Raw genomic sequence first — 56,670 nt, 5'->3', positions numbered from 1 at the left:
CAAAGTCGCACAATAAATACAATTTGTCCAATAGCATAAGCCCCAATAATAGTGAAACATGGGACTACTGTCATATATCCGGTGAAAATCAAAGCAAAAATAGAAACAGCAATCGTAACATTCATTACCTTGAAGCCACTTGCCATAGCAGCATTACTAAGCGAAATATTTCTCTCGTCATTTTCCTCTATTTCCATTTCTTTGGTTTTCTTAACGAACAAGTCGCACACACCAGATACAATCAGCAAAATTCCAATGAGAGATGTACCTACTACTATTAAGTCGGGACGTGGCACAGGTATTATTTCATGTACTCCCAAACCGTATGTTAGCAATCCTCCCAGTAGAATAATCATTCCTGTAACTGTCATTAAAATCAACAACCTTTTTTTCATAATCAATCCTCCTCGTAAATAAAAATTTCTTCAATACTCATGTTGAAATATCTGGCAATCTTAAATGCCAACTGAATAGATGGGTTATAGCGTCCGTTTTCCAAAGAGCCGATGGTCTGTCGTGATACTTCCAATGCATTTGCTAAATCTTCTTGCTTTATGCCTCGTTGCTTTCGTAATTCTTCCAGGCGATTTTTCATGTCATCCTCCTCTCTTATGGAAAGTTAACTTTCCATGCTTCCATTATATCACATAGTTCTTTTATGTCAAGTTAGCTTTCCATTTGCATTATATTTTATGAAACTTATCGGCTGGGAACAGCTTGCAACGCAAGGTGTCCCCAGATGGCAAGTCCACAAAAGGGTAGCTGGCGGCAGCCAGCGCAGGGGAAGCGTAGCGTCCCCTGTATGATTTGGAGCAGACCTTGACTGCGGAAAATCACAGCCCTCCGGCAAGGAGCCTTCGGAGAACGCAATGCACCAACCTCTGGGTGGTGTATAATTGCGCCCTTAGTAAACTAAGGGGTTTCCGGCTTCTCCCGTTCCAGCAGTTTTTTCAATAGTTCCTGCGTGTCCTGCCTGTGAAAAATGAGTTTCAACAACAGCATGACATCATCATCTGTCAGGCGTTCCGGCTCTTGCAGAAAACTTTCCAGCATACCGCCACGGGTACAGAGCCGGTGCGTTCGTTCCTTTCGGGTAAGCTGCTTTAACTGGTACTGCAATGCCTTTTCATCATTGATGGCTTTCCGCAGTTTCTTTTCGCTTTTCTCCAGCTCCCAGTTGAGTTTTTCCAGCTTTGAGGTCTCAGGCAAGGGCAGCGTCCTCCTTTCCCGGTATCAGCACATAAATCCGGTTTGGTTCTCCCACGCCCTGACGCACCCGCATGATAAGCCCAGCGGTTTCCAGTTCATTCAGAGAACGCTTGACCGTCATGGAGTTGCGGGACAGGACTGTAGCAATGGCTGTGACAGGGAAGCAGACAAACAGGATTCCGTTTTCGTCCTCCTGCCCTTTGGATAGCATAGCGTCCAGCATCCGGCAGTACATGACCTTTGCGGTGCTGCTGACTGGAAATCCTGTCAACGCTATGGGAAATGGCATACACGGCGGCAATGGTGTGTCTATCGTCATAAATTCAAAATTCATTCGGTGTGTTCCTCCTTTTTCTTTGCTCGTTTGGATAAATAACGGGGGCAGTCAACCACAACCGCCCGGAAGCTCTGCCTGCACCCATGCTGGCATTTCCGGCATAATTCGTTGTAAGTGACACGCCCCCGGTCATTGAGGTAAAAGGAAAGCTCATGCTTCCTCTTTTTGCTCATTCTCGGCATATTGCGCTTCCTCCCGTTTTTGTGTATGGTTTCGGGGCGATTTTCGGCAAAATTACGGTCATAGAGCCGCTTAAAATCTCCCGAAGTATCAGCGATAGGGTAGACTATCCCCCTATCAGATTGTCGTGTTTCGGTATCATTTCGGTGTCAGTTCGCCAGTTCTCCCCGGTGTCGTTCCTCCCCTGAATCTCACAGCGGCGTATCGCTCCCTTTGGTACGCTCGTTTCGGTCAGGGTTCCTCCATATCCCTGCCAAAAGTCATGGCGCTACATCGCCGGGGAAGCATATCCCACACAGGCTGGTCATTCGATTGGAATAATCCATCGATGAACTACCTGTATCATAGAACATTTTTGTGCCCTGTGCCGTATATCCACAAAGTAGGAATCAGGGGGAAAATCAGAAATTTCCACGATTGCGGAAAGTGTGATATAATCCAGTTAAACGGCAGAAATAAAACCACCGGAAAGGAGCGTGCGCCCATGAAAGTTGCAACAAGCATACAGGAACGCCTTTGGGAACTCCGCAAAGACAAAGGCTTAAATCTGGAAGAACTATCAAAGCTGACGGGCATTTCTAAATCAGCCCTTGGCAGTTATGAAAAAGAGGATTATAAGGAAATCAATCATGGCAACCTTATCACGCTGGCAGACTTCTATGGGGTTTCCGTCGATTATCTGCTGTGCCGGACAGAGAACAGGGAGCAGATCAACACGCCACTGACGGAGCTGCATTTGAACGATGAGATGGTGGCACTGCTGAAAAGCGGTCGGATTAACAACCGTCTGCTCTGCGAACTTGCCACCCATAAGGACTTTATCAAGTTTCTTGCGGACATTGAGATTTATGTGGACGGGATTGCCACCATGCAAATCCAAAATCTCAACTCCCTTGTTGATACCGTCCGGCATGAAATTATTGAACGGTATCGCCCCGGCGAAGATGACCCGCATTTGAAGGTGCTGCAAGCCGCACATATCAGTGATGATGAGTATTTCAGTCACATGGTTCTGGATGACCTCAACCTGATTATCCGGGATATTCGGGAATTCCACAAAAAGGACAGCGAGAGTGCGCCCCAAACTACCGTTGCCGATGAACTGAAAGAAAATCTGGAAGCGGTCGAAAATTTCAAGGGCAGTCGAGATGAAAAACTGGTTATCCTTTACTGCAAGCAGCTTGGTATCAACTATAAAAACCTGTCAGAAGAAGAATTTCGCTGGTTCATTCGTATTCTCAAAAAATCAAAGAAAATGGGAACGCCTATCAGCCAGAGGAAAAAACGGTAAAGGAAAACCGCTGTTGCATGGTTTGTTGGATTCCATGTAGCAGCGGTTTGTGCTGTGGTTATTATTTCATTCGTTTTCTTAATATTCGGCGATAATTTGTTTCTCCCTTTGGTGCGTCCTGTATAATTTCCAACACACCATCTTCAAGCATTTTATCAATGCGATTGGAAATCCATACATCACTAATTCCAAGTTGATATTTTCCTAAAACATTACCTATGACAATAGCCATTTTGAATTGCTCTGGCTGTTCCGCAATTTCACGAAGAATGAAACTATCATATATATCTTCTGAAACGCTTTGCAATTTACCATTTAACATTGCACGCAAAGGTGCATTTTCATTTTGAAGTTGATTCCATTTCATAGTACAAGCTGAAAGAAATACAGGATTAGCTTTCTCTTGTAGAGTTATATAGTTTCCCCATTCGCCAGGAGACACCTCGCCCCATGCTATTTTGGATGTCATAGTATTTTCTTTTCCATATTCCCATGTAGGTAACTTAACCAAATAAATTGTTGTCTGGCAGTTTAATGGTTGAAGTTGTTTCATAAGCCAATACATACCACAAAGCTCATCTGGATTATAGCTATACCAAATGCGAATTTCTTCCCCAGCTACATATCGTTCAATCACTGAGGTCAATGTAGTTTTAATTTTCTGTATTTTTTCTTCAACCTGATAATCTAAATCCTCTACAAAGCAGACAGACAGCATTTTCTTGAAAATATTTTTCCGCTGTTCGCCAATTCCATTATCAGAAATATCTCCCACACTAAGAACCATATCAAAACAATAAACATCACTGCTCTTGCCTCCCAATGGAATAGCATTCTCCCAAGCAATGCGTTCTTGTTCCTGTGCTTGAAGCTGTGCCTTTTTCATTTCATCTGAAGATGGAACACTCCCGTCTTCGTGCCTCATAAATATTGAAACAGCACTTCCTCTATACTTTCCCTTGCCGTAAGTTTGGGCAATTTTCAAACTTCCACAGGCACTTTCACCAAATACAATTTCAATCATCTTATATACCTCCGATTTAATTGCTCCCGTTATGAATAAATCATCTCATACAAAACAATTTCTTCTGCCCTGTTGTGAATGTTATTGCAACGCTGCACCCATTCCATTTGTCGGGTACACTTCAATTCCTCTGTCACGCCCTCGGTAGCTTTCATCTGCTCCATGATAGTGTCTAACCGTTTTTGTGCCTGTTCATTCAGGTCTGCAAGATATGTCAACAATTCTCCGGTCAGTATCAATGTATTCAATCTGGCTGGGTGGACTTCTCTTAAATATTCCCGGTGCATTCGTCCGTACTTTCCGATAGGGCGGTGTTCCTCCGGCAGTTTCAAGCCTGGAATGTAGTAATCTCCGACAAGGATATAATCAATTCCGTTTTCCGTTATTCTTGGTTTCAATTCGCTCATGTTCCTTACCTCCTGTGGAAGCAGGCTCGTCTGGTACTAACTCAATCACATCAGTAATCTCACAATTCAGAGTTTCACAGATACGGGCTAATGTATCCATGCTGATGTGCTTTCCCTCTTTGCTCATGTTGGCAATCATATTTGTTGTCATACCAGCAGCAAGCCTTAAATCCTCTTTTCTCATATCACGCTCTAACAGTGTGTGCCAGAGTGGTTTATAGCTGATGTGCATATTGTTTTCCTGCCTTTCTATCCATACCACCGGGGCGGTTGCCCCGGCAGGAACTTTTCTCTTATTATAACACCAATCTTGTGAAATCACAATTTATTCTTGTAGCCTGCCGCTGATACCGTCTGGATTGTGCATTCCCTTTCTTTTTGTTCCCTTTAATTAGCCATGAACTGCTTCATACCCTGACTTTTTGCGGAGGGGTTATCGCCGCCGTAACCCTCCATCAGGTTGACGGCACCCCACACGCCCAGACCGGCACCCAATGCCACAACCAGAGTCTTCAGAACGTCCACTGCGCTGTTAAAGAATTCCATAGAAAAATCTCCTTTGTTTTGAAAAAGTGACCCTGCACACACCTGAAATCCGTTTGCAAAAAGCCGAAAGCCACGGCGAAGGCCGATTTTCCGGTGTACCTGTTGGGTCAATGGGTAAAAAATAACCGCTCGTCTTATCAGGCGGGCGGGAGTGAATCGGCATCCACCATGATGAAGGTATCATCCGGGTGGATTTTTTCTTTTCGTTTCAAGAACTTCTCGATATCGAGTGCGTTCTTGGGGTCATAATCGGAGGTGTACTTGTAGTTCGGGTGCTGGGTCAGGTCGTACTTGTCGCTCAAAAATGGGCGCACACCACGAAGCTGCAGGATGCACTTGCCGCCATCCAGCACCGCCAGTTCATCCCGGCTCATAAGTTCGTGGCCGAGTTTTTGATAGTTGGTGCCATAGCTTGGGCTATTGCCACGGGTATCAGAATTGTTGTAGCTGTCGATGGTTTCCTTGCCGAGTGCTTCGGCAAGATCTTTCAGGGTGGTAGGCTCGCTGCCGCCGAGAAAGATCTGCGAATCCATATTGCCGACAATGGTGTCGGCGTTGTCCTTGTAGATGGCTTTCAACTGGCTGCGGGTCTGTAAGACCAGACACGCCGAGATCTCACGGCTGCGGATGGTAGCCACCAGTTTTTCCAGCTGCGGAATTTGACCGATGTTGGCACATTCGTCAATCAAGCACCGCACATGGACGGGCAGTTTGCCGCCGTATTGGTCATCTGCCTTATCGCAGAGCAGATTGAAAAGCTGCGTGTAGATCATGGAGATCAAGAAGTTGAAGGTACTGTCGGTATCACTCATAATCAGGAACAATGCCGTTTTCCGGTCGCCCAGCTTGTCCAGCTCCAGCTCATCGTACATGGTGGCATCCCGGACTTCCTGAATGTCGAAAGGTGCCATCCGGGCACCGCAGGAGATCAGTATCGAACGGGCCGTCTTGCCGGCAGCTAATTTATAGAGCTTGTACTGGCGCACAGCGAAGGAATTGGGCTTTTTCTTGCCCAGATCCTCAAACAACAGGTCTACCGGATTCTGGTAAGTTTCATCATCTTCCGAGACCTGCATGGTGTTGAGCATTTCCAACAGCGTTGCGAAGTTTTGCTCCTCGACAGGGGCTTCGTAGTGGAGGTACGCGATCAGTGAAACCAGCAAAAGCCGTTCAGCCTTGTCCCAGAAAGGGTCGCCGCCCTGACCTTCACCTTTGGTGTTGGTCATCAGTGCGGTCACGAGTTTCAGAACATCCTTTTCACTGTGGATGTACGCCATGGGGTTATAGCGCATACTCTTGGAAAAGTTGATGGTGTTGAAGAATTTTAGCTTGTAGCCGTGCTTTAACAGGGCTTCTCCACATTCCACGCCGATACTACCTTTCGGATCTGTAACCACGAATGATACCGGAAAATTCTTGGAATCACATTGCAGCAGATTCGGCTTGATAAAGAACCTTGTCTTACCGCTGCCGGAGCCGCCGACTACCAGCACATTTTTGTTCCGGGCGTTCTTGGGGTCCGGTGGGCGATTGCTCATCATCAACCGTTCTGTTTTGGTGAGGATGATATTGTCCTCAAACTTCGGGGCCATAAACGGCTCGATATCTTTGGGTCCGCCCCACCGGGCAGAGCCGTACTCCATGCCGTGGCGGTACTTCTTGGCGTTTTTACCACGCAGATAGACCGCCAGCCGTAACCCTGCGCCGCAGCACAAGCCCACCAGCAAATCCAGAGGGTGCAGGCTGGGCAGCGGATTTGAAAATGCAGCCGGGAGCGTATCCATCAGTGATACGATTTTGTCGCCCAGTTCCTTGCCCACGGCCAGCCGCCACGCCTCGCCCAGATTGGTGGCCAGCAAGCCAATTACCACATAGGGCAGATAGAGCACCAACAGCTTGGAAAGCTTCTTTTTGCTCATAGGCCACGCTCCTCCTGCTTGTGCCGCACTTTGTCCGGCAGATTTGCAACGGACTGCGCCAGATCGTGCAGCTTTGCCAGCACGGAAGGACGCTTGGTTTTATCCAGCACCGATGCCGAATATTCCTTGAATGCTGCGCTCAAAGCGTCCGTGTCCTGTGCCTTGAAGTAGATCAGATACCGGGGCGGCGTGCAGGACAGGTCTTTCTGGATGGAGTAGTCGATGTGATACCGCTTAGCATAGCGGTCAAAATCCTTGATGCCAGTTTTCTGGATCTCCACATTGGTCACGCCACGGTTCTGCCGTACCAGCCGCTTCATGGACTGCTTGCCCTGCGAAGCGTGCTTGTCGTACTGCCGCAGCAGAAACTGCATCCCACGCAGCAGGGTGCGGGCAGACAGTTTTGTGGTCGAGATGGCAAGGTTGACCGTCTTATGCTCGATTTCTTCCTGCATCGTTACCACCTCCTGTGCAGAAAATCGCCTTAACGGTCATGTTCCACCGGGGGCTTACTCACAGCCTTTTCTGCATCACTCTGAACTGATTCATCCGGAACCGGAATGACCATCAGGCGACGCCCCAGAGGGAGAAAGGCTTCGGGTTGATGGAATTCTTCTTCATACTTCTGCGCCAGCTCCGGGGAGAGCGATACAAAATCTTCCTCGCCCAGACCTACCACCAGAAAGGTTCCGGCAATAACATCGTACATCAGCCCGTCCTCGTCCCATAAGGCCCGGTTCAGCGGCAGACCCATAAGCTTGCCGTCATCGTTATAAACGATGGCAATCGGGTCATCAGCAAAGGGGTAGCTTGCGCCGATAGAGCCGCCCACCGCCTGCTGCAAGGCTTTCAGGTCGTTATCGATCTCGACCTGCTGCGGATACTGTCCCGGTGCAATTTTCAGCACCGACAGAGTGTTCTCGTTCTGTTCCATTATCTTCCTCCTCGAATTTGATAGTGATTTCCTGCCCAGCACGGGCGGCGTTCAACAGAGCTGCCACAAAGAAGCCGAAAAAGGCACCAGCTTCAAAAATGATAAACGAATAAATATAATTCATAGCGAACCCCCTGCATTGACTGAACTGTGAGAAGAATCCTCTCAGGGAGGACGAGGAGCGCTAGATGCGGTGACGGTATGCTTAGTGGAAACATTGGCATGAGTATGCGGTGCGGCATCGGTAGAAAAATAGTCGTACAGAGCATCCCGCAGAGAATGGAAGCAACGAGCATGGTAGTCGTGCAGACGGAGAACCAGAATCTTCAAAACATCAACGGCGGAACAGTAAAAGTCCTCCGTGACTTCTGCGAAACTCTCATAGCGGGTCATTTCGGTATCCATGCTGCACCTCTCAGTCAATGCAGATGCAGACCATCTTCTCGCGGCCAGCCATAAGAGGGCCGCTGTTCTCGGCCAGATAACACTGAATCAGGTACAGATCACTGGTGGTAAGGGCAACAAAGCTGCCATTGGTATCGTAGCGAACAAAGACAACGGCACCGGACAGATACCGCTTGCCAGCCAGTGTGATGACCTGACGAGGGTCGTAACAGAGAGCCATCGGCACATCGTCGCTGATGCTGTAGCAGGAATCTGCTTCATCGAAGCAAGGCAGGTAACTGCGAACGTTCGCCAGCGGAGTGATGGTCAGTTCGATCTCCGGGGCAATCACGGCGGCGTAAACTTCATCATCGCCGAGCTGCCGCTCCAGCACATCGCTCATCTTGTTGAAGAAGTCGGTTACAGCATTGTCCATGTGGTTGATCTTCTGGTTCATGGCTTCGATGGTCTTTGCGGTCTTGAGATCAATGGTAGTATTCATAGTGGGTTTCCTCCAAATTTTTGCAAAAAAGAAAGACCCGGTCGGGTCTTACGTTCAAAAGGTGTATCAGCGTTCATTCTGCCGCTGCTGTTTACGCTGCCACTGATCCAGCAGCTTGATGATGGTGTCCTCCATCTGTTTCGGGGTGTAGCTGCGCGGGAAATATTTCCGCAGGGTGTCGTTTTTGATGACCACCTTGTCCAGCTCGTCCTTTTTCTCTTCTCCCATGACCGCAAAGGCAACATCATACGAGAAGTGCCCTTCCTGCGCCAGCCTTTTGAGCCGCTGCGCTTGGGATAGGGACGGCGCATTCTGGGTGTCGTTCATCGCTTCTAAAAAATCCCGCTGTTGGCTTTCGTCCAGATAGGACAATTCCACAGCGGGATTGAAGGCAATTTTCTTTTCGTCTACCATGTCCAGCAGTTCAGGGATGAGGCTGGTCAGACGGATAAACCTTTGGACATTTCGAGCGTTGTCACCTGATTCATCAGCGACAATATCTCGCGCTTTTGCACCAATTAACTTGTGGCCAAATTGGCCACAAGTTAAATCTGACCTAGCACCTTGATTTTTTAGAGCCTCCAGCTTCATTTTGTAGGCGAAAGCCCTTTCACTGGGCAGGATGTTCTCTCTTTGGAGGTTTGAATCCACCATGAGCAAAACAGCGGCATCATCATCCATCTGACGGACGATGACAGGCAGGGTTTCCAGCCCGGCAAGCTGTGCAGCGTGCTGACGGCGGTGCCCGGAGATGATCTCGTAGCCACCTTCCGGGCGTGGACGTGCAATCAGCGGAGAAAGCACGCCGTACTGTTCTACGCTTTCCACCGTGCGCTGCATGGACTCATCATCCAAAACCTTAAAGGGGTGGTTCTTGAAAGGGAACAGTTCTCCGATGGGAATCTGCTGAACCTGTTCCCTCTGCTGCTCCTGTCGGGATTCTTCCGTGGAGAAGATGTCATCTGCCCCTTTCAGCGACACGTTTAAGCTGTTTTTCGGCATTCGCCATCACCTCCTCGGTCAGAGATTTATAGGCATCTGCCACCTTGCCTTTGGGGTCGTGCTGGAAAATGCTTTTGCCCACGGCACTGATTTCCGCAGCACGGACAGACCGGGGAATGGTCTGGTCAAACACCTTGATCTTGCTGCCGTAAGCACCCCGAATCAGATTGTCGATCTGCTGCCCATAGTTGGTGCGGCTGTCGGTCATGGTGAGCAGGATGCCCTCGATTTTCAGTTTGGGGTTGATCTGCCGTCGGACCTTCTGCACGGTCTGCAAAAGCTGTTCCAGGCCCTTTGCAGAAAGGTACTGCGCTTGCACCGGAATCAGGGTGGTGTCTGCCGCTGCCAAGGCATTGACGGTCAGCATCCCAAGGGAAGGGGTGCAATCCAACAGGATAAAGTCGTATTCTCGTTTTGCACCGTCCAACACCTGCTTGAGCATCTTTTCCCTGTTTATGGTGTTGACAAGAGAGACTTCCAGCCCTGCCAGTTCAATGTTTGCCGGAATCAGGTCAACGCCCTCTGCATGGTGCAGGATACCTTCACCGGGCGGAATGCTCTGGTCGTTTATGGCTTTTGCCATCAGGGTGGAAAGAGTGGTGGGCAGTTCATCGGGCTGCTGCCAGCCCATGCTGATGGTCAAGCTGCCCTGCGGGTCAGCGTCCACCAACAGGACTTTTTTGCCCTCCATCGCCAGCCCGATGCCCAGATTTTCACAGGTGGTGGTCTTGCCGGTGCCACCTTTCTGGTTGACGATGGCTATTGTGGTTGCTTTTTTTGAAATTTTCATCACCTCCACATCGCTAAATCGTGGTTGGTTTGGTTCTGGTAGGAAAGCTGCATCGTGGTGGGTGCGTTGTACAGAGAAGCGAGCAGATATTGTTTCATGTTTCGGATTGGGCTGCTGTTCTCTGCAAGGCACTTCAGCACAAAACGGATATGGTCGGCGTTCAGCTTCATAAACCGGCTGCGTACCACCTCGGCGGGCTTATCGTCCCCGGCAATGTGCAGCAGCTTGCGGTTGGTAGCGCAGGTGTCCACCAGCAAATCTACGATTTGATAGATGGTGTCCTCATCATCCGGGCAGAGCCGGAGCAGGATTTCCACCTCCAAAGACTGCGAAAAATATTCTTCCAGTTGGGCGCGTTTGCTCATCCAGTCGTTTTCATCGGAAGAGATAGGATCAGTATCGCTTATCTCTGTATTATTTCTCTCAGTCTTATTACATCGTAGTTTGGCCGGGTCTTGAAGCGTATTCTGGACGACTCCAGAATCGTCATTATCACGATTCAGAAAGCGTAGTTTTGACGATTCTGACGAAAAATTCTTCACATAGATGAGATCGGGCTTACCCAGCCCCCTCCGTTTGCGTTCAATCAGGCCGTACTCTTCCAGTTCTCGCAGCAGCTTGGTGGCCTTTTTATCGGCACAGCCCAGTGAATCCTGCACCTCCTGCACAGTATAGATGATGAACACCCGCCCAGCTTTGTCCAACCAACCATTCCGGGCTGAAAGGCTCATGCGGTCCAGCAGGATACCGTACAGGGTTTTGGCATCTGTGGAAAGCGGTTGGAAGCGGCTATCCTGAAACAACAGCTTGGGAATCCGGTAGAAGGAGAACAGCTCGCTGGACTGCCCATAGAAGTAATCAAGGTCTGCGGTTCTTGTCGGCTTTTTTTCGGGCATAGAGAATATCCCATTTTTCAGGTGTGGAACGGAATACATTGACCTGCTTCTTATAAGGGCAGTGGGCATACAGGCAGGTGCGGAACTTGAAATCGGGTCGATGGTACGGACACAGCTTGCAGCTGTCCGGGGCACGGTCAGAACCTTCGCCAGCGGCGATCACATGGTGCATGGAGTGCTGGACATGGCGAAGAGCTTCGTTTCGCTTGTGGCTCACTTGGCATCACCTCCTTTCTCCAGCGGTGCCATCAGGTCTTTGTAGCAGGGAACCAGCACACAGGGCTTAGCCCGCTTGTAGGGGCACCCTTCGCACTTGTTGGGGCCTTTGGGCGGCTCGATCAGGTAGTAGCAGTTCTCTTTGCCGAGAACGCAGCCCTTCTTTCGATTCTTCCAGAAGAAGCAGTGCCGGCAATCTGCCGGGCGGGAAGCATGGTAGCGGATACCGTCCATCGTGACGGTCAGAACTTTTTTCATCGGTAAACCCTCCTTTGGTGGATTCGGGAAGTTCAGCCCGAAAACAAAAAAAGCGCGTTCCTCTTTCTGTTCCGAGAGAACAGCGAGTGAACGCGCTATGTATGGAGAAAAGTGTTTTGCATGGTTTCGGGCTGGAATGTGGAAAATAGATTTACACAAATTATCTTGTATTTACATGGATTTACAGGAAAGCGTTTACCAATCTTAGCAGAGAGCCAGAAAACAGGGTTCAAAAGGCGCTTTATGAGGCTTCATTAGCTGGAAAGCCGATTTTATTAGCTGGAGCTGAAAATTCTGCTAATGGCATTAGCTGGCTAATTTTGGTGATAGGTTCAAAATGAAAAATGCGAAGATCGTCTTTCACATGGAAAAATGACCTTCGCATTTCTTAAAAGAATGTCCCTACCCGGGTTCGAACCGGGGGCGTTTCGCTTAGGAGTAGACCCGATACGATGAAACCAAGTGCAACACAGTGCAAGAAAATCCTTGGAAATACAAGGCTTTTCACAGTTTCAAATCCTATCTGGTATTACGCTTCATAAGCATTTTCATAGGGATTTTACACCGTCCAATTGGCTCGAAATTAGCAAGGCTTTCGATTTTCGGTGGACGTTGCAAGTGCAAGCAAATTCCTCTATGTAACTTCTCGTGATACGAAATGATAGGAAATCCTATTCATTCTCGTGCGGAGGCGCTGATGTCTTTAGACACCATCTTAGTCTGTTTAATATATCATTTCAAAATAGATTTTTCAACCAGCATTATTAAGAATTTCAAAGGTTTTTTCAGACTCAATGATTCTATGTAATTTAGACCCGCCGAAGCAGGTCTTTTTTTATTTCAGCATAATCTCTCTATCCTCAGCGCCGAGCATATAAGCACCCTTGGCAAAAGCATCCCTTGCCAGAAGCTCTGCTACATCAACCCTATCGAACAGCATCCATATTTCTTTCTCTTTCGGAGTCAGTTCATGGCTATGGTCAAACAAATGCTCAAGTCCCAATCCTTCAAGCAATGCCGACTTTGCTGCTTTGTATTCCTCAGCTCTGCCAACATATTCGTCGTTCCTTTCCTTGGAAAATGCCTCGATATTGTCAGCTCTCAGATGCTCGTAATACTCGTCCATAAAGATTCTATCCATACTCGTTGACCTCCATAACAAAAAAATAAGGGCAGACCCTTTTACAGCTATTGTAGCTATGTAAAAGGATCTGCCCTTGCAGTTACTATAATGTTTTTGCCAGCGACTTCAGGAGTGCTGCCATTTCCGGATTTTGCAGAAGCTTCAGAAGAAGTTCTTTATCATCAGCGGAGCTTTCCGTTGCGGCTGGTTGAACCGGCTCAGGCGTTGCCTGTCTGCCTGAGTAGAACGCAGCTTCCATTCTTTCAGCGTTCAGTCTGCGGTCATCGTCGATGATATGAGAGTAAACATCCGCTACCATCTTGACCTGTGCATGACCGGAATCGCCTTGAACGGATTTCATATCGCCGCCGTTCAGCTTCAGCTTGTAAGTGATACTGGAATGTCGGAGACTATGGAAAACCACTTTCGGCAGTCCCTTCTCCTCAATCAGCTTATTGAAAGCACGGTTGATAACCTGCCCCTCAATCGGCTTGCCATTGGAAGAACAGAAAACCAGATTGAAGTCTACGAACTCGTCACCGAAAAGGTCTTTCAGTTCTTCGATGTCAGCCTTTCGCTGTACCAACATTTCCGCTACGGTTTTCGGTAAGAACACCTTGCGGACACTTGTTTTGGTCTTAGGAGTTTTGAGAACCAATGCGGTATGCGTACTGGCGAAGGTCGGCGGGAACTTGAACATGATGTCCTTACCGTCCAGATCTGCCATCGCTTCACGATTTACTCTCTGCAACTCCTTTTCAACGAAGATGCTTGCCTGACCAAGTTCAATACTGGTGGGGGAAATGTCAATACAGTCCCAAGTAAGCCCCAGAAGCTCGCCCATTCGCAAGGAACAGGAGAAGGCAAGGTTAATGGCCAGACGAAGAATATCATCGTCACAGGCTTCCAGAGCCTTCTGGAGCACTTCTGCTGTCCAGATGTCCCTGGTCTTGTGTTCTTCCTTCGGCAGTGTAGCGTGCTCCACAGGGTTTCTGGTCATCAATTCCCACTTGACCGCCTGATTGAAAGCATTTCGCAATGTCTTGTGAACCTCTCGGACAGTATGCGGAGTCAGATATTCTGTACGGGCTTTTACATACTTAGAAGAAACCGCTTTGACAGAAAGCAAATCTCGGTAATACTTGTCCATGATTCTCGGCGTGACATCCTCCAGCTTCATATCACCGATGAGGGGACGAATATAGTTTGCAATCAGGCTCTTTCTGCTTTCATAGGTAGACATCGCCCAGGTGTTCACACCATAGATTGACATATACTCATCCAAAAGATCGTTGACGGTTTTAGCAGAAGGGGGAATAAAGGTTCCGGACTCCTGCTCATATTCAACCTGCAACTTCCTTTTCTTTGCTTCAGCATTCGTTTCAAAGGTTTCCCACTTCTGACGCTTGTTGCCGTTCTCATCGGTGTATGTATAAACCACAGAATACTTCTTTTTTCTCTTAACGATAGATGCCATGTAATCATCTCCTTTCCTGTCTATCTTCCGCTAACTGGTAGCGGGTCTGATTCTGATACCACTTCATAAAGCTCTCTTTTGTAGCTCGGTTATGCCTGCCCACTCGAATCAGCTCGAAGCTTCCCTTGGCGGCAATGCTGTAGATATTCTGGCGATTGGTGTCAAGCATTCTTGCAATCTCTGGCAGACCGTAGGTGGATGCCATAATATCTGCATCAAGTTCCTGATCCTCTACCGTGCGGTAATCGGTTTGAGAAGCATACCATCTTTCAAAGCTCTCCTTGGTCACTCTGCGCTTGCCCAGGACATCGACCACATCAAAATGCCCTTTGGCAACCAGTTCGTAAGCAGTCGCTTCTTTCAGCCCAAGGCGCTGTCCAAGCTCCTCCATTGAATATGTAGTTTTCTTCAGTTCCTCACCGGGAGGGGTTCCATCGACCTTCTGGTATTTGAACTGATTGGCATACCATTCTTCAAAGCTGTCGATCATCACCCTCATGGTGTTGCCGACAAGAATGGTTTTGAAGTAATTCTTCTTAATGAGCCAGTATGACTCCGTTTTTCCAAGACCAAGCATCCTGCCCATTTCCGGAACAGACATACTCGTGCGTTTTCTCATTTCCGCCATCGTACAACCTCCTATGTAAAAAATGTAGCCATGTGTTTCTTGTCATGGCTACATTTTATCGAACTCTCAATATGTTTTGAAGTTTGTCGCCGGGTTGTACGACACCCTTGACAAATCTTACATTTGATGATCCAACCACTCATCAAAACTCTTTTTGGAGATTCTGATGCTGCCGCCAATGCGGACACTATGAAAAACCTTCTTTTTCACAAGGTTGTATGCACTGGTTCTGCTGATGCCCAGAATATCCTGAATCTCATCAACCGTATAGGTTCTCTTATCAAACTGAACTGTGTTAGCAGCTATCGCTTCTTCGGTGCGCTGATTCATGGCAGCGATTCTTTCTTCAAACATTTATGTTCACTCCTTCGTTTTCTTTGCTTTATGTTTTGTGGAACGCTTTTTCAGCTGCTCCATTGCCAGGCTGACGGATAAGGCTTTCTCAATCGCTACCATTTCACGGGGCGTTACCTTACCTAAGTAATTATCAATCCTGCTCTTATCAATGGTGCGAATCTGTTCCAGCTGAACAACGGACGCTTCTTTGAATGCAGGATTGTCGTAAATAACAAAGTGCGTCGGCATATTCGCTTTCTTATGGATTCTGGTGGTGACCGTTGCCACAATCAATGTGGGAGCGTGTTTATTACCGGTATCGTTCTGAATGACGATAACCGGACGGATGCCGCCTTGTTCCGACCCAACTACCGGGTCCAGATTGGCGCAATAAATATCACCACGGCAATATACCCAATTTTCTTTCATCATTTGCCATGACCTCCTTTCGTTGGGTATGTAATAACTGACTGCCTGAAATGAATCAGGCAGTCAGTCCAAAAGTCTATGTGTCCCATATTTGCCACGCACCCCTGAGAAAGAGGGCTTACGCCCTCAGGGAATCACCGAACGACTGATTGCGAATCAGTTCCATAGGAATCTAACCTCTGCCGGGTTCTCCGCCAGCTCCGTAGAGAAGTATCTTTAATCCTGTTGCTTTCATGGCCGTATTGGGAGCAACCCAATATTTACAAGCCAGTATTGATCGCTGGCATCGGGAGAGAGACAACTGCTTAATTTATAGAAGAAAGTCGTTCTGTTTCTCTGTCCGATACGTCACGGCGTACCGCTGATGTGGCTGATGCTCTCGCACCGGCAACAGGAACGTATTCGATGACTGTGTATTCAGTTTTCAAGGATCAAGCAGCCGATTTTCTTTGGCTGTATCTAAATTGTACCTGTTCCTCATGCAAGTTTTTATTGCCTCGTAGGTATAGTTTTGAGGTTATTCACGACCTAAAAATATGTAATCAAGGGTTGTATCAAAGCGCACGACCAATTCGATTGCCAAATCAATAGAGATGCCTCTGTTGCCGGTTTCAATTCGTGCAATGGTGTTTGCGGCAACGCCCAACTGCTCCGCAAGCTGTTCCTGTGTAAGCCCATGTTTCTTTCTCAATGCTTTAATTCTTTTTCCGCTTTCAACCAAGTCGTAATACATTTTCGTTCCTCCGTGTTTTTGAATTTGTGAAGTTGCAAAATCAAAAACGGAGGGAGGAGATCGTGACTGGTTCTCAATGCCCTTTGCCATCTGCCTGTCCTCCTTGCAGGCATAAAAAAAGAGCCGGAGTACATTACTCCAAGCTCTCGTTCATGCCTTTGTGTTAAAATGAAGGAAGATAGGCTGGTATAAAAAAAGCCCCGTACCCATTACAGGCACGAGGCGTAACTCTCTCTATTCAATTTTATGCCGCTATCTCCCAGCATAGCCATTCTAACACTGGACAAGTCGGACTTTCAGTATGGAAACCGTCGTATTTTCATCGGATTTTAGTCGGACTAAAATCCTGTCTTAGCACTCACAATAACACAATGCTTCTTCCTCCCTGGCACTTTCCAGGAAATCTTTCAATTTAGGAATGGCTGTTCCCCAAAGTGACAGACCAAATAACAGTATCGCTTCTTTCTTTCGGTCATAATAGCTGCTGCGTTCCATATTCAGAACCTCCAGCATTTCTGATTCTTTGTACTTGAAGCGATTGAGATATGCCTTTGAGATAATCTCACAGTACAGAGCGCCTTTATCCGGATATTCTCTGATTTTCAGCATCGCCATATCTACCAGTTCAATGATCCACTTTGTCTCGAATAAGCTTCGAATACATTCTTCAAATCGTTCTCTCGCTTCATCCGGAGCAAAGTTCTCCAGATAAATCAATGCTCCATCTAAGCTGTCACCGTAAGTACAAATAAGGGTATCACATACATCATTCGCACGATCAATAGTAGACCAGCACACCTCTCGATATATGGATAAAATCAGCTTTGCTCTTTCATACAGAACCTTTTCGTCAATGTTCTGCATCCGGCAAAGCATTCGAATATTGCTTAATACCTGTGTATTATATCTGCTCATTCAGAATCTCCTTTCAGCCTAATCCATAAAATAAGAATTCCTTTCTAACTCCTGTCACTTGGCTAAAGGGAAACAAATACCATGGGACAAGAATGACTATAACTTCCGATATTTGATTAAAATAACAGAAGCAAAATCGGAAGTTCTTGACTTTATAAAAGTTCCGATATATAATTAAGTGGAACTAATACTTCTGTTCTGATTCTCATTATAGCATTTTCCAGAAGTTTGTCAACAAATAATCGGAAGTTACGAATAAATATTTTTTGAAAGGAAGGACAGTACCATGACATTTGGAGAAAAAATTAAAGAAGCTCGTTTGGCTATGAACCTATCTCAAACGGAGCTTGCCCAGATGACCGGCATTTCCGAAAGATCCCTTTACACCTATGAGCAGCTCGGAACACTCCCCAGAAAAAGCAACATCAGAAAACTTGCTGAAGCGCTGCATATCTCTGTGTCCTATCTTTTGGATGAATCTGAAACGGACAGCCAGAGCCATATAGATCAGGATATGTTTATTTTAGAGGCAAAGGAAAACTTCGGTTCAAAGGGAGCAAAAGAAGCTCAGGAAGTGCTGGGTCGTGTAAATTCTCTGTTTGCCGGTGGAGAATTGGACGAGGACGCAAAAGATGTATTCTTCCAGGCGATTATGTCAGTTTATATGGACTCTAAGAAAACAGCACGGGAAAAGTACACTCCGAAGAAATACAGAAAGCATAAAGATAAAGAGTAAAATCCTCAAGCACAGAATATGTTTTCTGTGTGCGATTCGGAGGTGAAGCAAATGAAAACGGCAGAGCATATCATTGAAACTGTCGATAAGCTTGTGCGAAAATATCACACCAGAGACCCTTACGAACTATGTCAGCTGTTAGGTATCAAAATCCACTATTACGATTTACAGAAGAAATTGAAGGGCTTCTTCTATTACCAGTCCAGACAGAAGAATATCGTGATAGATCACAATGTGAACGGCATCCTGGAACGTATCTTAGTCGCACATGAATTAGGACACGCTGTCCTGCATACAAAAATCGCCATGATGCACGGCTTTCAAGAAATGGAAGTTTTTGATGATAGATCAATCGAAGAAAATGAAGCAAACTTTTTTGCGGCGGAGCTTCTGTTAGAAGATGGGGAAGTTCTGGAATGCCTTTCGGAACACACATTTTTTGAAACGGCTAAAATGCTCTATGTACCGGCAGCATTATTAGACTACAAATTCAGCCTGCTCCACGAAAAAGGAGAGCTGGTAAATTCGATGTATATTCGTAAAGCAGATTTCCTGAAAGAAGATCTTCATGCCTACGATAACGACATTAGTTATGGCGATATATGAATATCTATTTTTATATCTTTACAGAAAAAGTCCACCAGTACGATGCGCAGTGCATCATGACTGGTGGACTTTTTGTTTCTTAAAGGATCAGTATATTGTATTGCAACAAAAGAAACCCACAGCAGTTCACTCAGAACCGTCAATGGGCTTCTTTTTCATTATATCAATCAAGCTCCGCTTTTTTTATCATCTCTTGCTGGTCAATCAAGACATCAATCATCTTTCCTACGGTTATCAATGTTGTTACATTACACTTTTTCAGTTTTGCAGCAATCTCATCATCGATGATGCTGTCGCATTTTGCATATGGGGTATCCAGCAAAAAATAGTCAAAGTTCTTTTCCAAGACGAATGCCAGTTTTAGAAGCATTGCCAAAGAAACTTTCGTCTGTCCAACTTCAACATGGCTCATATGATTGTTCGAGCAACCAACCAACGCACCCAAGTCTGCTTGGCTGTATCCCTTCTCCTGGCGAGCAGCTTTAATGCGCTGACCGATTTTTATATAGTCAACTTCCGGTTGCATTTCAATCACCTCCATGCTGTGTATGATTCTGCTATACATTATAAAATGTACCAAAAATCTCAACAACCAACATTGGGTGCAAGTTGCATTTATAAATGCAATATGATAAAATTTTATAGGCAGATTGCATTAAATGATAGAATGAAAAGAACCCCAAGACGACAATATGAGCTATCTTGAGGTTCTTTAAAATAAAAAATTCGTAGAGTACATTACTCCACGAATCGCATTCTTCTCTGTTTTTTTTAATTTACATCTCTATTTTACAAGTTGTCGCACTGTTTGTCAATATGTTAGGGACATAAAACACGAGGTTTTGCGCAAAAATCCGTCTTAGGAAGTTCCAAAGTCACAATTTGCCGTCAGAATTATAGTCATATTGAAGGAGGTGTACCTTATGGCACGAAAAGGAGAAAATATTTACAAAAGGAAAGACGGCAGATGGGAAGGAAGATACATTAAGTCCCGATCTTCTACAGGCAAAGCCAATTACGGTTATGTTTATGCAAAATCATATCGAGAAGTCAAAGCAAAACTTATCAGTCAAAGTTCGTGCACGAGTAATTCTGTCACTGTCGATCCAGAAATTAGCTCAGATCAATTTGAACAGGTTGCTATGGAATGGTTTCAAGCTATATGTCCTAAAGTGAAAGAATCTACAAGCAACAAATATAGGAATCTTCTCAACTCGTATATACTTCCTGTGTTCGGAAGCAAACAATTGCGTGATATAACACACGAGTTTATTGAAACGCAGTGTAATTTTTTCCTTGTTTCTGGTGGATTAAAGGAGAATGGACTTTCCTCTAAAACTGTTTCAGATATTTTATCTCTAATTCGAAATATCTTACAATTTGCCACCCGAAACGGGAAAGCCATTTCTTGTGACGCACGATCTATACAGATAAAACGTCAAACGAAGGAAATGAGAGTTTTGAGTCGTGCTGAACAGGAAAAATTATGCCAATACTTGTATTCTAATCTTGATTCCTGCAATATTGGTATATTAGTATGTTTATTCACTGGTCTCAGAGTAGGTGAAATTTGTGCGTTGCGATGGGAAGATGTTTCATTCTCAGATTACACAATCCATGTGCATCAAACGCTCCAGAGAATCCAAGATAGAACCAACAGTGAATGCAAGACAAGGATTGTTGTTACCACACCCAAAAGTGCTTGCTCCATCCGTACTATTCCAGTACCCCATGGCTTAATGACTATTCTTACAGCACACAAAGCTTCTTCTACTGGCTACATTCTAACCAATAGCGATCAGAATCCATTAGAACCAAGAACCATGCAAAATCATTTCAAGAAGGTATTGAAAAACAGCGGAATCAACTCCGCAAATTATCACTCGTTACGTCATACATTTGCTACAAGGTGCATAGAGCTTGGATTCGATGTAAAAAGTCTCAGCGAGATATTGGGTCATGCCAGCGTGAATATTACAATGAATCGCTATGTACACCCATCCATGGATTTAAAAAAAGAAAATATGCAACGGCTTTCTGATTTATTAGCCGTCAAATAAATTGTCAACACCGTCAAATAATGCTGAGTTTTCAGTGTTTGGCGGTGTTTTTTCGTGGAGTAATGTACTCTACGAAAGAGTATACCCAGGAGGAGATTTATTGATTCAATTTGTAGGGCGAGATGCTTATAAGCAGTTTTGGAATTTTAGTAAAGATGAGAAAGAGAACTTGGCCACTCAATTGGCGATTGAGTTACCCGCACTCAGAGGAAAAGTTGGTGCATCACAAGAAGAAATTGCTTCGGCTGTTGGTATTTCACGACAAACTTATAGTGCCTACGAAAATCGGACACGCCCAATTCCATGGAGTTTATATCTAGCACTATTGTTTTATTTTGATTACATTCCAAGTACACATTATATGATTCGCCAGCTTGAATTATTCCCAAATGAATTAGACGAATGTTGGTTAGCTGGTAGAGTTTTTATTGAGGAAGAAAAATGAGCGAATATTCACAGCAAATAAAAAGGGATATTACATGAACAAAAATATAAAATATTCTCAAAACTTTTTAACGAGTGAAAAAGTACTCAACCAAATAATAAAACAATTGAATTTAAAAGAAACCGATACCGTTTACGAAATTGGAACAGGTAAAGGGCATTTAACGACGAAACTGGCTAAAATAAGTAAACAGGTAACGTCTATTGAATTAGACAGTCATCTATTCAACTTATCGTCAGAAAAATTAAAACTGAATACTCGTGTCACTTTAATTCACCAAGATATTCTACAGTTTCAATTCCCTAACAAACAGAGGTATAAAATTGTTGGGAGTATTCCTTACCATTTAAGCACACAAATTATTAAAAAAGTGGTTTTTGAAAGCCATGCGTCTGACATCTATCTGATTGTTGAAGAAGGATTCTACAAGCGTACCTTGGATATTCACCGAACACTAGGGTTGCTCTTGCACACTCAAGTCTCGATTCAGCAATTGCTTAAGCTGCCAGCGGAATGCTTTCATCCTAAACCAAAAGTAAACAGTGTCTTAATAAAACTTACCCGCCATACCACAGATGTTCCAGATAAATATTGGAAGCTATATACGTACTTTGTTTCAAAATGGGTCAATCGAGAATATCGTCAACTGTTTACTAAAAATCAGTTTCATCAAGCAATGAAACACGCCAAAGTAAACAATTTAAGTACCGTTACTTATGAGCAAGTATTGTCTATTTTTAATAGTTATCTATTATTTAACGGGAGGAAATAATTAAACTATGTTTTGAACCATGAATTAAATAAAAATGACTCTCAATTATTGGAAGTCAATTTATTAAACCAATTAAAGCTTGCAAAACGTGTAAATCTTTTTGATTATTCTTTAGAAGAATTACAAGCCGTTCATGAGTATTGGCGGTCAATGAATCGTTACTCAAAACAAGTTTTGAATAAAGAGAAAGTGGCTTAATATGGCAAATATAGTCAATTTTACTGACAAACAGTTTGAGAATCGCTTAAATGATAATTTAGAAGAATTGGTTCAAGTAAAAAAGCGGTTGAATCGCCAACCGCTTTTTTACTTGGTGGGCAATCAGGGTCAGGGAAAACCAGTTTGCGAAGAAGATGATTGAGCAGGCAGGAACAAAGTGATAAATTCAAATTGTGAGGGAAAATACAGATGAATCAAGGAAGAATTATTGTGATTACAGGCTCACCGGGGACAGGAAAAACAACAACTGCGTCAATTGTCGCAAAGGAATCAGATATGGATAAATCAGTGCATATGCACACCGATGACTTTTTTCATTACTTAAGCAAAGGCGCAATACCACCACATTTGCCAGAATCCAACAAGCAAAATCTGGTTGTCATTGAAGCCTTTTTAGAAGCTGCAAAGCGATATGCTCGTGGCGGATATGATGTAATTGTAGATGGGATTGTCGGGCCATGGTTTTTGGAGCCATGGAAAGCTCTTGCCCAAGAAGATTACGAGGTACACTATATTGTATTAAGAGCGAGTAAAAAAGAAACTATGAAGCGAGCTGTGGAACGCTCAAAATTAGATAGAAAAACAAATATTGAATTAGTGGAAACAATGTGGGAGCAATTTTCCGGTTTGGGGATATATGAATCAAATGTCATAGACACAACTACATTCACAATTAAAGATACGGTTTCCGCAATAAAAGAAAGAGTTGCATGTGGGACGTCTTTACTATCTTAGACATTCCCATTTGTCAGGAAGATAGCAAAGCCAGCCGAGCCAGTCAACGGTCAAGATGAACGGCGCATTTCATGCGCCGCCGTTGACAGTCACGCCCGTCTTTGCTAAAAAGTAATCAAGGCGGGAAAGCCCTAAAATGGCTTCCCGCCCATTTCAATTTTTAGAAAAGAAACGCTCCAAAATCAGAAAGAGAGCGTCCAAGCACTTTGAGGGATTGGCCGCCTTGTCCACCCATTCAGCGGGACAGCGGGCGGAGGTCAAGGCCGGGTGTAAACCCGTTCATTTCAGCTTAGAAACCCTTCATAAAACGGGCTTATTTAGCGATATAAGGCTTTATAATAGAGAAGGAGTGAAACTTCTATTCAAGTTTAGAAACGCCTTCCATTAGTCCGAAAGAGACCTTAGAAAGAGAATTAAATCGTAAAGTATCAGGGAAAGAAATTCAACCGACTTTGGAGAGAATAGAGCAAAAAATGGTTCAAAATCAACACCAAGAAACCCCTGAATTTAAAGCAATTCAACAAAAATTGGAAAGCTTGCAGCTACCTACACCACCAATACCCAAAACACCTAAACTTCCAGGACTTTAAACCTTAAAAAAGGAAAAGAGTAGTTACCAAAAAACGGTAACTACTCTTTTTTTATAAAAACCTTTCCTCATGTTTGAAAAGCTGATCGAGAAATAAAGCACACAACGGTATTCTTTCTTTTTTCAGTTGGTACATTTTGCAGTCTGTAACGTGTCATTTACTGTTTGTTACCTTAACATATCCAGTCGAAAACACAAGGGTATATAAACGAGCAAGCTCGCCCTTGTGTTTTCTTTGTGTCTATGTTGCGTTCTCGTCACAGCAAACGACACGAACACACTGGCGAAAATGAACCAACAAAACGAAAAAAGAAAGGAGCGTATACTTCACAGACGGTGTTAAGGATACTTACCAGATGAAACCGTACATTGCACCGACCGCTGCTGAGTTGGAACAATTTCTTTCCTCTCTAAATTAAATCTTGCCGAAGCAGTGATGTGTCAGACTTTCCTGACACATCGCCGCTTTGCACTTCACAAAATCCGCTGCCAGGAGGTGATGAAATGAGTATGGTAAATGCTGACTCCGTTCAGCTATTCGCAATGCTGAAAAAAATGCAGGATTCCATTTCCTCCATCGAAACTACCAAAAAATCTGTAAAGATGAAATATGAACAGTTAGGTGCTGGATGGCAAGATAAAAAATACAACGAGTTGGGCGTGGTTGTAAGAGACTGCAACAAGGCTCTCAATGACATATTGGTAATTATGCTTCAAGCAGAAAAATATGTGGCTTTACTCGCCAAGAGCCTTAGTGAATACGAAAGTGTTCAACTAGGATCTACAAATGGAATATCTGCAAGCACACCTCAGACCAGTAGTTTTGCTGTTACACCATCAAGTGCAGATACAACCACCTTTGAGTCAAATACCTTTGGTTCTAATCTTGCATTTGTTCAAGACAGACTATCAGCTGAACGATATTTTTCCCGTGGAAATCACTATGAAGAATATCGAGATTATTGGGAGAACGGGAACTATACCTTTTCTCGAAATGAAAATCCAGAACTCGTATACGTTAGAGCAAGGGATATTGAAGGAGTTTATCTCAGTGACCGAGAACTTGGGAACCCGGAAGGATTTTGGACACGGAATGGTCGAGAGGGATGGTCGAGAGAAAACATTCTAAGGCGAGCTTCGCACATCCAAGATGTTCGTCAAAATACTGAGTCAGGAATGTCTTTGGATGAGCTTTCACAAAACCCAGTGTTAGATGATACCATTCGTAGCTATTACAATAATCCTGTCCAGGTTGCGCAGGTAGGTTCTTATTATGTATTTCAGAGTGATGGGCGACATCGAACACTTGCAGCTCAATCGCTTGATACATATATCCCGGTTTTAGTAACAGGTAGCTACACTCGAAATGATTAACAAATGAGGAGGTGAGTGTTTGAGCAACGTAAATGCTGATGCAACTCAATTACTGACAATACTGAAAAATATGCGGACCTCCATTTCTTCTATCGAAACTACAAGAAGTTCTGTGAAGATGAAATATCAGCAATTGGGAATTGGATGGAATGACAAGAAGTACGATGAGCTGGGAACTATCGTAAAAGATTGCAACAAAGCCCTGAATGATATTTTACAGATTATGCTTCAGGCCGAAAAATACGTTGCTTCACTTGCCAAAAGTGTACAAGAATATGATAATGTTAATTTGGACACTCCTTCTGCACGAAATTCTTTCCTCCAGGGTCTGCAAACACCTAATGTTGGTAATTCGTCTTATCAGTATTGCCTTGGCGTGCTAACCCAAGGTAGCACACCAGACGGATATATCGCTGTTATATCACAACGCCATGAAAATGCAGAGCAGAATGTCAGAGAAGTGTTTGACCATTTCGCTGGTAAACTGATGATACAAGATTCTGAATATCCACCGGATCAGACAGCACATTACTCACCGGGAAATTATATAGGGCATTCACGAGGAGTCTACTACAATGCAGCTTCTGATATGACAAATCCAAGAGGTGCAGGAACAACTTATTTCCACGAGCTTGCTCACATGATCGACCATGCTTCGTGCAACTATCGGAGCAATCTATCCAATACTCCAGAATTTGCTGAGGCACTGGTTGAGGACGGACAAAGAATCCTGAGCTTATATAACAATCTTCCAGTGGAAAAGCAAACTGCTTTTCTGACCCGTATTAGGCAGGATTCAGCTCACTCCTTCTCGGACTTAATTGATGCGACAACAAATGGTCAATTGCACGGAAATTATGGTCACTCAAGGAACTATTGGACGAGACCGGGCAATCTACAAGCAGAAGCCTTTGCCCACTTTTTTGAAGCGTCTATGGGAGACCAAGGCAAATTAGAGCTATTAGCAAATTTCTTTCCTACAGCGTTTGGTATTTTTTCTTCAATGATTGATTCTATTAGACCAGATAATCATGTTAGGGTCTTGAGCAGAGAAAGGTAGGTGCATACAATGGACAAAAACAAGAGCGTTGCAGATTTTATGAATAGCTTCCTTAATACACCTGAACCGAAAATTGATAATGAGTATTATGAAATCGAAGAACAGTATTTTCGGCAATTCGGTCATGGTGTCCCAAGGGAAATGTTGCCTGATAGCATTTCAACGGAACAAATTAAACAAGCCATGAAAAAATGCATTCTTTCCAAAAAGGATAATCTCTTTGAACTATTAGGCATCATTATCAACGATAATTATTTATATTAAGAAAAGGAACGACGACATGGATGAAGACAACATTATAACTTTGAATGATGAGAATGGGAACGAAGTTGAATTTGAATTTCTTGACTTAATACCGTATCGCCAGAACGAATATGTTGTCCTGCTTCCTATTGGAGATTCGGATGGGCAAGTTGTTATTTTGCAGCTGAAAGAAATTGACGATGAAACAGAAGAATATGTTGGTGTTGAAAACGAATTTGTGTTAGAGACTGTCTTTGCTCTGTTCAAAGAGCGAAACAAAGATTTCTTTACATTTGAGTAATTAAACAATGCAAGCTCAAACCAACAACACGATAAAAGGGGGGTGCATTATGGATATTTGGCATCGTGTAGGCAGAATTGTTCGCTTCTCAAACTTAGGAACTCTTCTGTTCTTTACTCTTAATATTCTGCTGATTGTTGCTGTGTTCGGTTCGTCAGGAAGCATTGTTGAACTGATTTGTATTTACTTTTTCACAGTAGCTATCAGCTTATCCCCATTAGGCGAAATGTGCCTGGCTGCCTTCGCAGGAGCAAGCGATATAAAAAGAGTAGATATAAAACTTCGAGTTGTCCCGCTGGTTCAATATGTTTTAGATAAAGCAAAAGAGAACACATCATACTGTCCTAAAAAAGTGAAAGTGAAGATTATCCATGATCCTGCTCCAAATGCATTTGCTCTAGGTAGGCAAACACTATGCATAACTGACGGATTGCTTTTACTCTCCGATGATATGATACTTGGAATTCTCGCCCATGAGATCGGACATCTCTCATACGGACATACTGTTATCCAATTATTGATTGGCGGGGGCAATATATTTATATCCGGGTGCCTCCTGTTAATCAAAATATCCTACTGGATTTTTTCTGCAATCATGGGGCTGTTCGCAATATGCTCTCGTAGTGGTGTAATGGGTATAATTACCGCAGTTTTCGCAGGAATATCAACAGCACTTTCTTGGTTATGGGTAAAGTTCTGTATGCTTTTTCTGATGTGGTCTATGAGACAAAATGAGTATCTGGCTGATGAATTTGCTTATAAAATTGGTTTTGGTCTTGAATTAGCGACGGTATTAGACCAACATATCTCAGATGTTCCGCATGATGGTTTTCTCAGTGCAATATACTCAACTCATCCATGCAACGATGATAGGGTTGCAGCATTGCAAAATTTAGGTGTACCCTATTCTCGATACTAAATTCATAATCTCACAAATTGGCAAGCAGTGTAAACCTGTACAGGTTCACTCATTTTCTCGATTTTCCCTTCGGTGCAATCTTCGCAAATTTGCTTGTTGGGGAAGCATCCCCAATCCCCTTTGAACATCATCTGCCGATGATGGCTACACGATTTTCAATCGTTTCTCAAAGAACAGTAGAATAAAAATTTGCCCATGGTTGAAAGCACCGAAATCGAAAAGCAAAAAAGCAGCCACGATCCGCACCCTTTGGGGAGTGCAGACCGTGGCTTTTTGCTTTAACGGAAGTTCTTCTTTTCCTCTTTCTCTTTCTCTTTTTCCTGCTCTTTCTGCCTGTCGATATTCAAAATCGTTTCAACCGTCCGTTTGGCAATCAGCAGTTCTTCTTTCTCTTTTCTGATCTGACGGTACTCAGCGTAGTCCTGCTTTTTCTGGACTGCCAGCTGATGAAACTCCTCATACAATGATTGCATGGACGGGAGCTTTGTAATCTGCAATTCATCAAAGGCTTGCTTCGCCGCTTTATGAATTGTGATTTCCTGACGGTGTTCTTCAAAGAATTTTTTGCTATATCCAGACTTGCGGTACTCGATATAAATTTGCCTTGTGTTGCGATAATTTTTGATGTGCTGCTGCAACGCCTGAACCTCAACCATACGTTTCTCTGCGACCTTGATAGAATCAGAAAGCGCATCGAACCGGGCAGACAGATTTTCAATATGAGCAGTCAGATCGTCGTAGTTGCCCAAGCCTTTTTCTTTCAGTAGGATTACCGTTCGGGCAGCTTCTTTTCGGTTGAACTTCTTCGCCCACTTTTCATAACCGACCGTCTTGCCCTCGGCCATCTTTGCCTGAATATCAATCAGCATCTGGAACTGCTTCGGGGCAGGAGCCTTGGCAGAGCCGCCTTTTGATTTGTGCAGGTTCTTGCCGGAGATAACCGCTTGAATTTCCTCTTTGCTATATCCTTCGCCCAGGGAACGCAGCCGAATGAAACGCTTCTGATTCTCGCCCTTGAACGCAGGCTGCTTTCCATCCTTGAACTCAAATCCCATGTCAGCCAGAGCCTGAACAAAGCCATCAAAGCTCTTTGGTTTCTGCTTCAGCACCGCATCAATCGCATCACATAATTCGTCACGCTGGGTACGCTTCTTGGGATAAACAGTTCTTTTCTGGCGCTCCCGATACGGCTTCGGTGTAATAATGGACAGCCCGTGTTCCAGGCAAACCATATCACTGAGTCTTTGCACCGCCAGACCGGAAAGAAAGAAGTTTTTGAATTTCCGTGTGGCATCCAGCGAGGTCGAATTATAAATGATATGATTGTGAATGTGGGATTTGTCGATGTGGGTCGCAACGATGAAAGCGTGTTTTCCCTTTGTCCATCGCATCGCTGTTTCATAGCCGACTTGGTTCGCTTCTTCCGGGGTGATTTCTCCCGGCTTAAAGGACTGGCGTATCTGGTATGCGATGATATTGTTCTTCTGCTGTCTGCCGGTAATATGCTGATACTGCCGTTTGGAAAGCAGAAATTCCTCATCTGCTGTCTTTGGATCACACTCATAGGAACTGATAAATTCGCCATCATTGGTTTTTGCGGCATTTTGTGAGTAGTCGGTTCTGTCTGCCAAACATTGAGCGACCGTCTTTCCCTTATTCACATGGAGTGCAATCAATCTTGTCGCTGCCATTCCCATCACTTCCTTCCCAAAAAGAAAAAGCCACCGGTCGGTGACTTTTCTCTGATATTATCTTATGACCTGATAAATGCTCCCAGACTTTCTCCAATATTCTCGACTTTCATAACAGCCCAGACGAGCAAGAACACCGCTGCTATTGTCGCAATTCCAAGAACCACAAGAATAAGCAGGGACTGCCACAAAGCCTTTACAATGCAGTAAATCGCAGATCCGCCAATGACCAAGAGCAATAAACCAATTACATAGGACACAACATTTGTAAGCAGATTTCCAAGAATGCAAATCACTTTTACAACGAACAGCACCGGCAGTGCCAATATCTTCAATACCAGCTTCATAGGCTCAACCCCTTTCTTTTAATTATATTGTACAAGGGTATCTGCCATAACGCAATGATGTCAACCCTTATGTAAAAGCCGCAGCCGAAACTGCGACTTCCCAACAAGTTGTCGGATTACTGGATTGAGGACAGGCGAACAAGAACTTCTCTCATGTCCGTCCAGATCTCCTCCAGCCGTTTTTGCAAATCCTCAATGTCAGCACGATAGATGCTGCCTGTTTCGTTCGCTCGCTTTGCGTACTGGTTCAGGTTGTTGGAGCAGATTCGCAGGAGCGAAACCAGGGCTTTCACATCCTGCAAATCCAGTCTGATACAGTAACCATCCAGAGCCATTTTCCGCAGATAGGCTCCCATGCTGCGGATGCCAAGCTCGTCCATCTTCTCATGGATTCGCTCGACCTCCTCCTTGGATGCAAGGAAATGAACATCCTGATCTCGCTTTGCCATTACAACACCTCCTCACGGGTTTCAGAGTATTTTGCAGGCGGGATATGCTCCGCTTTGGATTTCAGATCAGCCAACACAGAAGGACGCTCTGACTCGCTTCTTTCGTCACGATTTTCCACAGAGTCCTCCATATTCAGGGCTGCATCCAGTTCTGCCAGTCGCTGACTTTTGGCTGTCAGCTCTGCTTCCTGCGGGAACGGTTTTCCAACCTCCGCCTTGGCTGCTTCCTGCTGATTGTAGAGATTATTCAACTGCTCATTGGCTCGTTCTAAGCGCTCAAGGATGCCTGCAAGGGCATTGTCCAGTCGGGTGATATTTCCTCGTGCGTCCGTTCCAAGGGCTACTCTGTGGCTCACAGCGCCCTTCAGGGTCACATCGAACTCGTTCCGGAAACTGTCAAACGAAAGCTCCATCTGAAAGCCACGGTAACTGCCAAGAGGAACCGGATCGGCACTTTTCGTGTCCTTACAAGCCGCAAGGAGGATTTCACCGGCATCTGCCTTTTCGGTGTAGGCTTTGCCCATGATTTCCATGCCGCAAAAGCCATCGGCAATCTGCGGGTGTGCTTCCACGGTTTTAATATCAGCTTCAAAGCCATGAATATAGCCTGTCTGCTTTTCAATCTCAGCCGGGAAGTATTTCAGAAGCTTATCTTCCATACGGTACTGCTGGCTCTGGTGGTCAGCTTTCAGCACCTTCAGCCTTGCCACATCAATGTCCAAGTCCATCTTTTCCTTGATAAGCGGATTGCCGGCACACAGCGCCTTGATCTCCGCATAGGACAGCGCCTGCTCATCCACATCGTCACAGGAGCGAACCGGTGATTTGGAGGTCATAATCTGAGAAATAAACTTCTGCTTGTTTTCCAAGGTCTGATACAGGTAGGCATCGAAGGTTCCCTCGGTCACATACTGATACACCTGAACCTCTTTGTTCCGGTTGCCCTGACGGATGATACGACCGTTTCTCTGGGTCATATCAGACGGACGCCAACCCACATCCAAGTGGTGAACTGCCACCAATTTGTCCTGGACGTTGGTTCCTGCACCCATCTTTTGCGTACTGCCAAGAAGCACTCGCACCTGCCCGGTACGAACCTTGGCAAAGAGGTCTTTTTTCTTTGCCTCGGTATCTGCATCATGGATAAAGGCAACTTCTTCCGCAGGCACACCGTTTGCAATCAGCTTGGTTTTGACATCATCATAGACATTGAAGGTTCCATCATTTTTCGGTGTGCTAAGGTCGCAGAACACCAACTGGGTCAATTTGTCAGCCTGACCGTCCTGCCAGATACGCAGGATATTTCCCACGCAGGCATTGAGCTTGCTGTCAGGGTCATCGGGTAACAGGGTGTTCATTAGCCGCTGATCCAGTCCCAATTTTCGTCCGTCGCTGGTAATCTTGAGCATATTATCGACGGACGGGTCTACAATACCGGCATGAACATCTGCTGCTCTCTCTGAAAGGGAAGCCACCATATCCTTCTGGTACTCAGAGGGCTGAACCACAACCGTTTCAAACTTTGCTTCGGGAACAGGGAGATGCAACTGGTCAGAGGTCTTGATGTCGGCAACCTCCTTGAACATATTCATCAGTTCAGGCAGGTTGAAGAACTTCGCAAATCGGGTTCTGGCACGATAGCCGGTTCCCTCCGGTGCAAGCTCAATCGCAGTTGTTGTTTCTCCGAAGGTCGATGCCCAGGAATCAAAATGGGTCAGGTTCTTTTGCTGGAGCGTACTGTACTGGAGATAGCGCATGACCGTATAAAGCTCGGTCATCGAGTTACTTACTGGAGTACCGGTTGCAAAGATCACACCACGCCCGCCGGTCAGCTCATCCATATAGCGGCACTTCATAAACATATCCGAAGATTTCTGGGCTTCGGAGGTGGACAGACCTGCCACATTTCGCATTTTTGTGTAGAGGAACAAATTCTTGAACGCATGGCTTTCGTCCACAAACAGCCGGTCTACACCCAACTGCTCAAAGGTAATGACATCATCTTTCTTGTCAGCGGCAAGGAGCTTGTCCAGTCTGGCTTCCAATGATTTTCGTGTTTTCTCCATCTGCTTGATCGTGAAGTTTTCGCCACGCTGCCATTTCAGCTCCGCAATCGCACCCTCGATCTCATCAATCTGCTCCCGCAGCTGCCGTTCCTGTCGTTCGGCAGAAAGCGGGATTTTTTCAAACTGGCTGTGACCGATGATGACTGCATCATAGTCACCCGTTGCGATACGAGCGCAGAACTTCTTACGGTTTGCTGTTTCAAAATCCTTCTTGGTGGCAACAAGGAGCTTGGCACTCGGATAGAGGTGCAGGAACTCGTTTGCCCACTGTAAGGTCAAGTGATTCGGCACAACGAACAGGGATTTCTGGCTCAATCCAAGCCGTTTACTCTCCATAGCCGATGCAGCCATCTCGAAGGTCTTGCCCGCACCAACTTCGTGTGCAAGCAGCGTATTTCCACCATATAGCACATGAGCGATAGCATTTCTCTGGTGTTCACGGAGGGTAATATCCGGGTTCATGCCGCCGAAACGGATATGAGAGCCATCATACTCACGAGGTCTGGTGGAGTTAAAAAGTTCGTTGTACTTGGTGGAAAGGGTTTCTCGTCTGTGCGGATCTCTCCAAATCCAATCTCGGAACGCATCCTTGATTGCCTGCTGTTTCTGCTGTGCCAGGGTAGTTTCTTTTTTATTGAGGACACGCTTCTGCTTACCATCTGCATCTTCAATCGTATCATAGATACGAATATCCTTCAGATTCAGCGTTTCCTCCAGAATCCGATATGCGTTGGCTCGCTCTGTACCGTAGGTGACATACGCCGCCACATCGTTGTAGTTGGGAGAACTCTTACCGTTGATGCGCCACTCTGCGGTCAGCTCGGAGAACTTGACCTCAATGGAACGGCGCAAGTAATACGGCGTTTCAAAGGTTTCCTCCATGAACTGCTGAATATAATCGGCATCAATCCATGTTGCACCCAAACGCACATCAATCTCGGACGCATCCAAGTCCTTCGGCTGTGCTTTCTGCAAGGCTTCCACATTGATGTGGAAGGAAGAATCCCTGTCTGCCGCCATCTGTGCGACACGCAGCTTGCTTCTTACATCACCGGAAAGGTAATCATCGGCAGTCTGCCATCCAACTTCCACAGCATCGGGAGCCATCGGGTCTTTGAAGATCACCCCTCGAAGCTCTGCCTGAATCGCATCGTATTCTCCAGGTGTTCCAAGCAGCTGTGCCATAAACGGCAAATCCACCTTGCCACGCTCACCGATAGAGATTGCCAGAGCTTCGGACGGCGTATCCACGCTCGTCACTCTGCGTTCCGGCTTGATGGTTCGCTTGGTGAACATATCCGCCTTGCTTTTCAGATTGCCGTCCTCATCCACATTTTCCAGAGAACACAGGAGATAGTAGGAGGAATCGTCAGCAAATGCCTGACCATTGGCTCGATTATTGATAAGCCCGTTCTTTGCGGCAAACGCATCGTAGGCATCATTCAGTTCTGCCTGTTTCTGAGTAATCATTTCATCCGGGTAATCCTCAAGCTGATATTCGATCAGCTCGTTGACGATACCACGAAGTTCCACCATGCCCATCACACGGTCTTTTGCTTTCTCATTCAGGTCTACACGGCGCATCAGGGAGTTTTCACGGAAGTACACATTGCCATCCACCACGGTATAAGAGAAATTCTTTACATCCGGGGTTGCAGGAATGGTTTCGATTTCCTTACCCTTGTCAGCTTCGGGAAGCTCCACAGCCTGATAGGTTCCTTGGATGTGGGAAACTGCTTCTTTCAGAAGTTCGGACAGTTCCATGCCCTCAATGGGACGCACTGTAATGTCCATGCCGTAGGCGGTACTTTCTTCCACCGTATCGCCCAGAACCATTTCAGGATGAGCGACAAAGTAGCTGTTCATGGTGTGTCCTTCTTCGGTGCGGTCAAGGTTTACCCATTCCGGTACAATGTCAATCGGATGGTCACGCTTTTGCAGGAACAGGATGTCGGACACGACTTCCGTGCCTGCGTTTTTCTTAAAGGCATCGTTTGGCAGACGGATTGCACCAAGCAGTTCCGCCCTCTGCGCCATATATCGCCTTGCGTCAGAGTTCTTGGAATCCATGGTGTAACGGCTTGTCACAAAAGCGACCACACCACCGGGACGAACCTGATCCAAAGCCTTGGCAAAGAAATAGTTGTGAATGGAGAATCCCAGCTTGTCATACGGCTTGTCGGACACTTTGTAGTTGCCGAAAGGGACATTACCCACAGCCAGATCGTAAAAGTCTCGGCGGTCTGTCGTTTCAAAACCGGCTACTTTGATTTCTGCGTTGGGATAGAGCTTCTGAGCAATTCTGCCGGTGATGGAATCCAGTTCCACACCATACAAACGGCTGCTCTGCATTTCAGGAGGGAGCATACCAAAGAAGTTGCCGATACCCATAGCAGGCTCCAGAATATTTCCTGTTTCAAAGCCCATCTGTCCGACCGCATCGTAGATGGAGCGAATGACCGTAGGGCTGGTGTAATGTGCGTTCAGGGTGGAAGCTCTTGCCGCAGCATATTCATCTTCGGAAAGCAGGTTTTTCAGTGTCTGATACTCCTTCGCCCAATTTCCCTTGTCCGGGTCAAAGGCATCTGCCAGACCGCCCCAACCGACATAATTCGACAAAATCTCCTGTTCTTCGGTAGTGGCGTTCCTGTTCTCGCTTTCCAGTTTGAACAGAGTTTCAATGGCTGCGATGTTTCTTGCGAATTTCTGCTTCGGTCCACCTTCACCGATGTTGTCATCCGTGATGTGGAAGTTCACCGCAGGAACAGGTGGGATTTCTCTGGTGGTGATGGACTGCTCAAGCTGAGCGATAATGTCCATGACTTCGGCATTCTGCCATCCGTCCACCTGGGCATAATCCTGAATGATGGTGTCCTTTCCATCTACGCACTGTACGAAGTCCAGACTACCCGGCAGATCTCTGGTATTCATTGCACCCAGGGCTTTTCTCTGCGTGTCAGGAAGTGCATAGTAGGCTCGCAGGGCATCATCAAAGGAACTGTATTCCTTGATGTCCAGCGCACCCCGCTTCTGAATGTCCTCGGCAACATAAAAATGATCGATGAAGTGTTCCGGTTCCTGCTGTTCGGGTTCCGCACTGGCTCTGACCTGTGCGTGTGCCTTTTCGTCAGGGTAGTCCCCATAGATACGGATGCACTTATGCTCCTGCTGATCGTAAACGGCAGCACCATCGTACTTGAATCCGTCATCCTCCATGGTTCCGTCCACATAGCCCTGGGCAGCTTTTTCCGCTTCTTCCAGAGTGTAGTAGTCCAGTTTATCATCGAAGCCGTTTTCAAAGTGATGGTAGGCGGCAACCAGATAGCGGGGAGCCATGCGCTCCTCGTAGCTGTTAATCATCTCAGGTGTCAGCCATTCTGGTTTGTCGGGAATCATTTCATACAGCTCACGCATCTTGGCAATCTGTGCATGGCGGTTGCCTGCCCACAGATGCTTTTCGCTGTGCTGTCCTGCACCAAGGAAGTATTCGCAGTCCATACGCAGACGGTCTAACAGCTGATACTCAGGGGTGTAGTCCCTCGGTTCGGTTTTGCCCAGAAAATCCTCTGTAACGGGCTTTTCTTCGGTTTGGGCATCAACCCTTACCGCATGGTTTCTTTCGTCCTGAGAGAGCATACGCTCGAAATTCTCACGATTCTCGGCACGGAAGATGGGATAAGCAAGCGTAGGGTCACGCAGCTGAACTTCTCTGTCCGTGATCTGCTCCACACGGAAAGCTGTATCGTCCAGATATACCGTGTCACCGACCTGATAATTCCATTTCGGTTCCTCGGAAGCAGATGCTTCCACAACTTCGGCAGGCTCTGCCACAGGCGCTTCTGGCTGAACCGACTCCATCGCAGCTACGGACTGACGAACTTCCTCCAAATAGTCATTGGCAAGCCATTCGTCCGTGAAGTATTCCGTAACGCCTTCCGGGTCTACATAGTAGTCATCGGTCTGATTATCCCAGATCGCATACTCGCCATCCTCGGTATCAATCACTGCGAAACGGTCATAAACATCTTCCAACGGATCAGTTTTAGCTTCTTCGATAGCCTGTCGTTCCGCTTCTTCCTCCGGGCTGAGGTAGCGTCCCTTTCGTATCAGACCGTCGATTCTCTGCACCACCTGCGCCCAGGACATCTGCAATTTATCGCAACCGCTCTTGGTGTAAGCAACACCCTTGGCATCGTGATCCTGACCGCTGTGCGTTGCACCAGAGCAGGCATGGGAATGACCACCGGTTCCGTATTCATGCTTCAGGAAGTCCATCTTTTCCTTGGCAGAATGATTCTCCTGCCAGTAGTTATAAATACGGGCTTTACCACCGGAAAAGCCGCTTCCACGGGTCAAGTCTGCATTGACTTCATCATCCGTAATGAACTGGCGGACAAGGGGCATCTGCATCATATCGGTCTGATACTCACGCAAAGGCATATTCAACTCATACAGCTGTTTCTGAATGAGATTCAGCTTGTGATAGTGAAAACGAAGCAGATCGGGATTTTCCGCAAGGGTTTTTCTAAATTCCGAATACTGCTGTACCAAGGTTGCGTGGAAACGAGGGTCATCCAACTTTTCAGCCAAGTCTGCGGTTTCGTCAGGGAAACCACGAAACGGTTCCTGATGAAGAATTGCCAGATAGTTGCTGGAACGGGCTTCTTCACTCAAATCGTGATAAAGATGCCACAGGGATTCTGCCAACTTCTGACGCTCATATCCGGATGCTTCTACCAGTTCCACATTAGTTGCGAACCGACCATTTTCAAGCAGTTCTCCAATGCGCTCGGCAACCGTTTCCCAAGAAACGATCTGCGCTCTGGGGCTGTCAATGGCAGAGGAACCTTTGGCAAGGTGGATACCGTCCTCGGCATACCACGCACAGATATTCCCGCTATCTTCTTTCAGACCATAGCCGCCGTGATAGACCTGCTTTAAGGTCTGAACGATTTCTTCCAACGGCTTCTGCTTCATATATTCCAGCGCTACGACTTTTCGGGCTTCATCGGTATTGCTACCAAGCAGAAGGAAGTGGTCGATTTCTTCCTGGGCAAAAGAAAAAGCAGAGGGCGTAAAGCTCTCTGCTCGGTCGATAAAACTGATTTGTTCATTTTCGGAGAGGAAAAGGTTCAGACTCAGCTGTTGATAAGCTCCGTCATCACGACTTCCTCCGCCTGTGCTTTCAGGCTGTTCATGTGCTGCACCCACGCCATCTGCTGCGTTTCCTTGTCCGGTGCGGGGCTGTCCTTCAGGTACTGCTCCATCAGAAACTCCACTCTGGCTTTCGCTGTTTCCTCGATCTCCCACAGGTGCGGGAACAGGCTCTCCGTCAGAATCATGTCGTTCAGGAGCATCGGATTGTTCTGTTCCAAAAATGCTCGACGCATCCTGCCGTACTTGCCCAGAGGTTTCTCTCCCTCGTTCTCCAACTGAAGGTTCGGAATCTGATAATCTCCGGCCTGTCTGTAAGTCATCTCGCTCATAATCTGTACTCCTTTCGGTAGCTTTAATCTGCTCATGTTCTCCAATCGCTTTTTCGATTTCCTGAAACATCCTTGTGCTGATGGCATTCACCGCAGTACCAAGGGCATTTACCGTCTGTCTGGTGTTAAAATCAAACACCTTCTGGAAATCCTCATGCTCGAAGTAGTTGTCGGGACTTTCCACGAACCGGCAATACATCGTATAGGATACGCTGTTTGCCACCGCATTTTTGAAAGCTACTTCGATGTTGAGTTCATCATACTCCTCAAGGAAGCTGTTGGCAACGATGTCGAGGAACTGCTTTTTGTAATCGTCCCAATACTCAGCCGCCAGTGCGGATGCAATATCTTCAAGCTGTGCTTCCAGTACCCCGTCAGCGGCAACACCGAAGGTACGCTCCATCGCTTCCATGACATAGGAGCGGTTTTCAGGCGTCACCTCCCACGGTTTCAGTTCCGGGGAAGAACGGCGAACGCCGGTATCCGCCACATCAAACACATAGCGCAGATACGGTTTATCCCTGTTCATCACAAACAGAGCAATGCCGGTAGAGCCACGCTTTACATATCTGCGGTAATTTTCAGCGTTCCAGTCCTCATAGGGCTTGCAAAAGGTCGCATTGGGGCGCTGAGCATAAATCATCACCTGTTCCGGATAGGTGAACTCATAGTTGCGGGACATCGTTCTCAAAAACGAAGTCCAGTTATCTGTGTTCGAGGTGATTTTCCCAATCGTTTCTTTTGCTAATCCGGAATAAAATCGCTCTTTTGCGTTCATTGTATCCCTCCAATCCTATCAATCCGGATAAAGGTTCAGCTTCTCAAAGGCGGCATCGTCCATGGCTGAAACTTTACGGAGAACCGAGTCTGCCAAAGCAAAAAGCTCTGACTCGTCCTCCGAAAGCTGTTCCTTCATCAGTGTCAGTGCTTCACACAGCCCTGACCTTGTGCCAGGGCTGTAAAGCATCATCATGTTCCGCTCATCCTGTGTGAAATCCATCATTCAATCTCCCTTTCCGGGTGGCTCTTGGGCGGCTTATGGGAAACATCCGGCACGGGCTTTTCCTTTAACTGCTCCAACACCGAAGGACGTTCCTCTAATCCGGACGCTTTTCCGTTATTGATGATACCGTCAATCATCCCATAATCATCTTCCATTGCCATCTCTGCGTTTTTCAGGTAGTTTTCGGACTTCATAAAGTTTTCCAGCTTCTGAAACCCAACAGAATCTACATAGTGAAAGGATACCTCACCGACTACCTTTAAGGCTACGATGTCGCTGACCGACATACTGTGACCACGGAAATCATCCGGGTGGTCAATATTGAACTTTACATACAAATCTTCCAGCTGCCGATTCACATCCTCGGACATAGAAATGGAGCCATGATAGACCACCTCGTAACGGTCAATCTCAGGCTCCATTTCTTTCTTCTGAAGGTAGCTGTAATTTGCAAACATGAGCGGGATATTATCGTCTACATCTTCCCGCAGCTGAAGAATCGCATAGGAATCCGTGGGGCTTTCCAGAAAAGCAACCATTCTGTCATCCGGGGTGGTATTTCCGTGAACATCATCCCATTTTTCGTTTTTCATATCCGTGTCCTCCTTATCGTTCAGGCTCTTTGCGTTTGGGAGAGGGACTGGCAGGCGCAGCTTTTTCTGCGGCCTGTGCCAGTTTTTCCATGACCGACTCACGCTTCGGAGAGTCGAGCTTATCCAGCTGACTTTTCAGCACTTTGGCAACCTCAACCGCAGTTTCCTCACGGGCTTCTTCAATGGCTGTATTCAGGAACTCACGATACGGAGCCGTATTACCAGCGGCAAGATCTGCCTTGATTTCTTGGATATGCGCCTGCACATCATCGACCTGATCCATATATTCATAGGGGTCGAAGTTCTCTGCAAAACGGTCGAGCTTAAAAGCAAGCTCAGCGATAGGGTCATTGACCACCACCGCCTGTCTGCCGACTTCAAAAGCCTGCTCCATGACATCCTCATAGAACATTGCCCGCAGTTCCCGGCGCTCCAGCCCGAAGGATTCCAGAATATCCCGGCGGACTTCGAGCATGGACAGTTCAGGGTTATCAACCTGACCGCCATCAATCTCGTTGTAGTTTTCATCCAACAGGGTGTAGTCGTAACCATCTTCGCAGGTCTGCACCGCAAGGATTCTATCCTTTCCGACCTTCCATGCGGCTTCATCGCCCATAATCTCAGGCTCCGGCATATAGCTTGCGCCGTTGCGCTCCATAATTTCTGCAAACTGGCAGATATGAAACACATTGTATCCGATCTGCGTATGATACTCGTCAATGAAGGTGCAGGGCTTCACAACCATTTCATCCGGGTAGTGAATCTGCACACAGCTGCCATCGGGGATATGAAACAAATCCTTATAATGGCTGTCGATAAATCGGATTTCCTTACCATCCGGGTTGTACTCATTTGTCATTTGCGCTTTCCTCCATTTTCAAATTCCATACTGAACTTCGTTTTGCCATCATCTGATACCTCCATAAAGACGGTGGCATCAAAGGTGTTGCCCGTTCTTTCGGACTTGCAATTCTTGAGCTTTACCTTGCCGGAACCAAGCAATTTCTGCGCCGTGGCAGAAGTCATGCTCTTGCCGATGCTCGCAAAGTAGCGATTGTTTTTCCAGAGGGCAAATTTGCAAGCTCTGTTGGAACAGAAAAATGCCTTGGCTTTGTCCTCTACAGCACTGCCGCAGAGCGGGCATTTGCCGATAGAATTGGCTTCTTTCGACATCATAACCTCGGAATCACGGATTACTTCATAGTTCTGAATCAGACCGGCAATCACATCTTTGATCTCGTCCATAAAGTCCTCGCTGGCATATTCGCCTTTCTCAATGAGCAACAATTTTTCTTCCCAATCCGCCGTCATGGATGGGGACTGAATCTGTTCCGGCATGACTGTTACCAGAGCCGTACCCTTGTGGGTCGGAATCAGGTGTTTGGTTTTCTTATCACCCTTACGCTCCAGAAAACCGATGCGAACCAGCTTCTCAATGATACCGGCACGGGTCGCAGGCGTTCCCAAACCTTTGCGCTCCACCTCATCAGGCATTTCGTCCGCACCGGCAGTTTCCATAGCAGAAAGCAGAGTATCCTCGGTAAAGTGTTTAGGGGGAGATGTTTTCCCTTCCTTGATTTCCGTGCCGCTGACGGTCATTTCGTCACCAACGGAAACAGAAGGGAGTGTCTGCACGTTTTCGTCGGATTTTGTCGAATCATTTTTCTGAACCAGAGCTTTCCATCCATCCTGCACAACAGTTTTGCCTTTGGTGGAAAACACGGTACCGCCACAGTCCAGCTCAATAACTGTCTCTGCGTATCGGTGCGGATCGCCAACAGCTACGCACAACCGATTCGAGATCAGTTGCAAAATTGCAAGTTCACCCTTGGGAAGTTCGCTCAGATTGCATTTCTGCAATTCTCTGGTCGGAATGATGGCATGGTGATCTGTGACCTTTTTGTTATTCACAACCTGCTCTGCATGAACTGGTATGTTATCCACATCCTCCACGGGGAATGTGTGGAAAGCCAGCTTTACGAGGTCGGTCAGGCTATGTGCCATATCTTCCGTCAGAAACCTGCTGTCGGTACGGGGATAAGTGACCAGTTTCTTTTCATAGAGGTTCTGCGTGTAGTCCAAGGTCTGCTGTGCCGTGTAGCCAAGCACACGGTTGGCTTCTCTCTGTAAACTGGTCAGGTCATAGAGCGCAGGCGGCTTTTCTGTTTTCTCCTTACATTCAGCTTTCTGAACGATTGCCACCGAACAGCTTTGTTTGACAGCTTCGGCTGCTGCCTTGGTTTTGAAGCGTTCGCTTGCAGCCGTAAAACCATCCAATCCAATCTGAACTGTGTAGAACAGTTCAGGCTTGAATGCGGAAATGGCAGCTTCTCGCATAACAGCCATAGCAAGGGTAGGGGTCATAACACGACCAACATTCAGGGTCTGCCCGTAAAGGGTCGAAAAAAGTCGAGTAGCGTTAATACCAACAATCCAGTCGGCTCGTTCTCGACACAGTGCTGCTTCATACAAAGCATCATATTCCGTTCCAGACCTGAGATTTTCAAAGCCCTCCTTGATTGCTACATCTTCCATCGAGGAAATCCAAAGCCGCTCAAACGGCTTTCTGCACCCGGCTTTGTGGTACACCAACCGAAAGATCAGCTCGCCCTCACGACCGGCATCTGTTGCACACACAAGACTCGCAACATCTTCTCTGGCCATGAGCTTTTTCAGAATCCCAAACTGTTTTTTCGTACCGGCAGAAACCTCATACTGCCAGTCCATCGGGAAGATAGGAAGGTCTGCATAAGCCCATTTGCTGTACTTCGCATCATAGACTTCCGGCTGTGCCAGCTCCACCAAATGCCCTACACACCAGCTGACCACATATCCGTTTCCCTCTAAGTAGCCATCCTCACGCTTGGCAGCACCTAACACTTTGGCAATACTCTGTGCAACCGAAGGCTTTTCAGCCAAAACTAATTTCATTTGCATCTGCTCCTTTCACAAAAAAATAAGCAGCCACACACCGTAGTGCATGACTGCTATGTAAAAAGTTCGGAAAGGATTTTTGCAACCTGATACAATTTTCTGTTCTACAATCTCCGTCATAATAAAAATATCTCCATCATTTCAAAAGAGAATGACGGAGATATTTCACCTTGCTTATTCTTGTAGCAACCAATCGGCTATATCGTGAATTTCGATTCCTTCATAGCTATATTGGGGATGTTTGGTTCTGGCAATAATCATTTTCGGATAAGCGTCTCGAATCTGAAGCAGAGGAGAGCATTCTCTCTCAAATGTTTCCTGCCCGGAAATGTTGTCGCTGACCTGAATATAAATCTTTTCGCTACCTCTCTGAGCAACAAAGTCGATTTCCTTTTGATAGAGCTTGCCGACATAGACATCATATCCACGGCGAAGAAGCTCGATACAAACAACGTTTTCATATACTCTGCCATAGTCTATATTTCTGCTTCCCAGTATTGCATATCGAATACCGCTGTCACACAAATAGAACTTTTCAGAGCTTTCAAGGTATTTCTTACCTCGGATGTCATATCTCTTAATATCATAAAATACAAAAGCATTGCACAAATACTTAATGTACTTGCCGACGGTTACATGATTGGTTGGAGTCTCATTTGCTGTCAGTAGCTGACTGACCTTATTCGGAGAAGTCAGGTTGCTGATATTATCCATAAGGAACTCGCTCAGACGTTGTAAAACCAAAGTGTCCGGGAGAGTATATTTCTGTACCAAATCCCTTGTAACAATCGTTTCGTAGACCTCTTTGATATAGTTTGTTCTGTCTTTTTCGGTTCTATAAGCATAGGAACCTGCTAAACCGCCCTTGATAGCGTACTCATCAAAGAGCTTATCTTTGTCACTAATATCATCATAATACTGGCAATATTCCTGGAAGCTGAAAGGAAACACATGAATTTCAATATAGCGTCCGGTAAACAGAGTTGCCAGATCTGCACTCAACAGGAAAGCATTAGAGCCTGTTACATAGATGTCGTATTTTCCCTTAGAGTACAGGCTATTGATTGCCAACTCAAACTTGGGACACATCTGAACCTCGTCTACAAACAGGTAGTTCGTTTTTCCTTCCTGATAATGTTCTTCCACATAGGCGTGTAAGGCATGGTATTCCTTGATTTCTTCATACGCCAAATCCATGAAGTCGATGAAGATAATATTGATGTTTTCAAAATTGCTTTTCAGATACGCAATATACGCCTGCATCAATTTGGACTTACCAGATCGACGAATGCCCGTGATGATCTTGATGTCAGGAGTACCATTCAGTTCAATGATTCTATCGAGATATTTTGCTCTCGTGATTGTTTTCATATAGTCACCCGCTTTCAAAAATTGAAATTTTTTCATTTCTCGAAACCGCTTCGCTGTACTTATTATACTGTCTGCTAATAGTATATGCAAGATGTCACTTTCAAAAACGCAAATTTTTTTATTTTTTGAAAGCGGAAACTATGTAAAGGCAACCCGAAGGCTGCCCCAGGCATCAAGCCTATCCTGTTTACACAGGTTCATTATCATCTTCATCGACGGAGCTATCTTCATCGTCGTCCTCAAACTCCGGATCGTACCCATAGTCCTCGTCATCGTCCACATAATCAGCATCTGGGTCAGGCTTTGCCGCTTCCTGTGCCTTCTTCTTTTCCTGGACTTTCTTAAATACGAAGAATCCACCACCACAGGCAAGCACAATCAGAGTAAGAATCGCCGGGAGCATATTTGTGGATTTCGGCTTTTCCTCCGGTGTCGGTTCTGTAATTTCAGGAACTGTTTCAACTACTTCCGGCTTTGTTTCCTCAACCGGCTTGGTGAACTCTGCAACTTCTTCCTCGTCCATCAGCTTGAGCAGGTCGGCTTCATCCACCTGATTCAGAAAATGCACGGTTTCCTCGCCCTTATCATCACGGTCAATGATGATATAGAAGTAGTTTCCGTTTTTGGTTACAGCGGTAATGAACTGCTTTCCGCTTTTCGTAGGCGAGCCAGCGTCATCAACCAAAGTCAGATTGCCGTCGGGAGTAAGCGGTAGCATCGGCTCCTCCGGCTCTGTTTCGGGAACTTTTTCTTCGACCGCAGGTTCTTCAGTCGCTACGCTTTCATCTACATAGGCAAATGCCGTTGTAGAAAACACGCCAAAACACATTGCACACGCCAGCAATGCGGCTCCAATTTTCTTAAATCTCATTCTGCGTTTCCTCCTCATTCATAGTATTGATCGTATCAGGCTTCGGAGCCATATCCGCAGCAAACATACGGAGCAGCTCGGAAAGCTGTTCGGGATTCAGGTTCGCAGCATGAACCATCTCATGGATTTCGGAATTTTCCTCCTCACGGTATCTGCGTTCCAGGTCTTTCACCTTAGCATCCCATTCTGCCCGTTTCTTACGGGCTTTTTCAAGGTCTGCACCTATTCTGTCTAACTTGGCACTCAATCGCCATCCCTCCTTTAGTTTCTGATTCTGCCGAAGCAGTAAAAATGCTGTTGCCAGTAATTCGATTCGATAGAAGCGTAGGAAATGGGGTTTCCGCAGTGGATCATCATACCATTGCCAACATAGATACCAACGTGTGATGCACCGGAGGTATCATAAGTGCCTTGGAAGAAAATCAAATCTCCCGGTTTGGCAGAGCTTTTCGGGATAATGTCGCATACGCCCATCAAACCGTTTGCGGTCAAACGACCAACACTCCAACCGTTTCCGCAGTGATTGATTACATAGGAAACAAATCCGGAGCAGTCAAAGGAGGTAGACGGGCTGCTGCCGCCCCACACATACGGGTATCCCAGATATTTTTCAGCTTCCCGAATCATATTGGCAAATCTTGTGTCTGTCAGCGCTTCGCCCGGAATATCATAATCGGTGTACTCGCCGCCAGGGGTGGCGTAAATGTCATTTCCGAAAATATCCGGTCTGTTGCCCCTTGTCTGAAGCAAAATTCTATATCGCTCCATATCATCTTCCGACAAGCCGGAATTTGAAATCACACTGTTCAAGCCCTTATTTCTGAGCTTCACATTCAGAATATAATATTCGTAATCTTCTTCCTCTGTTGTTGTCTCTCCCGTTTCGGGATCAGTAGAAGATGTTGTTCGTGTACGAATCTCTACTACTTCCGTCAGGGTCAGCTCATATTGTTGCTCAAATAGCCATTGCAGGGTAGCCTGCACCTCATCTCTGGTGTAATCCTCAAACTTCACCGTCAAATACGCCGCCAGCTCATAAGGATTGTGGTTGATTTCATCAAGGTCATACCGGTACTCGTCATATCCGCTATGAGTACGCTCGATATTATTGATTTTATTGCGGAGCGCAGCTTCCAAAGCCTTGTAATCATTGTCCGCACCAATAATATCTTCCTCTTTTGCAGTAAAAGAAGTTCCCAGAATGATCTGTGTGCCGCCTTGGAACATAGCCGAACAAGACGAGAACATCCCTGAGAGTATCATAAAAAGCAGTCCGGCAATCAAAACAAACAGAATCGTTTTAGAGTGTGTGGTGCAGAACTCCGTTACTCTTTCTGTGATGTTCTTGGCTCCCTGAGCTGCTTTGCCCGTTGCCTTGCCTGCACCCTTAGATGCAGAAGCCGTTGTCGAAGCGGTATTCTTACCGGCTTTGGCGGCAGCATATTCTTTCTTGATTGCCCTTTTCTGTTGCCAACGGGAAAAGGGATTGGAACCGGCATCGGGGTTGTCCTTTTTGAACTTCTCATACAGGGCATTTACATTTGCTTTATCTGACTTCTCAACCAGCTTTTCCGCCTTGTCGTAGGCTTTCAGCTTGTGACTGTAAACGGCATGATCGACGGTATAGACAGTGGATTCAACAGCCTTGGTCGTTTCCTGCACAGCCTGAACGCCGATATTATCATCCTCATATTCTGACACCGCCCGATGTGCTTTGGATGTGAGCGTGACTGCGGCACCACGGCTTGCCATGTGCTTTGCCACAGATGGGCGCTCGATTTCCGTAAACTCCGCTTTTTCAAAACGGAGCTTTGCTTTACGGGAACCGGCTGCATCTGTTTCCAGCTTTAGCTTCGGCTTTGCCTTTTTAGAAGCCAATTTGTCTGCCGCTTTTTCAGCCCTATCAACCGCCTTATCTGCACGGTCGGCAGCTTTCTTCACATGAGAATCTGCAAGGTCATCTTCGGTAAAACGGAGTCGTGTAGGTCTTTTCGCCATACATTACGCCTCCTTTTCCTGTGCCACCTCGTTTAACTTCGTGGTCATAATGCGATACAGTTCCAGATCTGTCGGGAATCGGTCAATGAACGGCAGAATCACATTGCCATAGAACAGAAGTCCTTCGCCCTCACCGGAGTTGGTTACATAGGACAGCTGATGCGGCGAAATGTTCAACCGCTGTGCCAGAATACTTCGGTCATCGCTTGCCTGATTCAGCATATAGATGAAATCAGAGTTTTCGAGGATGTTGGCAATCTCCGGGGAACGAAGCAGGTCTTTGACATTCTGAGTAATACCGGTCGGCAAGCCGCCCCATTTACGGAATCGCTTCCAGATTTCTACGGAATAGGTTGCCGTCTGTTCTTCCTTCAGAAGCAGATGGAACTCGTCAATATAATATCTGGTCGATTTACCGGCAGAACGGTTGGCAGTTACACGCCCCCAGACCTGATCCTGAACGATCAGCATACCGATTTTTTTCAGCTGATTGCCCAGCTCCTTAATGTCGAAGCACACCAGACGATTCTGAATATCCACATTGGTTCTGTTGTTAAACAGTTTCAGAGAACCCTTAACATAGATTTCCAAGGCGGTCGCTACATGGTGGGCTTCCTTTTCGTCCTGTTTCAGAAGGGCATCATACAAATCCTCAAGGATCGGCATATTCTCAGGGGCAGGATTGTCGAAATATCTCTGGTAAATCTGATGCACACAACGGTCGATAACCGTCTTTTCGATAGGCTGCAAGCCATCCTTACTGCCCATAATCAACTCACAGAGGGACAGGATAAAATCAGCTTTCAGTGCTACCGGGTTGTCATCCTCAGAGTAGTTCAGGTTGATGTCCATAGGGTTGATATAGTTGGTACTGGAGGAGCTGATTTTTACCACCTGACCATTGAACTTGTGAACCAGAGCCGCATATTCCGCTTCGGGGTCGCAGATGATAATATCGTCATCCGTAACCAGGAACGCATTGGTGATTTCACGCTTTGCGGAAAAGGATTTACCGGAACCGGGAGTACCCAGAATCAGTCCGTTGGGGTTCTTGAGCTTCTTTCTGTCCACCATGATAAGGTTGTTCGACAGAGCATTCAGCCCGTAATAGAGCGTTTCTCCACCATTCTGGAACAGCTCCTGCGTGGTGAAAGGCACAAAAATAGCCGTGGAACTGGTAGTCAGGCCACGACGAATCTCAATCAGGTTTTGTGCCAAAGGCAGGCTGCTCATCAGTCCGGATTCCTGCTGAAAATCCAAACGACGCAGATTGCAGTTATGCTTCTGGGCGATGCTCTGTGCCTGGAACACATTGTTCTCCAGTTCCTGCTCGGTGCGCCCGGTGTTCAGCACCAGAAATGTCACCATGAACATTCGCTCATTCTGGCTCTGCAATTCTTTCAGAAGTGACTTCGCATCTTTACCATAGGTAGCAAGGTCAGATGGGATAATGTCCATGTCATAGCCAGAACGCACAGCCTTTTTCTGTTCCTCGATTTTGGAACGGTCAAGCTCGGTGATGATTCTCTTGATGGTCTTAATCGCCGCAGTCTGGTCAACCGACTGGATGTGCATGGTCACGATCTGCGTGGATTCCATATCCAGAAAATCCGCCAGCATACGATCAGACAGGTCTGATGCCGTAATTGCCAGATAAGACATCGAACCGAAGATACTGCCCATCTGGAAGGTGCGGTTGGTCTTAAAGGCAAACGCCGTCGGAGCAATGAAGTCCTTTACGGACAGCCCGGATTCCACAAGATACTTCCAATCGAAGAAGAACTTATCATTATCACCCATGTGGAACATAGAGTGCATCAGATGCAGCCGCTCTTTGCCGTTCATGGTAGTGGCAATGACACCCAAACGCCGAAAGTTATTGAGCAGATCGTTTTCGATATGGTTGAGTCTCGGCTTTGCCTGCCGCATGGATTCGGCTTCAATGCCGAATGTCAGGTACTTGGTTTTGGTCAAGCCGTTGTTGCCCTGCGCCAACTGCTTTTTCAGCATCTGGCTATACTCGGCACGGACGGGATTGAAGCTGTCCTTCTTGAACGGGATACGGATACTCTTTTCAAAGCTTTCAGCATCGGTACTCAGGTTCATAAAGGAAAGCTCAAAGTGAATGGAGCTGTCAAAGAAATTCAGGAAACTGCACCACTCATCGAAGATGGCAGTCTTATCTTCCTGCTGTGCCAGCTGATAGTTGATGTCCTGAAACTGAATGGTCTTGGTGTAATAACTGTCAGTGACACGGCAGATGCCATCCGGGAACATTCTCTGAAAGGGAATGGACTGCTGTGCAGTCTGCGGAATACCGTTGTCCTTCTTTGCCCGTTCCACAACAGCTTTAATTTCTCGCTGCTGCTTCCGATTCAGATTTGCAGGCATTTTGATGTTTCTTGCCTGTGGCTTCTTTTTGAAAAACAATTCGTTCAACCTCCTTTTCCAGTTTGTACTGACGCATCAAAGCGTCATAATAGTTGTCCGTCTGATAAGGGCGAACCTTGGGACGAACGAATTTGGTCTGAATGAAGTGTTCTACAACCACTTCCAACGGCTGACTATCCTTTTCATACATTGCCAGAAAGAACAACGGTAACATGACGATCATCATGGACAGTGCTGCAAGGCTCACATTTCCGGTTGCTTTGACCAGAAAGAAAATCGGCACTCCGATGAGCGCCGCCGCACCAAAGCAAAGTAACTGCCGTTTCGTCAGATTGAAGAACACTTTTGTTTTTACCCTCGTCAGGTCACGAGGTACGGGAATATACGCTGCCAAACAATTTCCTCCTTCCCTTAGTGAGCGCTGAATACACCCTTCGCAAGCGAACCAGTCTTAAACAGGGTGAAGCACAAAAGGACGGTGTAGCCCATAACACCCCAGATAGAACCGATGATGTCATCACTGAATGCGATAGACTGAATCAGCACCGCATAAATGCCCACGCAGATCATAATCAGGAATCCCTGGAATCCGATTGCAAACAGCGAACGCAGATAATTCTGTCCGATATTGCTCTGTTCTCTGTTTCCAAAAGTGGAAAGCGGAATCGGGGCAAGGCTGACCATCAGATAAATTTCAATCATTCGACCGTAGACGATCACAAAGATGATGATTGCCAAAGCGGACATCGTGACCTGCACGATAAAGGATTGCAGGAACAAGCCGAGCAAAGGACCCAAATCCATTGCCATCAGCGTTTCTTCCATTGTTTCCAATGCCGAAGCATCTATGGCAGTATTTCCGGATATGATACCGGCGCTTGCGTTTATAACGTGCTGTGTCACATCAAACACAGCCATCGTGATATTGAATGTGTTTGTGATTAACATGACCGCAACAAAAGTCTTGAACACCCATTTGAAGAAGATCCAGGTTTCAAAATTTGCCAGATTGTTGTGGTCAATAATCATCTGAATTAGCTCATAACAGGCAATGAAGGTCAGAATCAAGCCTGCGATTGGGATAATCACTGACTCGGAGATGTTTCGTACCATGGCAAAGACACCCGGCGAAAAATTCGCCGGGGTCATGCCAACGGAGGTTGCTATCTCGCCAACCTGGTTGTTGACGGACTCAAACATCCCCGACAGATTTCCCATAATAGCTGAAACGAGCATTTCTTTCAGCCAGTCTGTGATCTGTTGGAGTATGCTGTCCAAAGGCGATTACCTCCTTGTTTTGTGATTAACCGAACAGTCCGGAGAGCAGAGGTACAAGGGTGGTGCCGATGAGGGCAACACCGCCGCCAGCCATGAGCTGCTTCATGCCCTGGGACTTTGCGCCGGGGTTATCGTTGCCGTAGCCCTCAAGCAGATTGATTGCACCCCAGATGCCAAGACCTGCGCCCAGAGCGATAACGAGAGTCTGAAGAACGGTTACTGCGCTATTGAAAAATGCCATAATATTTTCCTCCTAAAATTTGAAATTGTTTTGAGAATAGAAAAAGCCCTCCGTACTACCGGCATCAAAACCGGACGGAAGGCTTAGTTTACGAGAATCTTTTCAAGGAACTCCTCGACGGTTATCACGCCAAGTTTCTGTTCCATTCTGCTTCTTGCATATTCAGTTTCACAATCATATATATCACCACCACCTTTCATAAGAAACAGCCAATACATTGACTGCAACAAATCTTCACGAGAAGCACAGATTGTCGGTGAAAAAACGACAGGTGAAACCTTCAGAACCTCTGCGAGTTTCGCTGTGGTTTCTGCATTAGGGGTTCGAGCGTTTTTCTCATACTGAGCAATACGGACATCCGCTGTTTTCTCGGAATACCCCATCAGGAGTCCAAGCTCTTTCTGGGTAAGGCGGCGAAATCGTCTAACGAACTTCAATCGCTGCCCAATAGAGGTATCCGTGATCCACCAAGTCATTTTTTTTACACCTCGCTTTCTGCAAATTCTCGATATACAACCTCATTTTTTGCTCTGCGCTTGCCTACGGCTTCACTGGGAGCAAGGTCAGGGTAGGTTGCCTGCACTTTCTGTCTGCTTCTGCGGACAGTTTCAAACCCCGGAAAGCTGCGTCTATCCAGTTCCTTCAAAAACACAGGAACCGTCATGGCATGAATGTCGATGCCACGCAGACCGGAATAGTGTTCCAGTACCATCAGGTACAAATGATTGTCGGTATTTCTTGCCTTGTGGTCGTGTTCCAAGATGTTCTTAACCAGGGCAGATACCGTTTTCAGATTTTCCAAACAGAAACCTCCTTAATCCGCATCGACTACCACAAACTCATCACCTGCCTTGAGCTTCAACCTTCGACTCAGAAACTGCTCAATGTTGAACTCATTTCTCTTATCAAAGTCTGATGTGTACTTATAATTGGGGTGCTGCGTCAGATCGTACTTGTCAGAAAGAAACGGTCTGACACCACGCAACTGCAAAATACACTTGCTGCCATCCAGAACCGCAAGCTCATCTACGCTCGCAAGGTCTTTGCCTAACTTCTGATAATTCAAGCCGTAAGACGGGCTGTTACCTCTGGTGTTGGAGGTGTTGTAGGTGTCGATAGTTTCTTTTCCCAATGCCTGATTCAGTTCTTTGAGCGTGGTTGGCTCAGAACCACCCAGGAAAATTCGGGAATCCATGTTGCCGATGATGGTATCGGCATTGTCTTTATAAATGGCTTTCAGCTGTGATTGTGCCTGGAGAACAAGGCAAGCCGATATTTCACGGCTTCGGATTGTCGCTACCAGTTTTTCCAGATTGGGAATCTGACCGATGTTTGCCATCTCATCAATCAAGCAGCGCACATGAACCGGCAGTCTGCCGCCGTACACATCATCTGCTTTCTCGCACAACAAGTTGAACAGCTGTGTGTAAATCATGGAGATCAAAAAATTAAACGTCGCATCCGTATCTGACATAATCAGAAAGAGCGCCGTTTTCTTATCTCCGAGAGTATCCAACTGCAACTCGTCATAGGCAGTCACATCTCTGACCTCCTGAATATCAAAAGGAGCCAGACGAGCGCCGCAGGAAATCAAAATCGACTTAGCGGTCTTGCCGGCAGCCAGCTTGTATTTTTTATACTGACGGACTGCAAAGTGATTCGGCTTTTTCTTTTCCAGGGCTTCAAACATCAGATCCACCGGGTTCTGGAACTCCTCATCATCTTCCCGCACCTCCATTGCGTTCAGGAACTCAATCAGGGTGGAGAAATTCTGTTCCTCAACCGGAGCTTCATAGTGGATATATCCGATCAAGGCACAGTAGAGCAGCGTTTCCGCCTTCGTCCAGAACTCATCACCGGCTTTTCCATCACCCTTTGTGTTGGCAATCAGCGTTGTCACCAGTTTCAGAATGTCTTTTTCTGAATGGATATAGGCAAATGGGTTATAGTGCATCGACTTCTGAAAGTTGATGGTGTTGAAAATCTTGATGGTGTAGCCATGCTTCAAAAGGGCGTTGCCGCACTCAATCACGATGCTGCCTTTCGGGTCAGTGACCACATAGGAACTGTGCATCTGGAGAAGGTTTGGCTTCAACCAAAAGCGAGTTTTACCGGAACCCGAACCGCCGATAATCAGAACATTCTTATTTCGGGCATTGGCAGGATTCTTCGGGCGATTGCTCATCATCAGCCGCTCCGTTTTCGTCAGGATCACATTGTCCTCGAACTTTGGTGCAATAAACGGCTCAATATCTTTTGCCGTTCCCCAACGAGCAGAACCGTACTCAACATTGTGTCGGTACTTCTTTGCGTTTTTGCCTTTTAGATAGACAGCCAGCCGAAGTCCTGCGCCGCAGAGAATACCAATCAGCAAATCCAACGGGTGAAAGCTGGGAAACGGATTGTTCAGGGCTATCGGAAGGGCATGAAAAAAGCTGAGGATTTTCGCAGATGAATCTGCCCCCTCAGCCAATCTCCATGCTTCTCCTAAATTCGTAGCGAACAACCCTACCAGAAAATACGGTAAATTCAGAATCAGGAGCTTTTTCATTTTTCTCTTATCCATCACAGATCACGCTCCTGTTTCTTCTCTCGAACCTTCTTCGGAATCGCTGCGACAATTTCCTTGAACTTCTTCAGCTGCGCCAGAACGCTCGGCTTTTCATTCTTGGTTAATGCCCTTGCCTGATGTTCCTTGCAGATTGCATCCAAAGCATCTGCATCTTTAGAACGGACAAAAACAAGAAACCGGGGAGGATCAACGGACTTATCTTTTCTTACGGCAAAGTCCACGCCATACTTCTTGGCGAGCTTTTCAAAATCACGGATACTCTCTTTGTCGATCTCAACATTCGTAGCACCCTGATTCTGTCCCAAAAGCTGTTTCACGGATTGCTTTCCATGAACGGCAGGGTCTCGTGCCTTTTTCATCTTCACTTTTTCCCGGTGCTGCAAATACTTGCGGATACCGGCAATGATAGTGCGCCCCGTCAGCTTGGTTGTGCTGATCGCCAGGTTTACTGTTCTGTTTTCAACTTCTTCCTGCATGATTCATCACCTCCTGCAAGCAGTAGAGTGAACAGATTATCGTGCCATATCTCTGTGGTCGTAATACAGATTGCCCTTGGCAACTGCGGCATGGCTGATAATCTTGATATTGCCAGCTTTCTGGTTATCCAGAGCCTTCTGATAACCCACATCGCTCAAATACAGGCGATTTCTTTCGCCTTTCCAACCGACAGGCGATTCATCGGTCAGCACATCGAAAATAATCATGTGCTTGGTGGCGTCATCAAATCGTGCCAAGTCCATATAGGTATGTCCCTGGTACTCCTTGGCACCATCCTGAATCCGCTTTCGCTCCATCAGCTCTCCAATCGTCGAATTTCTTTGCATAAGAACCTCCTTACAGAACATCTCGGTCAGGGTTACTTTTGTGGGGAACCGAATCAGCTTTGACAGGTGCATCTTCTTTCTTCACCATGTCATCCGGCAGGGGAAGCGCCATAATGCTGCGCCCCATGCGTACAAAAGTCTCAGGCTGATGAAAGTGTTCCTCAAACTGCTTCATCAGTTCCGGGGACAGAGAACAAAAATCATCCTCGCCCAATCCCACAACCAGAAAATCACCGGCGATAATGTCATAAATATCGCCGTCATCATCACGCAGCGCACGGTTCAGTTCTTTGCCTACGAGTTTACCTTCGTCGTGCATCACCAGTGCAACCGGCTCATTGAACGGATAAGTTGCCTCAATATCGCCACCTACGGCTTTCTGCAAATCCTCCAGCTCACAGCCGATCTGCACAGCCTGCGGATACATGAACGGCTTTACCAGCAACACATTCATGGTATCTGCCTGTTCTTTCTGAACCTCCCGTTCCTCGGTCGTGCCGAACGCAACACCGGTAAAGTTTTCGGAGTCCAGAATGTACTCCGAATTGTAATAAGCGGCTCTAACCTGTTCCTCTGCCGCATCGTGAGATTCTGCTTGCACCGTAACCGTTTTCTCCAAGGTTTCGGTGATCTTCACATCGTATTCTTTCAAGTTTCGATACCTCCGTTTCTTTGGAAATAAGAAAAGCGACCATCCATGAACCTGTTACAGTTCATAAATAGTCGCATCCACATCGGCTAAAAGCTCGAACAAGCAAATATCGTCCAGTTCGCAAATCAGGGAACCCATGTCGAAGAAAATATCGTCCTCGCATTCCACCGTAGTAACCACGCTGCGGTGTTCGTTAAGACAAATGGCTTCTTCCTTGTCCATCGTGATCGTAGACATACAGGACACCACATAGAATGTCATATCTTCTGCTAACCACAGCTCCTTGCTCTGAATCGTGCGAACTTTTTCATCGCCGCTCATATCTTCTACATAGGACAGAAGCCGCACGGCTCTGCTGTTCAGAAGTACCTTTCCCTGATAGTCGATACCCTCACCAGCAGAGGACAATACTCGATACTCGCTAATCATCTCGGCATTTTTCTGAAACGACTTTGCCAGAAGCGCAGGAGAAATATCATCGAACTCCTCACTGTAGTTTACGAGCATATCTACCATATAATCAGGATCGCAAAGGTCGTAGAGTTCTTCCAAAGCGCCCTGAATGTTTTTGGGTGTAAACATTTTTTACCTTACCTTTCCATTGATTTTTCTCTTTTTTTCTGCCATTGCTCCAAAAGCTGAATGATTTTATCCTCCATCTGCTTGTTGGTATAGGACTTCGGGAAGTATTTTCGCAACGAATCCGTTTTGAAGGTTACTCTGTCCAGCTCTCCCTTCTTGATTTCATTCATAATCTCGCACATCGCATCCAGCGTACACTCGCCCTCCTGTGCGAGCTTTTTAATTCGCTGTGCTTGCGAAAGGGAAGGAGCTGCTTGAGCATAATCCATTGCAGAAAGAAAATCCTTCTGTTCTTCACTTGCCAGATAGGAAAGCTCCACCGCAGGATTGAATTTGATCTGACCCGTATCTACCATATCCAGCAGTTCCGGAATCAGTTCGGTCAGACGGATATAACGGTGTACCTGATTTCTGCTTTCTCCTGCCTCCTGACCGACTATATCCATTGCCTGCAACTTCATCCCAACTTGGGATGAAGTTAAATCGGTGCGTTGACCTTGATGTTTAATCGCATCCAGCTTCATCTTATAAGCAAATGCTCTTTCACTCGGCAGGATACTCTCCCTCTGCAAATTCGCATCAACCATCAAAATAATGGCTGCATCATCGTCCAGGTCACGAACAATCGCAGGCATGGTTTCCTTACCCGCAAGCTCCGATGCCCGGTGCCGCCTGTGACCAGAAACGATTTCATAACCACCGTCGGGGTCAGGACGGACAATCGCAGGAGTGAGAACTCCGAAATCTCGGACGCTCTCTGCCGTTTTCATCATTTCTTCATCATCAACCACACGGAAGGGGTGTCCCTCAAAGGGGTGTAGCTCAGAAAGCGGAATTTCCTGCACACGCTCCTGCTGGGCTTCAGCTCTGGATTGATCGGTGGAGAAAATATCATCGTACCCCTTCAAGCTGATGTTTGCGCCTTTTTTCTGCATTGTTTAACACCTCCTTCGTCAGAATTTTATAGGCTTCGGCAACTTTGCCTTTGGGATCATGCTTGAAGATACTGGTTCCCTCTGCGCTGATTTCCTCTGCACGGACAGAGCGGGGAATGTCGGTCTTGTAAACCTTCAGCTTTCCGCCGTAGCTCTCCCGAATCAGATTGCTGATGTCTTTGGAGTAGTTGGTGCGGCTGTCCACCATCGTCAGAAGAATCCCTTCAATCCTCAGTTTCGGGTTGATTTGCCTCTTGACCTTGTTGATGGTTCCAAGCAGCTGTTCCAGACCCTTTGCAGGAAGGTATGCTGCCTGAACCGGTATCAGCACATTGTCGGCAGCTGCCAACGCATTGACGGTCAGCATACCCAAAGACGGCATACAGTCAAGAAGAATGTAATCATAATTCTGTTTGACTGTATCCAGGTATTGCCGGAGAATGGTTTCCCGGCTCATGGCATTGACCAGTGCTACCTCCATACCTGAGAGTTCGATGTTGGACGGCACCAAATCAACGCCCTCCGGATGATGAAGAATCCCTTCATCGGGAGTAATAGGGTTTTCCATCATAATCTTTCCCATCAGATCGGAAAGTGTCGGAGACAGATCATCCGGGCAGGGATTGCCCAAACTGACCGTCAGGGAAGCCTGGGGATCGGTGTCTTGCTGGGTATTCGTAAAACAGTTTTCGAGAAGTGACATGGCAACTGCCTGTCAGGATTGGTTACGAGTACCCAGCTAGGCCGAGGAATCATCAAGTCCCATGTTCGCACCGTCAAGGTGTTGAACA

65 protein-coding genes and 4 pseudogenes (1 of these 69 only partly in view) are annotated in these 56,670 nt (G+C 46.2%); 16 read left to right on the top strand and 53 right to left on the bottom strand.

The annotated features are described in order from the left end of the window. The 5 genes from P0G09_RS14495 to P0G09_RS14475 all read right to left on the bottom strand — a co-directional run. Window positions 1–395 carry the 5' portion of a hypothetical protein gene (locus P0G09_RS14495; RefSeq protein WP_002595106.1) on the bottom strand. It extends 22 nt beyond the left edge of the window, so 395 of the gene's 417 nt are visible here — the first part of the coding sequence; it begins with the start codon at window positions 393–395; its stop codon lies off the left edge, out of view. A gap of 2 nt (window positions 396–397) precedes the next feature. Next, on the bottom strand, window positions 398–595 hold the full coding sequence (locus P0G09_RS14490) for a helix-turn-helix transcriptional regulator (protein ID WP_002595107.1): 198 nt from the start codon (window positions 593–595) through the stop codon (window positions 398–400). 317 nt (window positions 596–912) lie between these two features. Further along, window positions 913–1,209: a DUF3847 domain-containing protein gene (locus P0G09_RS14485; RefSeq protein ID WP_002592121.1), complete on the bottom strand. Its 297-nt coding sequence runs from the start codon at window positions 1,207–1,209 to the stop codon at window positions 913–915. Next, window positions 1,202–1,543 carry a hypothetical protein gene (locus tag P0G09_RS14480; RefSeq protein WP_002595108.1) on the bottom strand — a complete coding sequence of 114 codons (342 nt, stop codon included), beginning with the start codon at window positions 1,541–1,543 and terminating at the stop codon, window positions 1,202–1,204. Before P0G09_RS14480 ends, P0G09_RS14485 begins: the two co-directional genes overlap by 8 nt. Then, complete coding sequence (locus tag P0G09_RS14475) at window positions 1,540–1,728, bottom strand: hypothetical protein (protein WP_002592123.1); 189 nt, start codon at window positions 1,726–1,728, stop codon at window positions 1,540–1,542. Before P0G09_RS14475 ends, P0G09_RS14480 begins: the two co-directional genes overlap by 4 nt. A 482-nt stretch (window positions 1,729–2,210) precedes the next feature. Between P0G09_RS14475 and P0G09_RS14470 the strand changes: the two genes are divergently transcribed. After that, window positions 2,211–3,017 (top strand): helix-turn-helix transcriptional regulator, encoded by an 807-nt coding sequence (locus P0G09_RS14470; protein WP_008372835.1) that lies wholly within the window; start codon window positions 2,211–2,213, stop codon window positions 3,015–3,017. A 61-nt stretch (window positions 3,018–3,078) separates the two neighbouring features. On the opposite strand, the gene P0G09_RS14465 is transcribed toward P0G09_RS14470, so the two are convergent. From P0G09_RS14465 to P0G09_RS14365, 21 genes are all read right to left on the bottom strand, one after another. After that, window positions 3,079–4,041, bottom strand: coding sequence for a DUF3658 domain-containing protein (locus tag P0G09_RS14465; RefSeq protein WP_005601707.1), 963 nt, complete (start codon window positions 4,039–4,041; stop codon window positions 3,079–3,081). A 29-nt stretch (window positions 4,042–4,070) separates the two neighbouring features. Next, a complete protein-coding gene (locus P0G09_RS14460) occupies window positions 4,071–4,448 on the bottom strand; it encodes a TnpV protein (RefSeq protein ID WP_005335912.1) in 378 nt (125 codons plus the stop codon). Next, window positions 4,408–4,770, bottom strand: a complete 363-nt coding sequence (locus P0G09_RS14455; protein ID WP_005335920.1) for a helix-turn-helix domain-containing protein — start codon at window positions 4,768–4,770, stop codon at window positions 4,408–4,410. The genes P0G09_RS14460 and P0G09_RS14455 overlap by 41 nt, the downstream gene beginning before the upstream one ends. A 65-nt stretch (window positions 4,771–4,835) precedes the next feature. After that, a complete protein-coding gene (locus P0G09_RS14450) occupies window positions 4,836–4,994 on the bottom strand; it encodes a Maff2 family protein (protein ID WP_112121893.1) in 159 nt (52 codons plus the stop codon). 137 nt (window positions 4,995–5,131) lie between these two features. Then, on the bottom strand, window positions 5,132–6,913 hold the full coding sequence (locus P0G09_RS14445; RefSeq protein WP_207699051.1) for a type IV secretory system conjugative DNA transfer family protein: 1,782 nt from the start codon (window positions 6,911–6,913) through the stop codon (window positions 5,132–5,134). After that, entirely contained in the window at window positions 6,910–7,368 is a 459-nt protein-coding gene (locus P0G09_RS14440) for a PcfB family protein (RefSeq protein WP_207699050.1), read from the bottom strand. The genes P0G09_RS14445 and P0G09_RS14440 overlap by 4 nt, the downstream gene beginning before the upstream one ends. A gap of 29 nt (window positions 7,369–7,397) precedes the next feature. After that, entirely contained in the window at window positions 7,398–7,847 is a 450-nt protein-coding gene (locus tag P0G09_RS14435; protein ID WP_097779484.1) for a DUF3846 domain-containing protein, read from the bottom strand. A 165-nt stretch (window positions 7,848–8,012) separates the two neighbouring features. Then, complete coding sequence (locus tag P0G09_RS14430; RefSeq protein ID WP_120081570.1) at window positions 8,013–8,252, bottom strand: hypothetical protein; 240 nt, start codon at window positions 8,250–8,252, stop codon at window positions 8,013–8,015. 10 nt (window positions 8,253–8,262) lie between these two features. Further along, a complete protein-coding gene (locus P0G09_RS14425) occupies window positions 8,263–8,733 on the bottom strand; it encodes a hypothetical protein (protein WP_275252987.1) in 471 nt (156 codons plus the stop codon). 66 nt (window positions 8,734–8,799) lie between these two features. After that, complete coding sequence (locus P0G09_RS14420) at window positions 8,800–9,735, bottom strand: ParB/RepB/Spo0J family partition protein (RefSeq protein ID WP_275252985.1); 936 nt, start codon at window positions 9,733–9,735, stop codon at window positions 8,800–8,802. Then, a complete protein-coding gene (locus P0G09_RS14415; RefSeq protein WP_275252984.1) occupies window positions 9,692–10,525 on the bottom strand; it encodes a ParA family protein in 834 nt (277 codons plus the stop codon). Before P0G09_RS14415 ends, P0G09_RS14420 begins: the two co-directional genes overlap by 44 nt. Then, on the bottom strand, window positions 10,525–11,421 hold the full coding sequence (locus tag P0G09_RS14410) for a DUF6017 domain-containing protein (protein WP_275252983.1): 897 nt from the start codon (window positions 11,419–11,421) through the stop codon (window positions 10,525–10,527). The genes P0G09_RS14415 and P0G09_RS14410 overlap by 1 nt, the downstream gene beginning before the upstream one ends. Beyond that, window positions 11,384–11,638 (bottom strand): hypothetical protein, encoded by a 255-nt coding sequence (locus P0G09_RS14405; protein ID WP_275252982.1) that lies wholly within the window; start codon window positions 11,636–11,638, stop codon window positions 11,384–11,386. Before P0G09_RS14405 ends, P0G09_RS14410 begins: the two co-directional genes overlap by 38 nt. Next, window positions 11,635–11,895, bottom strand: coding sequence for a hypothetical protein (locus P0G09_RS14400; RefSeq protein ID WP_275252981.1), 261 nt, complete (start codon window positions 11,893–11,895; stop codon window positions 11,635–11,637). Before P0G09_RS14400 ends, P0G09_RS14405 begins: the two co-directional genes overlap by 4 nt. 835 nt (window positions 11,896–12,730) lie before the next feature. Then, window positions 12,731–13,036: a hypothetical protein gene (locus tag P0G09_RS14395; protein ID WP_002304425.1), complete on the bottom strand. Its 306-nt coding sequence runs from the start codon at window positions 13,034–13,036 to the stop codon at window positions 12,731–12,733. Between the two features lie 85 nt (window positions 13,037–13,121). Next, on the bottom strand, window positions 13,122–14,495 hold the full coding sequence (locus P0G09_RS14390) for a site-specific integrase (protein WP_002304423.1): 1,374 nt from the start codon (window positions 14,493–14,495) through the stop codon (window positions 13,122–13,124). 4 nt (window positions 14,496–14,499) lie between these two features. After that, window positions 14,500–15,123: a helix-turn-helix domain-containing protein gene (locus P0G09_RS14385; RefSeq protein ID WP_110437433.1), complete on the bottom strand. Its 624-nt coding sequence runs from the start codon at window positions 15,121–15,123 to the stop codon at window positions 14,500–14,502. Between the two features lie 117 nt (window positions 15,124–15,240). Beyond that, window positions 15,241–15,477, bottom strand: coding sequence for a helix-turn-helix domain-containing protein (locus P0G09_RS14380; protein WP_110437432.1), 237 nt, complete (start codon window positions 15,475–15,477; stop codon window positions 15,241–15,243). Between the two features lie 6 nt (window positions 15,478–15,483). Continuing rightward, complete coding sequence (locus P0G09_RS14375) at window positions 15,484–15,891, bottom strand: type II toxin-antitoxin system PemK/MazF family toxin (RefSeq protein WP_110437431.1); 408 nt, start codon at window positions 15,889–15,891, stop codon at window positions 15,484–15,486. A 514-nt stretch (window positions 15,892–16,405) separates the two neighbouring features. After that, complete coding sequence (locus P0G09_RS14370) at window positions 16,406–16,711, bottom strand: helix-turn-helix transcriptional regulator (protein WP_181966891.1); 306 nt, start codon at window positions 16,709–16,711, stop codon at window positions 16,406–16,408. Window positions 16,712–16,972: 261 nt separating this feature from the next. Further along, window positions 16,973–17,536 (bottom strand): hypothetical protein, encoded by a 564-nt coding sequence (locus P0G09_RS14365; protein ID WP_217296744.1) that lies wholly within the window; start codon window positions 17,534–17,536, stop codon window positions 16,973–16,975. 286 nt (window positions 17,537–17,822) lie between these two features. Here P0G09_RS14365 and P0G09_RS14360 point away from each other — a divergent pair, with 286 nt between their 5' ends. After that, a complete protein-coding gene (locus tag P0G09_RS14360) occupies window positions 17,823–18,272 on the top strand; it encodes a helix-turn-helix transcriptional regulator (RefSeq protein WP_002304411.1) in 450 nt (149 codons plus the stop codon). 51 nt (window positions 18,273–18,323) lie between these two features. Next, entirely contained in the window at window positions 18,324–18,878 is a 555-nt protein-coding gene (locus tag P0G09_RS14355) for an ImmA/IrrE family metallo-endopeptidase (protein ID WP_110437429.1), read from the top strand. 163 nt (window positions 18,879–19,041) lie between these two features. Here the strand turns inward: P0G09_RS14355 and P0G09_RS14350 are convergent, their stop codons facing one another. Then, entirely contained in the window at window positions 19,042–19,419 is a 378-nt protein-coding gene (locus P0G09_RS14350) for a helix-turn-helix transcriptional regulator (protein WP_110437428.1), read from the bottom strand. A gap of 382 nt (window positions 19,420–19,801) precedes the next feature. Here P0G09_RS14350 and P0G09_RS14345 point away from each other — a divergent pair, with 382 nt between their 5' ends. The 12 genes and pseudogenes from P0G09_RS14345 to P0G09_RS14295 all read left to right on the top strand — a co-directional run bounded on the left by P0G09_RS14345 (window position 19,802) and on the right by P0G09_RS14295 (window position 27,595). Further along, window positions 19,802–20,938, top strand: coding sequence for a site-specific integrase (locus tag P0G09_RS14345; protein ID WP_110437427.1), 1,137 nt, complete (start codon window positions 19,802–19,804; stop codon window positions 20,936–20,938). 100 nt (window positions 20,939–21,038) lie between these two features. Next, complete coding sequence (locus tag P0G09_RS14340; protein ID WP_198957774.1) at window positions 21,039–21,383, top strand: helix-turn-helix transcriptional regulator; 345 nt, start codon at window positions 21,039–21,041, stop codon at window positions 21,381–21,383. 4 nt (window positions 21,384–21,387) lie between these two features. Continuing rightward, a complete protein-coding gene (gene erm(B), locus P0G09_RS14335) occupies window positions 21,388–22,155 on the top strand; it encodes a 23S rRNA (adenine(2058)-N(6))-methyltransferase Erm(B) (protein WP_255420040.1) in 768 nt (255 codons plus the stop codon). Beyond that, window positions 22,156–22,353, top strand: a pseudogene (locus P0G09_RS14330) (antitoxin); the annotation flags it as partial. Between the two features lies 1 nt (window position 22,354). After that, window positions 22,355–22,503, top strand: a pseudogene (locus P0G09_RS20900) (zeta toxin family protein); the annotation flags it as partial. A gap of 60 nt (window positions 22,504–22,563) precedes the next feature. Continuing rightward, window positions 22,564–23,109 (top strand): AAA family ATPase, encoded by a 546-nt coding sequence (locus P0G09_RS14320; protein WP_002304402.1) that lies wholly within the window; start codon window positions 22,564–22,566, stop codon window positions 23,107–23,109. Between the two features lie 286 nt (window positions 23,110–23,395). Then, window positions 23,396–23,699 (top strand): annotated as a pseudogene (locus P0G09_RS20895) (toxin zeta); the annotation flags it as partial. A gap of 503 nt (window positions 23,700–24,202) precedes the next feature. After that, window positions 24,203–25,072 (top strand): hypothetical protein, encoded by an 870-nt coding sequence (locus P0G09_RS14315; RefSeq protein WP_002578944.1) that lies wholly within the window; start codon window positions 24,203–24,205, stop codon window positions 25,070–25,072. Between the two features lie 19 nt (window positions 25,073–25,091). Then, entirely contained in the window at window positions 25,092–26,132 is a 1,041-nt protein-coding gene (locus tag P0G09_RS14310) for a hypothetical protein (RefSeq protein WP_002304399.1), read from the top strand. Between the two features lie 9 nt (window positions 26,133–26,141). Next, window positions 26,142–26,396 carry a hypothetical protein gene (locus tag P0G09_RS14305; protein ID WP_002588965.1) on the top strand — a complete coding sequence of 85 codons (255 nt, stop codon included), beginning with the start codon at window positions 26,142–26,144 and terminating at the stop codon, window positions 26,394–26,396. A 16-nt stretch (window positions 26,397–26,412) separates the two neighbouring features. Further along, window positions 26,413–26,676 (top strand): DUF1292 domain-containing protein, encoded by a 264-nt coding sequence (locus tag P0G09_RS14300; RefSeq protein ID WP_002304397.1) that lies wholly within the window; start codon window positions 26,413–26,415, stop codon window positions 26,674–26,676. 49 nt (window positions 26,677–26,725) lie between these two features. Further along, entirely contained in the window at window positions 26,726–27,595 is an 870-nt protein-coding gene (locus P0G09_RS14295) for a zinc metalloprotease HtpX (protein ID WP_002588966.1), read from the top strand. A 278-nt stretch (window positions 27,596–27,873) separates the two neighbouring features. On the opposite strand, the gene P0G09_RS14290 is transcribed toward P0G09_RS14295, so the two are convergent. The 5 genes from P0G09_RS14290 to P0G09_RS14270 all read right to left on the bottom strand — a co-directional run bounded on the left by P0G09_RS14290 (window position 27,874) and on the right by P0G09_RS14270 (window position 37,625). Continuing rightward, window positions 27,874–29,286 (bottom strand): relaxase/mobilization nuclease domain-containing protein, encoded by a 1,413-nt coding sequence (locus tag P0G09_RS14290; protein ID WP_002578945.1) that lies wholly within the window; start codon window positions 29,284–29,286, stop codon window positions 27,874–27,876. Window positions 29,287–29,348: 62 nt separating this feature from the next. Beyond that, window positions 29,349–29,633 (bottom strand): hypothetical protein, encoded by a 285-nt coding sequence (locus P0G09_RS14285; RefSeq protein ID WP_002578946.1) that lies wholly within the window; start codon window positions 29,631–29,633, stop codon window positions 29,349–29,351. Between the two features lie 116 nt (window positions 29,634–29,749). Then, the gene (mobC, locus tag P0G09_RS14280) at window positions 29,750–30,082 is read right to left on the bottom strand and encodes a plasmid mobilization relaxosome protein MobC (protein WP_002578947.1); all 333 of its coding nucleotides are present in this window, start codon (window positions 30,080–30,082) and stop codon (window positions 29,750–29,752) included. Next, the gene (locus tag P0G09_RS14275; RefSeq protein ID WP_227612560.1) at window positions 30,082–37,125 is read right to left on the bottom strand and encodes an LPD11 domain-containing protein; all 7,044 of its coding nucleotides are present in this window, start codon (window positions 37,123–37,125) and stop codon (window positions 30,082–30,084) included. The genes mobC and P0G09_RS14275 overlap by 1 nt, the downstream gene beginning before the upstream one ends. A 161-nt stretch (window positions 37,126–37,286) precedes the next feature. After that, complete coding sequence (locus P0G09_RS14270) at window positions 37,287–37,625, bottom strand: TnpV protein (protein ID WP_118199520.1); 339 nt, start codon at window positions 37,623–37,625, stop codon at window positions 37,287–37,289. A gap of 43 nt (window positions 37,626–37,668) precedes the next feature. Between P0G09_RS14270 and P0G09_RS14265 the strand changes: the two genes are divergently transcribed. Further along, on the top strand, window positions 37,669–38,382 hold the full coding sequence (locus P0G09_RS14265) for a hypothetical protein (RefSeq protein ID WP_021632746.1): 714 nt from the start codon (window positions 37,669–37,671) through the stop codon (window positions 38,380–38,382). Between the two features lie 48 nt (window positions 38,383–38,430). Here P0G09_RS14265 and P0G09_RS14260 read toward each other — a convergent pair whose 3' ends face one another. The 21 genes and pseudogenes from P0G09_RS14260 to P0G09_RS14160 form a co-directional block, all read right to left on the bottom strand. Then, window positions 38,431–38,637, bottom strand: coding sequence for a transposon-transfer assisting family protein (locus P0G09_RS14260; RefSeq protein WP_002578948.1), 207 nt, complete (start codon window positions 38,635–38,637; stop codon window positions 38,431–38,433). Then, a complete protein-coding gene (locus tag P0G09_RS14255) occupies window positions 38,634–39,230 on the bottom strand; it encodes a YodL domain-containing protein (protein WP_002304389.1) in 597 nt (198 codons plus the stop codon). Before P0G09_RS14255 ends, P0G09_RS14260 begins: the two co-directional genes overlap by 4 nt. A gap of 13 nt (window positions 39,231–39,243) precedes the next feature. Beyond that, entirely contained in the window at window positions 39,244–40,089 is an 846-nt protein-coding gene (locus P0G09_RS14250) for an LPD16 domain-containing protein (RefSeq protein ID WP_002304387.1), read from the bottom strand. After that, window positions 40,086–42,161, bottom strand: a complete 2,076-nt coding sequence (locus P0G09_RS14245; protein ID WP_002578949.1) for a DNA topoisomerase 3 — start codon at window positions 42,159–42,161, stop codon at window positions 40,086–40,088. The genes P0G09_RS14250 and P0G09_RS14245 overlap by 4 nt, the downstream gene beginning before the upstream one ends. Before the next feature lie 177 nt (window positions 42,162–42,338). Continuing rightward, window positions 42,339–43,571 (bottom strand): ATP-binding protein, encoded by a 1,233-nt coding sequence (locus P0G09_RS14240; RefSeq protein WP_117458726.1) that lies wholly within the window; start codon window positions 43,569–43,571, stop codon window positions 42,339–42,341. A gap of 151 nt (window positions 43,572–43,722) precedes the next feature. Further along, on the bottom strand, window positions 43,723–44,406 hold the full coding sequence (locus P0G09_RS14235; RefSeq protein ID WP_002578950.1) for a DUF4366 domain-containing protein: 684 nt from the start codon (window positions 44,404–44,406) through the stop codon (window positions 43,723–43,725). Then, on the bottom strand, window positions 44,396–44,653 hold the full coding sequence (locus tag P0G09_RS14230; protein ID WP_002304378.1) for a DUF4315 family protein: 258 nt from the start codon (window positions 44,651–44,653) through the stop codon (window positions 44,396–44,398). The genes P0G09_RS14235 and P0G09_RS14230 overlap by 11 nt, the downstream gene beginning before the upstream one ends. Window positions 44,654–44,667: 14 nt before the next feature. After that, window positions 44,668–46,404, bottom strand: coding sequence for a C40 family peptidase (locus P0G09_RS14225; RefSeq protein ID WP_002304377.1), 1,737 nt, complete (start codon window positions 46,402–46,404; stop codon window positions 44,668–44,670). A 3-nt stretch (window positions 46,405–46,407) separates the two neighbouring features. Next, window positions 46,408–48,795 carry an ATP-binding protein gene (locus P0G09_RS14220; RefSeq protein WP_002588967.1) on the bottom strand — a complete coding sequence of 796 codons (2,388 nt, stop codon included), beginning with the start codon at window positions 48,793–48,795 and terminating at the stop codon, window positions 46,408–46,410. Then, window positions 48,755–49,189, bottom strand: a complete 435-nt coding sequence (locus tag P0G09_RS14215; protein ID WP_002304375.1) for a PrgI family protein — start codon at window positions 49,187–49,189, stop codon at window positions 48,755–48,757. The genes P0G09_RS14220 and P0G09_RS14215 overlap by 41 nt, the downstream gene beginning before the upstream one ends. A 17-nt stretch (window positions 49,190–49,206) precedes the next feature. After that, the gene (locus P0G09_RS14210) at window positions 49,207–50,073 is read right to left on the bottom strand and encodes a CD0415/CD1112 family protein (RefSeq protein WP_002304374.1); all 867 of its coding nucleotides are present in this window, start codon (window positions 50,071–50,073) and stop codon (window positions 49,207–49,209) included. A gap of 25 nt (window positions 50,074–50,098) precedes the next feature. Beyond that, window positions 50,099–50,314 carry a Maff2 family protein gene (locus P0G09_RS14205; protein WP_002576404.1) on the bottom strand — a complete coding sequence of 72 codons (216 nt, stop codon included), beginning with the start codon at window positions 50,312–50,314 and terminating at the stop codon, window positions 50,099–50,101. 83 nt (window positions 50,315–50,397) lie between these two features. Beyond that, entirely contained in the window at window positions 50,398–50,790 is a 393-nt protein-coding gene (locus tag P0G09_RS14200; protein ID WP_002304334.1) for a helix-turn-helix transcriptional regulator, read from the bottom strand. Between the two features lie 5 nt (window positions 50,791–50,795). Further along, a complete protein-coding gene (locus tag P0G09_RS14195; RefSeq protein WP_002304332.1) occupies window positions 50,796–51,116 on the bottom strand; it encodes a hypothetical protein in 321 nt (106 codons plus the stop codon). A gap of 12 nt (window positions 51,117–51,128) precedes the next feature. Continuing rightward, on the bottom strand, window positions 51,129–52,880 hold the full coding sequence (locus tag P0G09_RS14190) for a type IV secretory system conjugative DNA transfer family protein (protein WP_002588968.1): 1,752 nt from the start codon (window positions 52,878–52,880) through the stop codon (window positions 51,129–51,131). Continuing rightward, window positions 52,880–53,362: a PcfB family protein gene (locus P0G09_RS14185; RefSeq protein WP_002304320.1), complete on the bottom strand. Its 483-nt coding sequence runs from the start codon at window positions 53,360–53,362 to the stop codon at window positions 52,880–52,882. Before P0G09_RS14185 ends, P0G09_RS14190 begins: the two co-directional genes overlap by 1 nt. A gap of 36 nt (window positions 53,363–53,398) precedes the next feature. Next, window positions 53,399–53,710 carry a DUF5720 family protein gene (locus P0G09_RS14180; protein WP_002304317.1) on the bottom strand — a complete coding sequence of 104 codons (312 nt, stop codon included), beginning with the start codon at window positions 53,708–53,710 and terminating at the stop codon, window positions 53,399–53,401. 10 nt (window positions 53,711–53,720) lie between these two features. Then, on the bottom strand, window positions 53,721–54,362 hold the full coding sequence (locus P0G09_RS14175) for a DUF3846 domain-containing protein (protein WP_002588969.1): 642 nt from the start codon (window positions 54,360–54,362) through the stop codon (window positions 53,721–53,723). A gap of 54 nt (window positions 54,363–54,416) precedes the next feature. Continuing rightward, the gene (locus P0G09_RS14170) at window positions 54,417–54,944 is read right to left on the bottom strand and encodes a hypothetical protein (protein WP_002304315.1); all 528 of its coding nucleotides are present in this window, start codon (window positions 54,942–54,944) and stop codon (window positions 54,417–54,419) included. Between the two features lie 8 nt (window positions 54,945–54,952). Further along, window positions 54,953–55,879: a ParB/RepB/Spo0J family partition protein gene (locus tag P0G09_RS14165; RefSeq protein WP_002304314.1), complete on the bottom strand. Its 927-nt coding sequence runs from the start codon at window positions 55,877–55,879 to the stop codon at window positions 54,953–54,955. Beyond that, a pseudogene (locus P0G09_RS14160) lies at window positions 55,836–56,543 on the bottom strand (ParA family protein); the annotation flags it as partial. The gene P0G09_RS14165 and the pseudogene P0G09_RS14160, both read right to left, overlap by 44 nt. Window positions 56,544–56,670: the final 127 nt, after the last annotated feature.

It is taken from the genome of Faecalibacterium sp. DFI.5.82 (assembly GCF_029076575.1).
GTDB lineage: Bacteria > Bacillota > Clostridia > Oscillospirales > Ruminococcaceae > Faecalibacterium > Faecalibacterium duncaniae.
This window is presented reverse-complemented; position numbering and strand designations above follow the sequence as displayed.

Coding starts and splice junctions, on each gene's coding strand:
- P0G09_RS14490 (WP_002595107.1), bottom strand. CDS start 595: ATGAAAAATCGCCTGGAAGAATTACGAAAGCAACGAGGCATAAAGCAA.
- P0G09_RS14480 (WP_002595108.1), bottom strand. CDS start 1,543: ATGAATTTTGAATTTATGACGATAGACACACCATTGCCGCCGTGTATG.
- P0G09_RS14475 (WP_002592123.1), bottom strand. CDS start 1,728: ATGCCGAGAATGAGCAAAAAGAGGAAGCATGAGCTTTCCTTTTACCTC.
- P0G09_RS14470 (WP_008372835.1), top strand. CDS start 2,211: ATGAAAGTTGCAACAAGCATACAGGAACGCCTTTGGGAACTCCGCAAA.
- P0G09_RS14465 (WP_005601707.1), bottom strand. CDS start 4,041: ATGATTGAAATTGTATTTGGTGAAAGTGCCTGTGGAAGTTTGAAAATT.
- P0G09_RS14460 (WP_005335912.1), bottom strand. CDS start 4,448: ATGAGCGAATTGAAACCAAGAATAACGGAAAACGGAATTGATTATATC.
- P0G09_RS14450 (WP_112121893.1), bottom strand. CDS start 4,994: ATGGAATTCTTTAACAGCGCAGTGGACGTTCTGAAGACTCTGGTTGTG.
- P0G09_RS14445 (WP_207699051.1), bottom strand. CDS start 6,913: ATGAGCAAAAAGAAGCTTTCCAAGCTGTTGGTGCTCTATCTGCCCTAT.
- P0G09_RS14440 (WP_207699050.1), bottom strand. CDS start 7,368: ATGCAGGAAGAAATCGAGCATAAGACGGTCAACCTTGCCATCTCGACC.
- P0G09_RS14435 (WP_097779484.1), bottom strand. CDS start 7,847: ATGGAACAGAACGAGAACACTCTGTCGGTGCTGAAAATTGCACCGGGA.
- P0G09_RS14430 (WP_120081570.1), bottom strand. CDS start 8,252: ATGGATACCGAAATGACCCGCTATGAGAGTTTCGCAGAAGTCACGGAG.
- P0G09_RS14425 (WP_275252987.1), bottom strand. CDS start 8,733: ATGAATACTACCATTGATCTCAAGACCGCAAAGACCATCGAAGCCATG.
- P0G09_RS14420 (WP_275252985.1), bottom strand. CDS start 9,735: ATGCCGAAAAACAGCTTAAACGTGTCGCTGAAAGGGGCAGATGACATC.
- P0G09_RS14415 (WP_275252984.1), bottom strand. CDS start 10,525: ATGAAAATTTCAAAAAAAGCAACCACAATAGCCATCGTCAACCAGAAA.
- P0G09_RS14410 (WP_275252983.1), bottom strand. CDS start 11,421: ATGCCCGAAAAAAAGCCGACAAGAACCGCAGACCTTGATTACTTCTAT.
- P0G09_RS14400 (WP_275252981.1), bottom strand. CDS start 11,895: ATGAAAAAAGTTCTGACCGTCACGATGGACGGTATCCGCTACCATGCT.
- P0G09_RS14395 (WP_002304425.1), bottom strand. CDS start 13,036: ATGGATAGAATCTTTATGGACGAGTATTACGAGCATCTGAGAGCTGAC.
- P0G09_RS14390 (WP_002304423.1), bottom strand. CDS start 14,495: ATGGCATCTATCGTTAAGAGAAAAAAGAAGTATTCTGTGGTTTATACA.
- P0G09_RS14385 (WP_110437433.1), bottom strand. CDS start 15,123: ATGGCGGAAATGAGAAAACGCACGAGTATGTCTGTTCCGGAAATGGGC.
- P0G09_RS14380 (WP_110437432.1), bottom strand. CDS start 15,477: ATGTTTGAAGAAAGAATCGCTGCCATGAATCAGCGCACCGAAGAAGCG.
- P0G09_RS14375 (WP_110437431.1), bottom strand. CDS start 15,891: ATGATGAAAGAAAATTGGGTATATTGCCGTGGTGATATTTATTGCGCC.
- P0G09_RS14370 (WP_181966891.1), bottom strand. CDS start 16,711: ATGGCAAAGGGCATTGAGAACCAGTCACGATCTCCTCCCTCCGTTTTT.
- P0G09_RS14365 (WP_217296744.1), bottom strand. CDS start 17,536: ATGAGCAGATATAATACACAGGTATTAAGCAATATTCGAATGCTTTGC.
- P0G09_RS14360 (WP_002304411.1), top strand. CDS start 17,823: ATGACATTTGGAGAAAAAATTAAAGAAGCTCGTTTGGCTATGAACCTA.
- P0G09_RS14355 (WP_110437429.1), top strand. CDS start 18,324: ATGAAAACGGCAGAGCATATCATTGAAACTGTCGATAAGCTTGTGCGA.
- P0G09_RS14350 (WP_110437428.1), bottom strand. CDS start 19,419: ATGGAGGTGATTGAAATGCAACCGGAAGTTGACTATATAAAAATCGGT.
- P0G09_RS14345 (WP_110437427.1), top strand. CDS start 19,802: ATGGCACGAAAAGGAGAAAATATTTACAAAAGGAAAGACGGCAGATGG.
- P0G09_RS14320 (WP_002304402.1), top strand. CDS start 22,564: ATGAATCAAGGAAGAATTATTGTGATTACAGGCTCACCGGGGACAGGA.
- P0G09_RS14315 (WP_002578944.1), top strand. CDS start 24,203: ATGAGTATGGTAAATGCTGACTCCGTTCAGCTATTCGCAATGCTGAAA.
- P0G09_RS14305 (WP_002588965.1), top strand. CDS start 26,142: ATGGACAAAAACAAGAGCGTTGCAGATTTTATGAATAGCTTCCTTAAT.
- P0G09_RS14300 (WP_002304397.1), top strand. CDS start 26,413: ATGGATGAAGACAACATTATAACTTTGAATGATGAGAATGGGAACGAA.
- P0G09_RS14295 (WP_002588966.1), top strand. CDS start 26,726: ATGGATATTTGGCATCGTGTAGGCAGAATTGTTCGCTTCTCAAACTTA.
- P0G09_RS14290 (WP_002578945.1), bottom strand. CDS start 29,286: ATGGCAGCGACAAGATTGATTGCACTCCATGTGAATAAGGGAAAGACG.
- P0G09_RS14285 (WP_002578946.1), bottom strand. CDS start 29,633: ATGAAGCTGGTATTGAAGATATTGGCACTGCCGGTGCTGTTCGTTGTA.
- mobC (WP_002578947.1), bottom strand. CDS start 30,082: ATGGCAAAGCGAGATCAGGATGTTCATTTCCTTGCATCCAAGGAGGAG.
- P0G09_RS14275 (WP_227612560.1), bottom strand. CDS start 37,125: ATGAAGCAGAAGCCGTTGGAAGAAATCGTTCAGACCTTAAAGCAGGTC.
- P0G09_RS14270 (WP_118199520.1), bottom strand. CDS start 37,625: ATGACTTACAGACAGGCCGGAGATTATCAGATTCCGAACCTTCAGTTG.
- P0G09_RS14265 (WP_021632746.1), top strand. CDS start 37,669: ATGTTCTCCAATCGCTTTTTCGATTTCCTGAAACATCCTTGTGCTGAT.
- P0G09_RS14260 (WP_002578948.1), bottom strand. CDS start 38,637: ATGATGGATTTCACACAGGATGAGCGGAACATGATGATGCTTTACAGC.
- P0G09_RS14255 (WP_002304389.1), bottom strand. CDS start 39,230: ATGAAAAACGAAAAATGGGATGATGTTCACGGAAATACCACCCCGGAT.
- P0G09_RS14250 (WP_002304387.1), bottom strand. CDS start 40,089: ATGACAAATGAGTACAACCCGGATGGTAAGGAAATCCGATTTATCGAC.
- P0G09_RS14245 (WP_002578949.1), bottom strand. CDS start 42,161: ATGAAATTAGTTTTGGCTGAAAAGCCTTCGGTTGCACAGAGTATTGCC.
- P0G09_RS14240 (WP_117458726.1), bottom strand. CDS start 43,571: ATGAAAAAATTTCAATTTTTGAAAGCGGGTGACTATATGAAAACAATC.
- P0G09_RS14235 (WP_002578950.1), bottom strand. CDS start 44,406: ATGAGATTTAAGAAAATTGGAGCCGCATTGCTGGCGTGTGCAATGTGT.
- P0G09_RS14225 (WP_002304377.1), bottom strand. CDS start 46,404: ATGGCGAAAAGACCTACACGACTCCGTTTTACCGAAGATGACCTTGCA.
- P0G09_RS14220 (WP_002588967.1), bottom strand. CDS start 48,795: ATGCCTGCAAATCTGAATCGGAAGCAGCAGCGAGAAATTAAAGCTGTT.
- P0G09_RS14205 (WP_002576404.1), bottom strand. CDS start 50,314: ATGGCATTTTTCAATAGCGCAGTAACCGTTCTTCAGACTCTCGTTATC.
- P0G09_RS14200 (WP_002304334.1), bottom strand. CDS start 50,790: ATGACTTGGTGGATCACGGATACCTCTATTGGGCAGCGATTGAAGTTC.
- P0G09_RS14190 (WP_002588968.1), bottom strand. CDS start 52,880: ATGGATAAGAGAAAAATGAAAAAGCTCCTGATTCTGAATTTACCGTAT.
- P0G09_RS14185 (WP_002304320.1), bottom strand. CDS start 53,362: ATGCAGGAAGAAGTTGAAAACAGAACAGTAAACCTGGCGATCAGCACA.
- P0G09_RS14180 (WP_002304317.1), bottom strand. CDS start 53,710: ATGCAAAGAAATTCGACGATTGGAGAGCTGATGGAGCGAAAGCGGATT.
- P0G09_RS14170 (WP_002304315.1), bottom strand. CDS start 54,944: ATGTTTACACCCAAAAACATTCAGGGCGCTTTGGAAGAACTCTACGAC.
- P0G09_RS14165 (WP_002304314.1), bottom strand. CDS start 55,879: ATGCAGAAAAAAGGCGCAAACATCAGCTTGAAGGGGTACGATGATATT.